At 65.5% G+C, this 56769-nt stretch carries 53 protein-coding genes (2 of these 53 cut by a window edge); 22 read left to right on the forward strand and 31 right to left on the reverse strand.

What is annotated here, in order from left to right; translation table 11 throughout:
• The 3 genes from AC07VH_RS05780 to AC07VH_RS05790 all read left to right on the forward strand — a co-directional run.
• Positions 1–1090 carry the 3' end of an indolepyruvate ferredoxin oxidoreductase family protein gene (locus AC07VH_RS05780; protein ID WP_494787122.1) on the forward strand. Its footprint begins 2435 nt before the window's first position, so only the last 1090 of its 3525 coding nucleotides appear in the window; its start codon lies off the left edge, out of view; the stop codon is at positions 1088–1090.
• A 67-nt stretch (positions 1091–1157) separates the two neighbouring features.
• Positions 1158–2561, forward strand: a complete 1404-nt coding sequence (locus tag AC07VH_RS05785; RefSeq protein ID WP_494787088.1) for an SLC13 family permease — start codon at positions 1158–1160, stop codon at positions 2559–2561.
• A 242-nt stretch (positions 2562–2803) separates the two neighbouring features.
• Positions 2804–3691, forward strand: coding sequence for a LysR family transcriptional regulator (locus AC07VH_RS05790; RefSeq protein ID WP_475416173.1), 888 nt, complete (start codon positions 2804–2806; stop codon positions 3689–3691).
• A 43-nt stretch (positions 3692–3734) separates the two neighbouring features.
• Here AC07VH_RS05790 and AC07VH_RS05795 read toward each other — a convergent pair whose 3' ends face one another.
• From AC07VH_RS05795 to AC07VH_RS05830, 8 genes are all read right to left on the reverse strand, one after another.
• Positions 3735–4862: an acyl-CoA dehydrogenase family protein gene (locus AC07VH_RS05795; protein WP_475416172.1), complete on the reverse strand. Its 1128-nt coding sequence runs from the start codon at positions 4860–4862 to the stop codon at positions 3735–3737.
• A 65-nt stretch (positions 4863–4927) separates the two neighbouring features.
• Positions 4928–5620 carry a glutathione S-transferase family protein gene (locus tag AC07VH_RS05800; RefSeq protein WP_475416171.1) on the reverse strand — a complete coding sequence of 231 codons (693 nt, stop codon included), beginning with the start codon at positions 5618–5620 and terminating at the stop codon, positions 4928–4930.
• 28 nt (positions 5621–5648) lie between these two features.
• Positions 5649–6257 (reverse strand): flavoprotein, encoded by a 609-nt coding sequence (locus tag AC07VH_RS05805; RefSeq protein WP_475416170.1) that lies wholly within the window; start codon positions 6255–6257, stop codon positions 5649–5651.
• A gap of 36 nt (positions 6258–6293) precedes the next feature.
• Positions 6294–7514: a MalY/PatB family protein gene (locus AC07VH_RS05810; protein WP_494787089.1), complete on the reverse strand. Its 1221-nt coding sequence runs from the start codon at positions 7512–7514 to the stop codon at positions 6294–6296.
• Positions 7511–8233 carry a glutamine amidotransferase gene (locus AC07VH_RS05815; RefSeq protein ID WP_475416168.1) on the reverse strand — a complete coding sequence of 241 codons (723 nt, stop codon included), beginning with the start codon at positions 8231–8233 and terminating at the stop codon, positions 7511–7513. Before AC07VH_RS05815 ends, AC07VH_RS05810 begins: the two co-directional genes overlap by 4 nt.
• Entirely contained in the window at positions 8226–8921 is a 696-nt protein-coding gene (locus tag AC07VH_RS05820; protein WP_494787090.1) for a peptidoglycan DD-metalloendopeptidase family protein, read from the reverse strand. Before AC07VH_RS05820 ends, AC07VH_RS05815 begins: the two co-directional genes overlap by 8 nt.
• Entirely contained in the window at positions 8918–9475 is a 558-nt protein-coding gene (locus AC07VH_RS05825; RefSeq protein WP_494803972.1) for a hypothetical protein, read from the reverse strand. The genes AC07VH_RS05820 and AC07VH_RS05825 overlap by 4 nt, the downstream gene beginning before the upstream one ends.
• 1 nt (position 9476) lies before the next feature.
• Complete coding sequence (locus AC07VH_RS05830; RefSeq protein WP_489630568.1) at positions 9477–9893, reverse strand: acyl-CoA thioesterase; 417 nt, start codon at positions 9891–9893, stop codon at positions 9477–9479.
• A gap of 273 nt (positions 9894–10166) precedes the next feature.
• Between AC07VH_RS05830 and gshB the strand changes: the two genes are divergently transcribed.
• From gshB to AC07VH_RS05850, 4 genes are all read left to right on the forward strand, one after another.
• The gene (gshB, locus tag AC07VH_RS05835) at positions 10167–11135 is read left to right on the forward strand and encodes a glutathione synthase (RefSeq protein ID WP_475417754.1); all 969 of its coding nucleotides are present in this window, start codon (positions 10167–10169) and stop codon (positions 11133–11135) included.
• The gene (gene paaZ / locus AC07VH_RS05840) at positions 11132–13207 is read left to right on the forward strand and encodes a phenylacetic acid degradation bifunctional protein PaaZ (RefSeq protein WP_494789611.1); all 2076 of its coding nucleotides are present in this window, start codon (positions 11132–11134) and stop codon (positions 13205–13207) included. The genes gshB and paaZ (AC07VH_RS05840) overlap by 4 nt, the downstream gene beginning before the upstream one ends.
• A 222-nt stretch (positions 13208–13429) precedes the next feature.
• The gene (locus AC07VH_RS05845) at positions 13430–15475 is read left to right on the forward strand and encodes a TonB-dependent receptor domain-containing protein (RefSeq protein WP_494789612.1); all 2046 of its coding nucleotides are present in this window, start codon (positions 13430–13432) and stop codon (positions 15473–15475) included.
• Positions 15476–15518: 43 nt separating this feature from the next.
• Positions 15519–16283 (forward strand): SAM-dependent methyltransferase, encoded by a 765-nt coding sequence (locus AC07VH_RS05850; RefSeq protein WP_494789613.1) that lies wholly within the window; start codon positions 15519–15521, stop codon positions 16281–16283.
• A gap of 147 nt (positions 16284–16430) precedes the next feature.
• Here the strand turns inward: AC07VH_RS05850 and AC07VH_RS05855 are convergent, their stop codons facing one another.
• Positions 16431–17399: an IS1595 family transposase gene (locus tag AC07VH_RS05855; RefSeq protein WP_494804022.1), complete on the reverse strand. Its 969-nt coding sequence runs from the start codon at positions 17397–17399 to the stop codon at positions 16431–16433.
• 93 nt (positions 17400–17492) lie between these two features.
• A complete protein-coding gene (locus AC07VH_RS05860) occupies positions 17493–18149 on the reverse strand; it encodes a hypothetical protein (protein ID WP_489629752.1) in 657 nt (218 codons plus the stop codon).
• A gap of 673 nt (positions 18150–18822) precedes the next feature.
• On the opposite strand from AC07VH_RS05860, the gene AC07VH_RS05865 reads away from it, so the two are divergent.
• The 12 genes from AC07VH_RS05865 to AC07VH_RS05920 all read left to right on the forward strand — a co-directional run bounded on the left by AC07VH_RS05865 (position 18823) and on the right by AC07VH_RS05920 (position 31540).
• Complete coding sequence (locus AC07VH_RS05865; protein ID WP_475416533.1) at positions 18823–21354, forward strand: M4 family metallopeptidase; 2532 nt, start codon at positions 18823–18825, stop codon at positions 21352–21354.
• A gap of 256 nt (positions 21355–21610) precedes the next feature.
• Positions 21611–22804 (forward strand): type II secretion system F family protein, encoded by a 1194-nt coding sequence (locus AC07VH_RS05870; RefSeq protein ID WP_494788322.1) that lies wholly within the window; start codon positions 21611–21613, stop codon positions 22802–22804.
• Between the two features lie 22 nt (positions 22805–22826).
• On the forward strand, positions 22827–24524 hold the full coding sequence (locus AC07VH_RS05875) for a GspE/PulE family protein (RefSeq protein ID WP_494788321.1): 1698 nt from the start codon (positions 22827–22829) through the stop codon (positions 24522–24524).
• Entirely contained in the window at positions 24511–25299 is a 789-nt protein-coding gene (locus tag AC07VH_RS05880; protein ID WP_494788320.1) for a hypothetical protein, read from the forward strand. The genes AC07VH_RS05875 and AC07VH_RS05880 overlap by 14 nt, the downstream gene beginning before the upstream one ends.
• Complete coding sequence (locus AC07VH_RS05885) at positions 25290–25844, forward strand: hypothetical protein (RefSeq protein WP_475416537.1); 555 nt, start codon at positions 25290–25292, stop codon at positions 25842–25844. The genes AC07VH_RS05880 and AC07VH_RS05885 overlap by 10 nt, the downstream gene beginning before the upstream one ends.
• A complete protein-coding gene (locus AC07VH_RS05890) occupies positions 25832–26452 on the forward strand; it encodes a hypothetical protein (protein ID WP_494788319.1) in 621 nt (206 codons plus the stop codon). Before AC07VH_RS05885 ends, AC07VH_RS05890 begins: the two co-directional genes overlap by 13 nt.
• Positions 26449–26988 carry a hypothetical protein gene (locus tag AC07VH_RS05895; protein ID WP_494788318.1) on the forward strand — a complete coding sequence of 180 codons (540 nt, stop codon included), beginning with the start codon at positions 26449–26451 and terminating at the stop codon, positions 26986–26988. Before AC07VH_RS05890 ends, AC07VH_RS05895 begins: the two co-directional genes overlap by 4 nt.
• Positions 26985–28877 carry a secretin GspD/PilQ domain-containing protein gene (locus AC07VH_RS05900; protein ID WP_494788317.1) on the forward strand — a complete coding sequence of 631 codons (1893 nt, stop codon included), beginning with the start codon at positions 26985–26987 and terminating at the stop codon, positions 28875–28877. Before AC07VH_RS05895 ends, AC07VH_RS05900 begins: the two co-directional genes overlap by 4 nt.
• Before the next feature lie 8 nt (positions 28878–28885).
• Entirely contained in the window at positions 28886–29356 is a 471-nt protein-coding gene (locus AC07VH_RS05905; RefSeq protein WP_494788316.1) for a type II secretion system protein, read from the forward strand.
• Positions 29357–29361: 5 nt separating this feature from the next.
• Positions 29362–29745, forward strand: coding sequence for a type IV pilin protein (locus tag AC07VH_RS05910; RefSeq protein WP_494788315.1), 384 nt, complete (start codon positions 29362–29364; stop codon positions 29743–29745).
• On the forward strand, positions 29732–30271 hold the full coding sequence (locus AC07VH_RS05915) for a type II secretion system protein (RefSeq protein WP_494788314.1): 540 nt from the start codon (positions 29732–29734) through the stop codon (positions 30269–30271). Before AC07VH_RS05910 ends, AC07VH_RS05915 begins: the two co-directional genes overlap by 14 nt.
• Before the next feature lie 45 nt (positions 30272–30316).
• Entirely contained in the window at positions 30317–31540 is a 1224-nt protein-coding gene (locus AC07VH_RS05920) for a M24 family metallopeptidase (protein WP_494788313.1), read from the forward strand.
• A gap of 110 nt (positions 31541–31650) precedes the next feature.
• Here the strand turns inward: AC07VH_RS05920 and AC07VH_RS05925 are convergent, their stop codons facing one another.
• The 20 genes from AC07VH_RS05925 to paaA all read right to left on the reverse strand — a co-directional run bounded on the left by AC07VH_RS05925 (position 31651) and on the right by paaA (position 52135).
• Complete coding sequence (locus AC07VH_RS05925) at positions 31651–33222, reverse strand: methyl-accepting chemotaxis protein (RefSeq protein WP_494788312.1); 1572 nt, start codon at positions 33220–33222, stop codon at positions 31651–31653.
• A gap of 59 nt (positions 33223–33281) precedes the next feature.
• Positions 33282–33689, reverse strand: a complete 408-nt coding sequence (locus AC07VH_RS05930; RefSeq protein ID WP_494788311.1) for a type 2 periplasmic-binding domain-containing protein — start codon at positions 33687–33689, stop codon at positions 33282–33284.
• Between the two features lie 10 nt (positions 33690–33699).
• The gene (locus AC07VH_RS05935; RefSeq protein WP_489629742.1) at positions 33700–34962 is read right to left on the reverse strand and encodes a hypothetical protein; all 1263 of its coding nucleotides are present in this window, start codon (positions 34960–34962) and stop codon (positions 33700–33702) included.
• Positions 34963–35358: 396 nt separating this feature from the next.
• Positions 35359–37410 (reverse strand): phenylacetic acid degradation bifunctional protein PaaZ, encoded by a 2052-nt coding sequence (paaZ, locus tag AC07VH_RS05940; protein ID WP_475416548.1) that lies wholly within the window; start codon positions 37408–37410, stop codon positions 35359–35361.
• Between the two features lie 96 nt (positions 37411–37506).
• Entirely contained in the window at positions 37507–38121 is a 615-nt protein-coding gene (gene paaY, locus AC07VH_RS05945) for a phenylacetic acid degradation protein PaaY (RefSeq protein ID WP_475416549.1), read from the reverse strand.
• A 91-nt stretch (positions 38122–38212) separates the two neighbouring features.
• The gene (locus AC07VH_RS05950; protein ID WP_494788329.1) at positions 38213–38944 is read right to left on the reverse strand and encodes an ABC transporter ATP-binding protein; all 732 of its coding nucleotides are present in this window, start codon (positions 38942–38944) and stop codon (positions 38213–38215) included.
• Positions 38944–39699, reverse strand: coding sequence for an ABC transporter ATP-binding protein (locus AC07VH_RS05955; RefSeq protein WP_070224251.1), 756 nt, complete (start codon positions 39697–39699; stop codon positions 38944–38946). The genes AC07VH_RS05950 and AC07VH_RS05955 overlap by 1 nt, the downstream gene beginning before the upstream one ends.
• A gap of 1 nt (position 39700) precedes the next feature.
• Entirely contained in the window at positions 39701–40684 is a 984-nt protein-coding gene (locus AC07VH_RS05960; protein ID WP_475416550.1) for a branched-chain amino acid ABC transporter permease, read from the reverse strand.
• The gene (locus AC07VH_RS05965; RefSeq protein ID WP_034780386.1) at positions 40681–41559 is read right to left on the reverse strand and encodes a branched-chain amino acid ABC transporter permease; all 879 of its coding nucleotides are present in this window, start codon (positions 41557–41559) and stop codon (positions 40681–40683) included. The genes AC07VH_RS05960 and AC07VH_RS05965 overlap by 4 nt, the downstream gene beginning before the upstream one ends.
• A 72-nt stretch (positions 41560–41631) precedes the next feature.
• Positions 41632–42783 (reverse strand): ABC transporter substrate-binding protein, encoded by a 1152-nt coding sequence (locus AC07VH_RS05970; protein ID WP_494788310.1) that lies wholly within the window; start codon positions 42781–42783, stop codon positions 41632–41634.
• Between the two features lie 84 nt (positions 42784–42867).
• Positions 42868–44073: a 3-oxoadipyl-CoA thiolase gene (gene pcaF, locus AC07VH_RS05975; RefSeq protein WP_494788309.1), complete on the reverse strand. Its 1206-nt coding sequence runs from the start codon at positions 44071–44073 to the stop codon at positions 42868–42870.
• Positions 44074–44095: 22 nt separating this feature from the next.
• Positions 44096–45424 (reverse strand): phenylacetate--CoA ligase PaaK, encoded by a 1329-nt coding sequence (gene paaK, locus AC07VH_RS05980; protein WP_475416601.1) that lies wholly within the window; start codon positions 45422–45424, stop codon positions 44096–44098.
• Positions 45425–45492: 68 nt separating this feature from the next.
• A complete protein-coding gene (gene paaI / locus AC07VH_RS05985; protein ID WP_494788308.1) occupies positions 45493–45939 on the reverse strand; it encodes a hydroxyphenylacetyl-CoA thioesterase PaaI in 447 nt (148 codons plus the stop codon).
• Positions 45932–47497 (reverse strand): 3-hydroxyacyl-CoA dehydrogenase PaaH, encoded by a 1566-nt coding sequence (paaH, locus tag AC07VH_RS05990; RefSeq protein ID WP_494788307.1) that lies wholly within the window; start codon positions 47495–47497, stop codon positions 45932–45934. Before paaH ends, paaI begins: the two co-directional genes overlap by 8 nt.
• A gap of 1 nt (position 47498) precedes the next feature.
• Positions 47499–48290 (reverse strand): 2-(1,2-epoxy-1,2-dihydrophenyl)acetyl-CoA isomerase PaaG, encoded by a 792-nt coding sequence (gene paaG, locus AC07VH_RS05995; RefSeq protein ID WP_475416555.1) that lies wholly within the window; start codon positions 48288–48290, stop codon positions 47499–47501.
• A gap of 128 nt (positions 48291–48418) precedes the next feature.
• Positions 48419–49498, reverse strand: a complete 1080-nt coding sequence (gene paaE / locus AC07VH_RS06000) for a 1,2-phenylacetyl-CoA epoxidase subunit PaaE (RefSeq protein ID WP_475416556.1) — start codon at positions 49496–49498, stop codon at positions 48419–48421.
• A gap of 40 nt (positions 49499–49538) precedes the next feature.
• Positions 49539–50066, reverse strand: coding sequence for a 1,2-phenylacetyl-CoA epoxidase subunit PaaD (gene paaD, locus AC07VH_RS06005; protein ID WP_494788306.1), 528 nt, complete (start codon positions 50064–50066; stop codon positions 49539–49541).
• Positions 50066–50818 carry a 1,2-phenylacetyl-CoA epoxidase subunit PaaC gene (gene paaC / locus AC07VH_RS06010; RefSeq protein ID WP_494788328.1) on the reverse strand — a complete coding sequence of 251 codons (753 nt, stop codon included), beginning with the start codon at positions 50816–50818 and terminating at the stop codon, positions 50066–50068. Before paaC ends, paaD begins: the two co-directional genes overlap by 1 nt.
• A gap of 14 nt (positions 50819–50832) precedes the next feature.
• Positions 50833–51117, reverse strand: coding sequence for a 1,2-phenylacetyl-CoA epoxidase subunit PaaB (gene paaB, locus AC07VH_RS06015; protein ID WP_034746356.1), 285 nt, complete (start codon positions 51115–51117; stop codon positions 50833–50835).
• A gap of 28 nt (positions 51118–51145) precedes the next feature.
• Positions 51146–52135 (reverse strand): 1,2-phenylacetyl-CoA epoxidase subunit PaaA, encoded by a 990-nt coding sequence (paaA, locus tag AC07VH_RS06020; RefSeq protein ID WP_070224238.1) that lies wholly within the window; start codon positions 52133–52135, stop codon positions 51146–51148.
• A gap of 267 nt (positions 52136–52402) precedes the next feature.
• Here paaA and paaX point away from each other — a divergent pair, with 267 nt between their 5' ends.
• The gene (paaX, locus tag AC07VH_RS06025) at positions 52403–53332 is read left to right on the forward strand and encodes a phenylacetic acid degradation operon negative regulatory protein PaaX (RefSeq protein ID WP_070224237.1); all 930 of its coding nucleotides are present in this window, start codon (positions 52403–52405) and stop codon (positions 53330–53332) included.
• A gap of 235 nt (positions 53333–53567) precedes the next feature.
• On the opposite strand, the gene AC07VH_RS06030 is transcribed toward paaX, so the two are convergent.
• Complete coding sequence (locus AC07VH_RS06030; RefSeq protein ID WP_077408596.1) at positions 53568–53822, reverse strand: hypothetical protein; 255 nt, start codon at positions 53820–53822, stop codon at positions 53568–53570.
• Positions 53823–53963: 141 nt separating this feature from the next.
• On the opposite strand from AC07VH_RS06030, the gene AC07VH_RS06035 reads away from it, so the two are divergent.
• Together AC07VH_RS06035 and AC07VH_RS06040 are read left to right on the forward strand one after the other, a co-directional pair.
• A complete protein-coding gene (locus AC07VH_RS06035) occupies positions 53964–55088 on the forward strand; it encodes a M14 family metallopeptidase (protein WP_035822333.1) in 1125 nt (374 codons plus the stop codon).
• Between the two features lie 367 nt (positions 55089–55455).
• Positions 55456–56769 carry the 5' portion of a methyl-accepting chemotaxis protein gene (locus AC07VH_RS06040; RefSeq protein WP_494788305.1) on the forward strand. 396 nt of this gene lie beyond the right edge of the window, so only the first 1314 of its 1710 coding nucleotides appear in the window; the start codon lies at positions 55456–55458; the stop codon falls past the right edge of the window.

The following is a 56769-nucleotide window of genomic DNA, read 5'->3' on the forward strand; positions in this document are numbered from 1 at the left end:
CGCGCTGCAGACGCTGCGCCACGGCCACACGCGCGTGGTCGCCAACACGCACCAGTTCCCCACCGCCGCCATGGTGCGCAATCCCGATGCGCCGCAGCATGCCGGCGCCCTGATGGACAAGCTGCGCCACGCCGTCGGCGTGGAACACATCGCCGAATGCAACGGCCAGGTGCTGGCGCGCCAGCTGATGGGCGACACCATCATGGCCAATATACTGCTGATGGGCTTTGCCTGGCAGCGCGGCCTGATCCCCGTCGGCCTGGCGGCGCTGGAACGGGCCATCGAATTGAATGGCGTGGCCGTCGACGCCAACAAGGCGGCCTTTGCCGCCGGCCGCCTGGCCGCCTGCGGCGCGCCCTTGCTGCAAGGCGCGGCGGCGGCCCCGGTGGCGCAGGACGCCAGCCTGGGCGCGCTGGTGGAAGAGCGCAGCGCCATGCTGGCGCGCTACCAGAACGCGGCGCTGGCGGAGCGTTTCCAGGCGTTTGTCGCGCGCGTGCGCGAGCGCGAAAGCGCCGTCTTCGGCGCCGATGCGCCGCCCGTGCTGACCCTGGCCGTGGCGCGCGGCTACAGCAAGCTGCTGGCGTACAAGGATGAATACGAGGTGGCGCGGCTGTTCTCGGACGGCCAGTTCCAGCGCGAGCTGCGGCAGCAGTTCGAGGGCGACGTGACGCTCACCTTCCACATGGCGCCGCCGCTGCTGGGCAAGCGCAAGCGCGCCTTCGGCCCGTGGATGGGCAGGCTGCTCGCCCTGCTGGCCAGGGCAAAAGGACTGCGCGGCACGCGGTTCGACGTGTTTGGCTACAGCGCCGAACGGCGCCGCGAGCGCCAGCTGATCACCGGCTACACGGCGCGCCTCGACGCCCTGCTGCCGCGCCTGAGCGCCGGGAACCTCGATTCCATCGTGGCGCTGGCCGAACTGCCGCAGGCCATCCGCGGCTACGGCCATGTGAAGCTGGCCAGCATCGATGCCGCCGAACTGCGCGCGCAGGCGCTGCTGGCCAAGCTGGAACAGCCGGCCGCCCCCGCTGCCCCCGCCGCGCCACACGCCCAGCAGCCTTTCCGCACCATCGCCATCCGGCGCTACCAGTAAACATGCTTTTCATTGTCCACCACACGGCGCGGCGCCTTGCCGCGCCGGCGCGCCCAGGAGCCCAGCCTTGAAGTCCTTGTCCCTCGCCCCTTCCCTGCCCGCCGCGCGCCCGCGCGCGCTGGCCGCCGTCGCCGCGCTGACGCTCGCCAGCGGCCTGGCGGCCGCGCTCTACCTGCCGGCCGCCATGGCCGGCGTGGTGGCGCTGCTGGTCTTTTGCATCAGCATGTGGGCCACGGCCCTGGTGCCCGAATACTGGCCGGCCCTGGCCTTCTTCCTGGTGGCGATGCTGTGCAATATGGCGCCCGCGCAAACCGTGTTCTCCGGCCTGCAGTCGACCACCTTCTGGCTGCTGTTCAGCGGCGCCGTGATGGGGGCGGCCATCGGCCACACGGGCCTGGGCAAGCGCGCGGCGGCCATCCTGTCGCGCATGCTGGGGCGGCGCTACGCTGGCGTCATCGCCGGCATCGTGCTGTTCAGCGTGGCCCTGGCCTTCGTCATGCCGTCGGGCATGGGCCGCGTGGTGCTGCTCATTCCCATCACCATGGCCGTGGCCGAGCATATCGGCTATGGCGCGGGCCATAACGGCCGCACGGGCATGCTGATGGCGGCCAGCTTTTCCAGCTTCCTGCCGACCTTCGCCATCCTGCCGTCGAACGCGCCGAACATGATCCTGTCCGGCATGGCGGACAATCTATATGGCGTGCAGATTGCGTATGTCGACTACCTGCTGCTGCATTTCCCCGTGCTGGGCATCCTCAAGTCCGTCCTGCTGGTGCTGCTGATCCTGTGGATGTTTCCCGCCGCCGATCCTGCGCGCGCGGCCGCGCCGGCGCAGCGGCAAGGCCCCATGTCGGCGCAGGAGACGGGACTGGCCCTGGTGCTGGGCGGCTGCCTGGCCCTGTGGATGACGGATGGCCTGCACCATGTATCGCCGGCCTGGGTCGGCCTGGCCGCCGCCCTGGTCTGCCTGTGGCCGGCCGCCGGCCTGACGTCGAAGCAATGCCTGAACCAGGAAATCAACTATGGCTCGCTGCTGTTCGTGGCCGGCGTGATGGGCCTGGGCGCGGTGATTTCGGAAAGCGGCCTGGGCGAAGCCGTGGTGCATGGCCTGAGCCGGCACGCCCGCTTTGCCACCGACACGCCGCTGTGGAACGCCAGCGTGCTGACCCTGATCTCGACGGTGGTGTCGCTGGTGACCAACCTGGCCGGCGTGCCGGCGACGATGACGCCGCTGGCGCAGGACCTCGCGGCCGTCACGGGCCTGCCGCTGATGACGGTGCTGATGACGCAAGTGCTGGCGTTTTCCAATGTCTGCCTGCCCTACCAGGCGCCGCCCCTGATCTTCGCCATGCAGGCGGCCAGCCTGCCGGTGGCGGCCGTCACCCGGCTCTGCCTGAGCCTGTTCATCCTCAGCCTGCTGATCCTCACGCCGCTGGACTTCGTGTGGTGGCACGTGCTGGGCCTGCTGTAGCGCCCTCGCGCGTTCGATGGCGCGCAGGAGCTTTCTCACGAAAAGTAACAATTTACGCCGTTTCAAGGGCTGATGCCCATCGCGTCGGCGACAGGGAGAAGCGAAAAGTCACAAATAATTACCCATCTTGCAGGCATTGTTAATGCAGTATTCTTAATAAAATCACATATAATACATAGTTGAAAAACGAATAAGAATATCTGGAATTTCACCCATCTTTTAACTTAATGGACCCGCCCCTCATGGAAATCCATCACCTGAAAACCTTCGCCACGGTGGCGCGCGAGGGCAGCATTACGCGCGCATCCGAACGGCTCTTCCTGAGCCAGCCCGCAGTCAGTGCCCATGTCAAGGCGATGGAGGATTATCTCGGCCTGACCTTGTTCGAACGCACGGCGCGCGGCATGAGCCTGACCAGCAGCGGCCAGCGCATCCTGGCCAAGGCCGAACGCACGCTCAACATCCACCGCGAGCTGCTCGACGAAGCCAACCACATCAAGGGCCGCCTGGCCGGCAAGCTGCGCATCGGCGTCGGCGGCCAGTCCAACAACGAAGCCATCGGCCGGCTGGTGCGGCGCTTTTCCGAGCACCATCCGGAAGTCGAGGTCTCGCTGGAGCATGGCAGTTCCACCGGCACCCTGAACGGCATCCGCAGCGGCACGCTCGACGCGGGTTTCTACAACGAGGCGCGCAGCCCCGACGACGACCTGGCGACCATCGAAGTGGCGTGCTTTCCCGTCTACGTGGCGGCGCCTGCCGGCATGCTCGATACCACCCAGCCGCTCGACTGGAACGCGCTGGCCGAGCTGCCGTGGATCTTCGCGCCTTCGAGCCTGTGCTGCGGCGGCGCCGCCGAGCACCTGTTCAAGACGCGCAATTTCCGTCCGCGCCGCATCATCAGCATCGACCGCGAAAGCGTCACCCGCTCGATGCTGGCCGAGCGCCTCGGCGTCGGCCTGCTGCATGGCGATACGGCGCTGGAGGCGCAGCGCCTCGGTGAAATCGACATCCTGTGCGTGGCCCAGTCCTCCGTGCGCAATCTGTTCGCGCACCTGGCCTCGCGCGCCGGCGAGCCGATGTTCGAGGCGATCAATGATGCGCTGAGCGAATCGGGCATATTGGCGGCCTGAACCGCCAATATGCCGAGCAAGTGCCACAGCCAGCGCGGGAAACCTAGCCAGCCAGGCGCTGCATCTGGTTGAAGATATTCTTGCGGTGCATTTCCTCGGTGCCGCCCACGCTGGCGAACCCCAGGGCGTTTTTCATCAGCTCGGCCACGCGGCCGTTGTGATAGCCCAGGCTGCCGTACAGCTTGACCAGGCTGGTGGCGCTGTTGATCAGGTCTTCGGCCCCCACCAGCTTGGCGATGGAACAGCTCATCAACCCTTCCCGCTGGCCTGCCAGCAATTGCGACAGCGCGCCAAACGCCAGCCAGCGCGAACGTTCCATGCCGATGCGGATGTCGACCAGGCGCCGCTGCACGTGCTGGTGGTTGTCGATGCTGCTATTGAAGCTGCTGCGGCTGGCCGCGTAGCGCATCGCCTCGTCCAGATAGGGCGCGATCAGGTTGGCCGCCGCCAGGCCGTAATACAGGCGTCCCAGCGAAATGGTGTCGATCAGCGTGGCCAGGCCGCGCCCGGGCGCGCCCAGCAGCTGCGACGGGTGCACGGCCACATCCTCGAAATGCAGGGCGCCGGTGGGCAGGTTGCGGTTGCCCAGCTTATCGTCCACCTGGCCGGCGCGCAGGCCCGGCGTGTCGCGGTCGACCAGCGCCAGCGCGATGTTGTGCTCTTCCTTGTCCGCCAGCCGGCAGACGATCAGCGCGAAATCCATGATGGGCGCGTGCGCGATATTGTATTTGCCGCCATTGAGCACGTAGCCGTCGGCCGTGGCGCGCAGGGTGCTCTGGATGCTGCGCACGTCCGTGCCCGTGCCGGGTTCGGCGATGCCCGTGGCGCTGACGTCGCCGCGCAGGATGGCGCCGAAATACCGGTCGCGCTGCCCGGCGCTGCCGTGCCGGTCCAGGCCCCGTACCATGCCGGCCTGGGCGATGACCGACAGCAGCAGTTCCGGCGCGCCGATGGTGGAGGACAGGCCGTCGAGGGCGGCCGTAAAACTCCACCAGTCGCCCGTCGCGTGATCGCTGCCGGGCACGATCATGCGCCACAGGCCGGCGTCGCGCAGGCGCTGCCAGCCATCAAAATCGAAACCTTCTGCGCGCGCGGCGGCGCCGGCGGCAATGTCGCTGCCGATGCCGGCATAGCGCTGGCGTATCTCGTCCTGTTGCGGTGTAAATATCATGGTTAGCCTTGTTGATCGATGAAAGGAAAAGGGCCGCGCGGGCGGCCCTGGCAGGTTCTCCGCCGTCAGTCCGACAAGATGACGGAGCGGCCGATGGCGCCGTGCAGGTCGAGGCAGCGCTCGAACCAGGTGCTGACGGGATCGTCGGCCGGCAGCAAGGGATACGGCACGGTGATGCGCGCCCACTGCAGCACGCCGAACAGGATGTAATCGGCGAACAGGGGCTGCGCGCCGCCCAGCCAGCGCTGTTTCGCCAGCACGCTGCGCAGCGGCGCGAATTTTTCCGGCAGGGCCGCCAGTTCGATGTGGCGGGTGGCCGAGGCCTCTTCCAGGGTCTTGCCGAAGCGCTTCTCGCGCGCCGCGCGGAAGTACGCCTGGTCCGCCGGCGACATCAGCGCATGCATGTCCATGGCGGCGATGGCCGAGACGGGCGGATGGATGACCGTCTGGCTGAAGCTTTCGACGAAGCGGGCCATGGCCTGGCCGCCAGGCCCGCCGAACAGGCTGGGCCGGTCCGGATAGGCGCGCTCCAGGTGCACGGCGATTTCAAAGCTGTCGCCCTCGATGTGGCCGTTGTCGTTCAGCACCGGCACGCTTTTATAGCTGCCGTCCTCGATGCCGGCGATCTCGGCGAAGGAGACGGGCCGCACCTCGGCCAGCAGGTCCTTGTGCTTGAGTGCCATGATGATCTTCCACACATGGGGCGAATAATGGCGGCGCCGGTCGGCGGCGCACAGGCTGTACAGGATGATGGACATGCGGTTCTCTCTGGTTGCGTGGAAGGTGTCAGGCCGCCGCGCCGGTCAGCGCCAGGCGCTGCACGCCGCTGGCGGGGAAGCGTTCGCGCAGCAGCGCCAGTACCTGTTCGGGACTCGGTAGCGAGTGGTGGCCGTGCATGCGCCCGAGCAGCGGATCGAAATGGTCGTGCCAGACGGGGTCGATGATGATGTAGCCGTCCTCGCGCAGCTGCGCCAGGTTGCGCTGCACGGCCGGCTTGGCCAGCATCGGCCCGCCCATCACGGGGAACAGCAGCACGGGGAAGGTGGCGGCCAGGATCACGGTGGTCAAGCGATTGCCGGAAAAGCCGTTCGCCACCGCCGCCAGGGTATTCGCGGTGGCGGGCAGCACCAGCAGCAGGTCATGCTCGGCGGCCAGGCGGCCCGGCTTGTCGGTCGGCCAATCCTGCGGCCGCTCGCCGCTGATCACGCGGTCGACGTACAGCGCGATCGATTCCGGCTTGAGGAAGTTGGTGGCATTCGGCGTCATCAGCACGCTCAGCTCGCAATCGAGGTGGTCCTTGATGATGCGCAGGTAGTTCGGCAGCAGGGTCGAATCGAGCGATCCCGTGACGCCGATGAGGATGCGCGGCTTGTGTTTGTTGACGGGCGTTTCCATGGTGTTGTGTCCAGGTAGTGGCAAGCGTGTGCCGGGTTAATTGTGTGCAGGCGGACGGCGGCGCTGGTGCGCGCGCACCGCCGTGGCCATGCGGTCGAGGATCTCGGCCAGCAGCGGCTGCGAAGTGGCGAAATTGAGGCGTGCGCAGTGCGCGGCGCCCGCGTCGAAGACTTCCCCCGGGCTGAGCGCCACCCGCGCATGCTGGAGGAAGAAATCCGCCGCCGGCTGGTCCAGCTCCAGCGCGCCGCAATCGAGCCACAGCAGATACGTCCCCTGCGGCACGTGGAAGCGGATGGCCGACAGCTCGCGGCGCAGGATCTGCGCCGCGTAGTCGCGCATGGCCAGCAGGTGCGCGAGCACGGCGTCGAGCCAGGGCTGCCCGTCGTTCCAGGCCGCCACGGTGGCGTCGATGCCCAGGTTGTTGACGGCGCCCGTCAGGCGCGCCGGCAGGCGCGCATGGAAGCGCTGCTGCAGGACCGGCGTGCCGAAATGGGCGACGGCGCAGCGCAGGCCGGCGATATTGAAGCTCTTCGTGGCGGAATTCAAGGTGACGGTGCGCGCGGCCGCCGCGTCGGACAGCGCAGCGAACGGCAGGTGCCGCGCCCCCGGGTAGACCAGGTCGGCATGGATTTCGTCCGACACCACGATCAAGTCGTGGCGCTCGGCAAAGGCCAGTACGCTTTCCAGTTCCGCGCGGCTCAGCACGCGCCCCGTCGGATTGTGCGGATTGCACAGGATCAGCATGCGCGTGCGGGCATCGACGGCGCGCGCCAGGCTCTCCAGGTCGAGCCGGTAGCCGTCGGCACCGGTGCGCATCTCCAGCGCGACCAGGCGCCGGCCCGTACCCTCGACTGCTTCGCGGAACGGCGCATAGTGGGGCACCTGCACGATCACGCCGTCGCCCGGATCGGAAAACGCCATCACCGCGGCAAACGTCGCCTGCACCAGGTCGGGCAGGACCAGCACCTGGTCGGCCTCGGCCTGCCAGCCGTACAGGCGGCGCATGCGCGCGGCGAACGCGTGCGCCACGGCGCGGTCGGCCTTGCGCCCGTCGCGCAGGGGATAGGTGAAATCGACGCGCCGCAGCACCTGCGCCAGCGCCGCCTGCACGGCGGGCGCCGTGCCCAGGTCCATGTCGGCCACGCAGGCGGCAAGCACGCCGGGCTGGTACTGGCGCCACTTGAAGCTCTGGCGCGCCAGCAGCTGCTCCAGGGTCAGCGCCAGGCCGTCCTGCAAGATAAGGGGCTGGCGGCTCATGCTTCGGTAAACACGCGGTTCAGGAAGCCGTTGAACCAGGCCCGCAGCGCCTTGTCGTGCAGGACCCTGCCCTGCAAGTGCTGTTCGCCCTGCTGCGCGTTCGGCAGGTGGAAGCGGTGCGCGCCCTTCACCGCCCAGCGGCGCTGCATGGCCAGGGTCAGCTCGGGATGGTACTGGATGCCCCAGGCCTTCTCGCCGTAGCGGAAGGCCTGGTTGCGGTAGGCGTCGCCCTCGGCCAGCAGGATGGCGCCCTTGGGCAGCTCGAAACCCTCCATGTGGAAGTGGTACACCATGTCCGGCCACTTGGGCATGATGCGCTGGCCTTCGGCCGTCGGCTTGAGCGGATACCAGCCGATCTCCGTGATGTCGCCCTCGGCCGCCGTCACCTTGCAGCCGAGGTTCTTGGCCAGCATCTGCGCGCCCAGGCAGATGCCCAGGTACGGCCGGTTTTCCGCCAGCGGCACGGACAGCCACTCGATCTCGCGGCGGATGTGCGCGTCGCTGTCGTTCGCGCTCATCGGGCCGCCGAACGAGATCACGCCCGCATGGCCATCGAGCGTGTCGGGCAGCGGGTCGCCGCACACGGGACGGCGGATGTCGAGCTCGAAGCCCTTGTCGCGCAGCAGCTTGCCCGCGCGGCCCGGCGTCGACGCCTCCTGCCGCAAGATCGCCAGGATCGGCCGCTTGCGCCCGCGCCGGCCTTGCATCGTTTCACTCATGCTGCTCTCCTTGTAACTTGTTGCGCTGGATATAGGACTCGACCAGGCTGGCATACGGCGGCACGAACGTCACCAGCGTCTGCTGGCCCACCTTGATGGTGTCCTTGACGTCGAAATGCAGGTGGATCGGCAGCTTGTCGATCCAGTTGTTCGAAATCCTGCCGATGCGCGCGCCGCGCGCCACCGGCTGCAGCTCGCGCACGGCCAGGTCGCTGGTATTGAGGTGCACATAGCGGTACAAGGTGCCGGCGGCCGTCTGCAGGGTGACGCTGAAACGCGCGATCTGCACGATGACGCCGTCGTCGGCCGCTACGGCCCAGTGAAAGTTGGCGCGGCAGGTGGCCGGCCGCAGGTCTTGCCCCTGGTGTCCGCCGGACAGGCAGAACGGCAGGTTGTCCTTGCGCAGCTCGCAAAAATTGTCGCGCCACGGATAGGCGTAGTTGGCGTCGTCGCAGGAATCGCCTGCCTTGCCGCGCTGACCGCCCACGCCATAGAAATGCGAACTGGCGTAGGCCGCGCCCTGCTCGATGGGAAAGCGCATGTGCGGATACAGCACGGCGGTGCTGGCCACGCCGCTGCCGCTGCCGGGCAGCAGCGCGCCGGGCGGCAGGAAACGGTCATCGCCGCCGGCCAGTGCCGGCAACGCCAGCGCACCGAGCACGCCGGCCAGTAACACAGTCTTCATCATGGTTTTTCTCCCGCCACGAGCAGCAGCGCACGCGCCGCGTCGGCCAGATATTGCGGATCGGTGCAGCGCTTGTCCTTGAGCGGCTCGTCGCAGCTCATGCGCAGCGTGTAGGCGGCGCCGAAGCGCGTGAAGCTGTAGTCGGCGCCGTCGCCTATCGATTCGAAGGCGCCGCCCGCATGTTCGAGCTTCAGGTCACCTGGCGCGACGAGGTGCGTGGCGCTGCCGAACAGCCCCAGCTTCGCGCCGGCCGGCGCATACAGGGCCGCATAGGCCGTGCCCTGGCCATGGAAACGGGGCGCGCCCCAGTCGCCTTCGGCCGGCAGCAGCAGTACCGGGATGCGGACCTGCGCCAGCCCGGCGGGCGCCGTGGCGCGCAGCGGCCGCAGCACCGCGTCGGCCTGCGCCGCGCCGGCGCGCGCCTGGCCGGCCGCGGGCCAGTCGATCGGCGTCAGCACGCGCCGCGCCGCTTCGCCGGCGCCGGCGGCCAGCGGCGCCGCGGCGCCCGCGAGCAGGCCCAGCGCGCCAAGCGCTTGCAGGAATGCCAGGCGCGCCATCTTAAAGGCTGCCCTGGTAGGCCAGCACGGTCTGCTTGAAGGACTCGGGCACGGGCTGCGTGGCCTGCTGTTCATAGTCGTACATGACGTGCACGGAAATGGCCTTGGCCATCACCACGCCCTGTTCGTCGCCGATGTGCATGACGTGCTCCATTTCAAAGCTCTTGCCGCCGAACTTGGAGACATGGCTGAGCACCAGCACCTTGTCGCCGTACTTCGCCTGGGCGATGTATTCGCACGCGGTTTTCACCATGATGTGCGGCAGCTTCTCGCTCTTCGGAATTTCCAGGATGCGGTGCATGTATTCGAGGTAGGCCGTCTGCATGTACTCGTAGTACACGGGGCTGCTGACGTGGCCCATCGAGTCGGTGTCGCGGTAACGGATGTCGAGATTGGTTTTGAAAGAGCGGCGCATCATTGTGTCCTCATGTGGCGGTTATATCCGGTCAGGCCGGCTTGGGTAGTGACATTTCGCCAATGATGCTAAGACCGATCGAGGGTGCCTCACAAGACGCAATATCTGAGGGCCGACGTCCAAATATCTGAGGAGCCGGATGGCGCCCGTTGCGCTACCATCGCTGCAGAAATATTCCGGCAACAAGGACCCGGCGCATGGCGCCGCGGCTGCCGCGTCCACTGGCGCGGCCCACCGGTTTCCTCTTCCCCACCCTATTGAATGAAAGGCGCATCGATGAAAATCGCGATCCTGGCTGACCGCCTCGAGCTGTTGAACATCAAGAAAGATTCGACCTACGCGATGATGCAGGAAGCGGCCGCGCGCGGCCACGCATTGCACGTATTCGAACAGCGGCATCTGCACTGCGAAGGGGGCGTGGTCAGCGCCCATGCGGCGCGCGTGCACCTGACCGACGCGGCAGGCGCGTGGTTCCAGCGGGAGGCGGCGGCGACGCTGCCGCTGGCGCGGTACGACGCGGTGCTGGTGCGCAAGGACCCGCCGTTCGACATGGAATACCTGTACAGCACCCACCTGCTGGACATGGCGCAGCGCCAGGGCGCGCGCGTCTTCAACCGGCCATCGGCCGTGCGCGACCACAACGAGAAACTGGCGATCCTCGAATTCGCGCCGTTCTGCGCGCCGACCCTGGTCAGCCGCGAGCCGTCGCGCCTGCGCGCCTTCCACGCCGAGCACGGCGATGTGATCTTCAAGCCGCTCGACGGCATGGGCGGCGCCGGCATCTTCCGCGTGCGCGAGGACGGCATGAACCTGGGCGCCACCGTCGAAATGCTGACGCGCGACGGCGCCGTCACCATCATGGCGCAGCGCTACATTCCCGCCATCAGCGAAGGCGACAAGCGCATCCTGCTGATCGGCGGCAAGCCGGTGCCGCACGCGCTGGCGCGCATTCCGCAGGCCGGCGAGGTGCGCGGCAACCTGGCCGCCGGCGGACGCGGCGAAGCGCGCGCGCTGACGGCGCGCGACCGCGAGATCGCCGACACCCTGGCGCCCGTGCTGGCGGCGCGCGGCCTGCTGCTGGTCGGGCTGGACGTGATCGGCGCGCATCTGACCGAAATCAATGTCACCAGTCCGACCTGCTTCCGCGAAATCATGCAGCAGACGGGTTTCGACGTGGCGGGCATGTTCATCGATGCGCTGGAAACGGCGGCATCGCTCACGCACACGAACGAGGAACAAGCATGAACAAGGTAAGCACACTGCAAAGCTGGATAGGCGGATGCTGGATGGGCAGCGAAGCGGGACTGTCGCTGCACAGCGCCATCGACAATGCGCTGATCTATCACACGCATGCCGAGTCGGTCGACGCGCAGCACGCGCTCGACTATGCGCGCCGCACCGGCGTGCCGGCATTGATGGCCCTCGACTTCCAGCAGCGGGCGGCCTGCCTGCGGGCGCTGGCATCGCACATCCAGCAGCATCGCGAGGAGCTGTACACGATCGCCCACCTGAGCGGCGCCACGCGCGCCGACAGCAAGCAGGATATCTGCGCCGGCATCGGCGTGCTCAATTCCTACGCCGGCATCGCCGCCAGCGGCCTGCCTTCCGGTAACGTGCTGCACGAAGCGCCCGCCATGTCGCTGTGCCGGCGCGGCGGCGCGGCCGGCACGCACATCATGGTGCCGCGCGGCGGCGTGGCCCTGCACATCAACCCGTTCAACCTGCCCGTCTGGTCGCTGCTGGAAAAATTCGCCGCCAGCTTCCTGGCCGCCATGCCCTGCATCGTCAAGCCGGCCACCTGCACCAGCTACCTGGCCGAAGCGCTGGTGCGCCTGATCGACGCTTCCGGCCTGCTGCCGAAAGGCGCGCTGCAGCTGGCCATCGGCCCCGCCGATGCCTTGCTGGCGCGCCTGCAGGACAACGACGCCGTCAGCTTCACGGGCTCGGACGCCACCGCCACGACACTGCGCAAGCACCCCAACCTGCTGGCGCGCTCGGTGCAGCTCAGCCTGGGCGCGGCGTCGCTGAACTGCGCCATCCTGGGACCGGACGTACGCAGCGGCGAGCCGGAATTCGAGCTGCTGGTCGACGCCATCGTGCGTTCGATGACGGTCAAGGCGGGCCAGGACGGCGCCGCGATCCGCCGCGTGATGGTGCCGCACGGGCAGATCGAAGCGCTGACGGCGCGCCTGCGCGAACGCCTGGCGGCGGTGGTGATCGGCGACCCGGCGCAGGCGGGCGTGCAAATGGGGCCGCTGGCGTCGCAGGAACAGCGCAGCGAACTGGGCGCCCGCGTGCGCGCCCTGGCCGAGGAAAGCGACATCGTCTGCGGCCAGGTGGACGGCTACGCTCCGGCAGGAGACAGGGTACGCGACGGCGCCTTTGCCGCGCCCACCCTGCTGCTGTGCCGCGGCGGCGCGCGCGGCGACGCCGTGCATGAGATCGAGGCCTTCGGACCCGTCTGCGCGCTGATGCCGTATGCGGACGTGGAGGAAGCGCTGGCGCTGGCCGCGCGCGGCAGGGGCAGTCTGGCCAGCACGCTGGCCACGCGCGACCCGAAGCTGGCCGCGTATGCCGTGCCGCGCCTGGCCGCCTCGCACGGGCGCGTGCTGGTGCTGGAACGCGAAGTGGCGGCGGCGGGGACGGACGTGCTGGCCTCGGCGCACCTGAAGTACGGCGGCCCTGGCCGCGCCGGCTGCGGCGAGCAGCTGGGCGGCTTGCGCGCCATCTCGCAATACCTGCAACGCTCGGCGCTGCAAGGCTCGCCCACCATGCTGACGGCCGTGACGGGCGAATACGTGCGCGGCGCCGCCGTGCGCGAAAGCGTGCAGCATCCGTTCCGCAAGCATTTCGACGAGCTGGAAGTGGGCGAATCGCTGCTGACGCACCGGCGCACCGTGTGCGAAGCGGACATCGTCGCCTTCGGCGGCATCTCGGGCGATTATTTCTACATGCATTTCGACGAGATCGCCGCGCGCGATTCGCAGTTCGGCCGACGCATCGCGCACGGCTATTTCGTGCTGGCGGCGGCGGCCGGCCTGTTCGTGTCCCCGGCGCCGGGTCCCGTGCTGGCCAACTACGGGCTCGACGACCTGCGCTTCGTCGCCCCGGTGGGCATCGGCGATACCATCCGCGCGCGCCTGACGTGCAAGCGCAAGGTCGACCGCCAGCGGCGCGACGACAAGGGCGTTGGCCAGGGCGTGGTGTCGTGGGACGTGCAGGTCACCAACCAGAACGATGAACTGGTGGCCAGCTACGACATCCTGACCCTGGTGGCCAAGCGCGGGGCCATGAGCGGCAGCCCTCAGCATTCCTGATGGCGCGGCTCAAGAAATACAAATAGCCAAGCTTATCCGCCTCTTCCAGAATGGCGGCTGACGAGATGAAGCCAACCGGGTATTTCAGGGACCGGAAGGGGTGCGGCGCGCCACTTCCGGTCCCGGGACAGCGCTGCTGTAGCAGATTCGACTGACGCTGCGCAGGCCAGCACCTGCGCCCTCCCTTCCCGTGGCTTCCCTTCTGACAAAGACGACCTTCCCATGCGACATGCCGTACCCCTTTTCCTGCTTGGCGCCAGCGCGCTGCCCATCGCCCCCCTCTCCTTCGCACAGCACATGCCGGATGCGCGCGCCGGACAGGCGGCGCCGCTGGCGACCCTGCCCGAAGTCAAGCTGATCGACCAGTCCGCGCCGGACGCGCCCCTGCCGGGCATCACGCGCATTTCGCGCGAGACCCTGCAGCGCCAGCAAGCGATGGACGTGGCCGACGTCTTTGCCGGCGAAGCGGCCGTCAGCGTGGGCGGCGGCGCCGGCAATGCGCAGCGCCTCTACCTGCGCGGCGTCGATGGCGCCAACCTGAACATCAGCATCGACGGCGCGCGCCAGGGCCGCAGCCTGCACCAGCACCGGGGCGACCTGGCCGGCATCGATCCCGACCTGCTGAAACAGGTCGATATCCAGCCCGGCCCCAGCGCCGAGGCGGGGCCGGGCGCGCTGGGCGGCAGCATCCGCTTTGACACCGTCGATGCGCAGGACTTGCTGGTGCCGGGAAGGCGCGCGGGCGCCACCGTGCGCGCGGCGTACGCCAGCGCCGACGAAGCGCGGCGCGGCGCCGTCAGCGCGTACGGCATGCTGGGCGAGACGCTGGACAATAAGCTGGGCCTGCTGGCCCATGTGAGCGCCGTCAACCGCGACAACTACCGCATCGGCGGCGGTGGCGACGTGCCCCATTCGGCCGGGCGCGACCGCGACTACCTGCTCAAACTGAGTCTGCTGGAGCTGGCCGGCCACAGCCTGCGGCTGGGCGCGGCGCGCAACCGCAATGCGGGACTCTACCTGTTCGGCCGGGTCGGCAGCGACAACGGCTATGCGCCCGCGAACGCCGTGCCCACCTACCAGCGCAGCGCGCGCCATACCTATACGCTGGAGCACCGCTACCAGCCGGCCGGCAATGCCCTGCTGGACTGGAAATTCAATCTGTACCAGAACGAGAACACGCTGGAAGACGTGCCCCAGGCGCGCAGCGCCAGGACGACGGAACGGGGCGGCAGCGCGCGCAATACGGCGCACCTGGCCTTAGCCGGCACGCAGCACCGCCTGACGGCCGGCGCCGACTTCATGGACGAGGAAGGCACGACGAACGGCGTGCTGGGCGCCGCCATCCTGGGAGCGGGCCGCAAAACCACGCAGACACGCAACCTGGGCCTCTTCGTGCAGGAGCGCATGCGCTGGCAAGCCGTGCAGCTGTCGCTGGGCGTGCGGCACGACCGCTACGACACCGCCTTCGGACCGCGCACCGTCAAGGGCGGCAAGACGTCGCCGAACGTCGGCGCCGAAGTGGAGCTGGGCGGCGGCGTGGGCGCCTTTGCCAGCTATGGCGAGGCGGTGCGCGCCAGCGGCATCATCCCCATCGGTTTCCTCACCAGCGTGGACAAGAAAAGCAATTTCAACAACGGCAAGCCCTTCAAGCCGGAAACCTCGGACACGCGCGAAGCGGGATTACAGTACGAAGGCGCCGATGCGCTGCAGGACGGCGACCGCCTGACCGTACGCCTCGGCTATTTCGACACCCGCATTGCCAACCTGATCGAGTGGGCCGGCCAGGGCGCAGCGTATCCCGCGTATATCCGCAACATGCCCGAGACCCTGCGTTCCAGGGGCTGGGAATGGAAGGCGCGCTGGCAGCGCGGCGGCTACGCCACGTCCTTGGGCGTGGTGCTGGCCGATACCACGCTGGGCGGCAAGCCCTTGAACCCGTCGCGCCGCGTGGGCACGGCCCTGGGCGACCGGCTCACGTGGGACAGCCACTGGCGGATGCTGCCCGGCCTCACGGCCGGCTATACCGTGAACGCCGTGCGGCGCCTGGAGGACGTGCCGAAAGCGGCGGTGCAGCGGGCCGGCTATGTGCTGCACGACGTCCAGCTGCAATGGCAGCCGGCCGCGCTGCGCGCGCTGAGCCTGGCGCTGGCCGTGCGCAACCTGGGCGACAAGCGCTACACGAGCCACAGTTCGCTCGACGGCGGCGTCGGCAATATCCTGCCGGAGCCGGGACGCGACGTGCGCGTCAGCGCGAATTACCAGTTTTAAGCGATTCCCCCTCCAATCAACCATCCTTGAAGAGAAGAGAACCATGACCCATACCACCCAAGCGGGCGCGCGCTGCGGCCTGTACCTCGTCAGCGCCGGCATCGGCGACCCGGACAGCATCACCGTCAAGGCGCAGAAAATCCTGCGCGGCGCCGATATCGTATTCGGCATCCCGCGCCTGCTCGAAGCGTTTGCCGACCTGCTCGGCGGCAAGGAGCTGCACAAGGCCGGCCACGGCCTGTTCAGTCCCCTGGCGCGGCGCGACACGCCGGAAGAGGAAGTCGACGCCATGGAAAAACAGGCGCGCGACATCATCCATGCGGCAGCGGCGGCCGGCAAGACCGTCGCCGTGCTCGACTACGGCGACGCCATGATCTTCGGGCCGCAATCGGGCTACCTGAGCGAGTTCAGCGAACTCAATCCCATCGTCATCCCTGGCATCTCCTGCTTCAATGCGGCCAATGCGGCGCTGGCCCGCGACGTCACCGGCGGCAAGCGCAGCCGCTCCGTCATCCTCGCCGCCTCGGCCGATACGCGCGACGACTACACGGGCAGCGACACCCTGGACAAGCTGGCCGCCACCGGTTCCACCCTGGTCTTCTTTACCATGCGCGCCGACCTGCCGTCGCTGGTCGAACGCCTGACGCGCCACCTGCCCGGCAGCACGCCGCTGGCCATCGTCGCGCACGCAGGCGCCGACGCGAAACAGGCCGTGCTGCGCGCCACGCTGGACACGGTGCTGGCCCGCACGGAGAACGACAAGCCGCCGTTCGAACACCTGGTGTATGTAGGCGATTTCCTGGGCTAAGTAATCCTCAGGAAATTATTGTGAATTTATGACGAACAGAACCGGATGCTATGCAAGGCGCCCGCTGCGACGCAGTGCGAGCACTGCTAGCAGCGGGCAACGCCGCAGAGCGCCGGTTATGGAAGTCAGAAATCACAATAATTTAGGCTATGTCACCGTCAGATGTGGGAATGCTCCGAGTGTTGCCTTCAATAATGTTTCCGGCGAACGGATACGCCCGGCGTCGAGTATCCAGCGCCAGCCCAGGTAATTCGGCAGGTAGCGCGTCGCCACGCCGTGAAAGGGGCGTAGCCATTCCCGCAGGCGGCTGTGATAGGCATTGACGTGCTGCACATGCACGGCGCCCTGCACCCGGATGCCTGCGCGCAAATTGACGGCCTCGTGGCTGATCCCCGCCTCCTTTGCAAAAGCCCGGTAGGCGGCATGGCCATCGGTGAGCAACAGGATATCCTTGTCGATCATGGGCAACAAATAATGGCGCACCTGCGCCTGCGTCAGCGCTCCTTTTCCCGTGACGAAATCGAGGGTCTGCCCCGTGCGGTCGCGCGCCACCAGGATGCAGACCTGCTCATCGGAAATGCCACGTTGGCGGGCATGACCGCCCCGGCGGCGCGCCGGACGGGTCAGATGCCGCGATCCCTTTTCCGATTCGAGCACATACAGTTCGTCCGCTTCAGCAATGCCATGCAGGCAATGCGGCCGGTCCGTTTTTGCCAACGATAAAAACCGGTGGCGCCAGCGAAAGGTGGTGTTGCGGTGCACGCCCAGCTGTAACGCCGCCTTGCGCACGGAATCGGATGCCAGCAGGCAATCGGCGTAATCGAGCCACAGTGATTTATGGCGCAAGCGCGCCAGCGGCGTGCCGGTGAGCGCATTGAAGGTGCGGCCGCACGGCACGCAACGGTAGCGCTGCAGTCCGTGCGCATGGCCATGCCGGTGAGCATGATTGCTCTTGCAGGCAGGACAGTGCAAGCGCTGCCGGGCCAAGTTTTCGACGAGTACCGCGGCAGCGTCCCGCGGTGCGCTTCCTCGCAGCAGAGCGATACCCGCCAGGCGCTGGCGACGGTTCAGTGCGGCGAACTGGGCGATGAGGGTTTTCCATTGGCCGGTCTGCATGGAAGGCTCCCGTTTGTCTGCGATGTACAGTCAGACAGCAGGGATACAGGAAAATTCCCGGACTTCCCCTACTTAGCGGGGACAGAGCCTTTTTCATTGCGCCACGATTTTCGACAATACAGAAAAGGCCGCGCCCGTCTGCGACGCTTCCAGCAGCAAGGTCAGCTCCGTATACGTGCAGATGATGTTGATCAGGTTGATGCGCTCCCAGGCCAGGCGCTTGAGGATGGCGTGATACACGCCCGGCGTATAGCAGGTTTCGGCGGCCAGGTGCAGGGTCACGGCCGTCACCCGCTCCAGGCGCGCCAGTTCCTGCTCTTCGCCGAACACCTCTTCCACCAGCGCGTGCAGCGAACGGCTGCAGATCACCATCACCTCGTTGACGCCGCGCGTAATGGTGATGAACGTGCCCCGCTGGGGTGCTGCCAGCGCCAGCAACTGACGCTGGCAGGCATACGTCTGGTCGGAATAGCGGTAGGTAAATACCATCAATTCGCTGCGCGTGGACAGTTCACCCGCGCGGTGCGCCAGCACGATCTCGCCGCTTTTCTGCTGCGGCATCCGCTCGGCCAGACGGCGCAGCGCCATCACCACGGCGGCCTGCCCCACCGGTTTCCATAGGTCGGTCTGCAATTGCGGCTGCAGCTGGCGCGCCAGTTCCGACAGGTTGAGCAAGCCCCGGCCCAATCCCTCGCTGAGAAAGGCCGATTCCATCACGATCTGTTCCACTTTGGTCGCTATCGAAAGCATAGTTCTTCGGGCCGGTGATTCCGGTGCACGCACCAGGAGCCGGCAACCCTTCCTGAAAAAAAGATGCACTGCGCCAGCGGCCGCGCCGGGTGGCGCGGTCGGACTCGCTGAAAAGACCCCCCTCGCGGGGGAAGAGCCGGCTAGCGGCGGCTAGGAAGGCGGATGCAGCATGAGTGCCGCTCCAGAGGGGAAATGGCTGAAACCAATAGCAGAAAACAGAACTGACGTCATGTGAAACTCCCGATTTTTTTCCCGATGCGCTGTATCTGGACGCGGTCATTGCCGCGTGCGCTTTTTTTGTTTTCGCATGCTCCGCTGGGGGCAACGCGAAGAGCTAGTGTAGATCGCAATATTTAGAAAAGGCAACAGTGTTTTTCCAACAGAGCGCGCCAATAGGGGAAGTAGTCCAAAACAAAAGTTGCAGCTTGTGGTAGATCAAACTTTCCAACGATACGACGCCGATAAATGTTCAATTCTTAACAAAAATTCGCGTAGTGACCCATTTCTTGAATTTTTTGACATGGCGATATCGACAAGTTTAGTGTCCCCCTACCCGGCGTCATGCCACCACAAAACGGCAGGCTATCCGCCCGCCGCCAGGCGCGCCGGGGTGGCCATCAGGCATCGCGGCCAGCTCATTCACCATTTCCTTAACCGATACCATGGAGCAGAAATGAATTTACGTTTGACGATAGTTGCCGCATCCATCGCCGCCTTGCCGCTGATGGCCACCACGGCCGACGCCGCCACGCCGCTGCCACAGACCCTGATGGCTGCGCCGGTCGCCCTGGCTTCTCCACAAGAGACCGCCAGCCTGGTCAACAAGCTGGCCGCGCAGGCGCGCAGCCGCGGCCTGAATACCGAGCATGGCTTTGCCGTCGGCGCCCAGCATCCGGGCGTCAGCGGCACCCGCGTGAGCCGCGTACAGCACACCTACAAGGGCTTGCCCGTCTTCGGTTCCGAGACGGTAGTGGTCAGCAACAGCGCCGGCGACATCGTCAGCGAATCCGTGTCGGACCGCGCGTCGGGCCTCGGCAGCGGCGGCGTCAATGCCGTCACCCGCAGCGCCACCACCGATATCGACACCACGCCGGCCGTCAGCGCCGCCGCTGCCATCGCCGCCGCCGTGAAAAGCATCGGTGTGCAGGCCGTCGACCATGTGCCGCCGCATGCGCAGCTGCTGATCTACCCCGTCATGAAAACCGTGCGCGTGGCCGGCGCCGAGAACAAGTCGGAAGCCGCGCTGAACGCCCTCGACGTGCAGGACGTGGTCGATCACTACGAGCTGGCCTATCTGGTGCAGACGCGCATGATCAGCGGCAGCAAGCCCGTCTACTACGACACCGTCGTCAGCGCCAAGGATGGCCGCATCCTGCGTCAATGGAAAGCCCTGAAAACCGTCGCCGGCATCGGCAACAGCCAGTACAACGGCCAGGTGCCGCTCAACACCACGCTCACGGGCAGCACCTACACCATGAAGGACCCCAGCCGCGGCACGGGCGGCAGCTTCGGCGGCATGGCCATCACGAATGCCAACCACGGCACCACCTCGGGCAGCGTGTACAGCAACACCAGCAATACCTGGGGCGACGGCCAGCAATACATCAACGGCGGCAGCACCACCAACGCCAACGGCCAGACGGCGGCCGTCAATGCGATGTGGGGCCTGATGAACACCTACGACACGCACAAGAACGTGCTGGGCTGGTCCAGCCTGGACGGCAACAACACGGCCACCCACATCGCCGCCCACGTCAACACGGCCTACGACAACGCCTACTACGACGGCAACTGCAAATGCATGTACATCGGCGACGGCGGCAGCTCGTTCAACAACCTCGGCTCCATCGACGTGATCGGCCATGAGATGGGCCACGGCATCACGGACGCCACCTCGGGCCTGATCTACTCGCAGGAGTCGGGCGGCTTGAACGAATCGAGCTCGGACATCGCCGGCGAGATGGTGGAAGCGTATGCGCGCGCCGGCGGCACGGGCACCACGATTCCCAACACGGGCAACGATTGGATGACGGGCAAGGAGATCGCCAAGAACGGCCAGCCGCTGCGCTGGCTGTACAAGCCGAGCAAGGATGGCAGCAGCCCGAATGCGTGGAGCAGCACCATCAAGAACCTCGACGTCCACTACAGCAGCGGCCCGAACAACCGCATGTTCTACTTCCTGTCGCAAGGCTCGAATTCCACGTCCAGCAGCGACTACTACAGCTCCTACCTGAACAAAAGCCCGCTGGCCATGACCGGTATCGGCAGCGACAAGGCCTACCGCATCTGGTTCAAGGCCGCCACCACCAAGTTCACCTCGTCGACCAACTATGCCGACGCGCGCAACAAGGTGCTGCAGGCAGCCGAGGAACTGTATGGCGTGGGCAGCGCGGAATCGATCGCCGTCAAGCGCGCATATGCGGCCATCAACGTGGGTACCGACGTCGATGAATCGACGACGGGCGGCGCGGTGACCATCACCAGCCAGCCGGCCAGCATCACCGTCGCACCGGGCGCCACCGCCTCGTTCGCCGTGGGCGCGGGCGGCGGCACGGCGCCGTACACCTACAAGTGGTACCGCAACGGCGCCGTGATCAGCGGCGCCACGTCGCCGGCCTACAGCTTCACGGCCGTGGCGGCCGACAGCGGCGCCGTCTTCAAGGCCACGGTGACGGATTCCTCGTCGCCCGCCGTGACGGCCACGTCGAACAACGCCACGCTGACGGTGGGCACCAGCAGCGCCACCGAACGCGTGACGAACGGCGGCTTCGAAGCCGGCGCCACGGGCTGGAGCGGCACCACGGGCGCCATCGGCACGTTTACGGGGCAAGCAGCGTACGAAGGCACGAAGTACGCCTGGCTGGGCGGCAATGGCGTCACGGCCAGCGAATCGCTGACGCAAAGCGTGGCCATTCCGGCCACCGCCACGTCCGCCAGCCTGACCTTCGCGCTGCATATCGACACGGCGGAAACGGGCAATACCGTGTACGACAAGCTGGTCGTCACCGTGAAGAACAGCGCCGGCACGGTGCTGGGCACCCTGGCCTCGTACTCGAACGTGAACAAGGCGGCCGGCTACCAGATCCGCACGTTCGACCTGATCGCCTACAAGGGCCAGACCGTGCAACTGTCGTTTGCCGCGACCGAGGATGCGTCGCTGCAAACCTCGTTCGTGATCGACAAGGTCAGCCTGGTTACCCAGTAAGCGGCTGAACATGCGGGCGGCAGGCCGGTTTGCCGCCAGTCGCCCGCATCCACCGCACGGCACGATTGATTTCCTGGCAATTCCAGTCTACCCTGAGGCAGTGATTGCCTCTTGCCTGCTGCCGGTACCCGCGACGAATTGAACTTTTTTTTGGATGGTTCCTGACCGATGCCTACTTCGACCTTGTCCGCACGCGCTTTCCCCCATTCCAGCCTGTCCATTTTTACGCCTGCCGCCATGCTCGCCTGAGCCGGCCATGCAGTTCCACCTCCAGGTGCAGGGCCCGGCGGGCAGCCAGGCGCTGGCCATCGACGCCGCCAGCGAGGCCGAGGCGATCCGCGCGGCCGTGCGCGGCGGCTGGCGCGTGCTGGCCGTCGATGCCGGCGCTGCGCAGGATGCGGGCGCCGCGCTGCGCCCCGGCAAACAGGGCCTGCCCCTGCTGCAATTCAGCCAGGAGCTGCTGGCCCTGCTCGAAGCGGGCCTGAACCTGGGCGAGGCCATGGCCACCCTGCACAACAAGGAAACGCGCCCGGGCGCCCGGGCCACCCTGGCCGCCATCGTGCTCACCCTGCAGCAGGGCCTAAGCTTTTCCGACACCCTGGCCGATTTCCCCGATATCTTCCCCGACATTTACATCGCCACCGTGCACGCGGCCGAACGCTCGGGCAACCTGCCCGATGCGCTGGCGCGCTTCGTCGCCTACCAGCTGCAGTTCGACGCCATCCGCAAAAAACTCATTTCCGCCGCCATCTATCCGTGCATGCTGCTCGTCGTCGGCGGCCTGGTGACCCTGTTCCTGCTCGGCTACGTGGTGCCCAAATTCAGCGTCGTCTACGAAAGCTCGGGCCGCGAAATTCCCTGGATGTCGCAGATGCTGCTGGGCTTTGGCCAGACCCTGGCCGCGCATCCGCTGCTGTGCGCCGGCGCGCTGGCCGCGGCGGTGGGTGCCGTGGTCTTCGGCATCGCCAACCGCGCCATGCGCGTGGCGCTGGTGCTGCGCCTCTTGCGCCTGCCCGTGCTGGCGGAGAAGGCGGCCGAATTTCGCCTGGCCCGCTTCTACCGGGCATTGAGCCTGCTGCTGCATGCCGGCATCCCGCTGCACAAGGCGCTGGCCATGGTCGCGCCCATGCTGCTGCCGGCGCAGCAGGAGCAGCTGGCGCAGGCGCGCCGCGCGGTGCAGGAAGGCATGCCGTTTTCCACCGCGCTGGAACAGGCCGGCATGGCCACGCCGGTGGCGCAATCGCTGCTGAAGGTGGGAGAAAACACGGGCCGCCTGGGCGACATGCTGGAACGCTCGGCCAAATTCCACGACGAGGAATTCGCGCGCTGGGTGGACTGGGCTTCGCGCCTGCTCGAGCCGCTCCTGATGACCATCATCGGCGTGGTGATCGGCGGCGTGGTGGTGCTGATGTACATGCCGATCTTTGAACTGGCGGGGAGCTTGTCTTGAACCTTATCGTGAAGGTGCTGCCATGAACGCGCGCGACGAAGAACGAGCCGTGCTCGATGCGGCCATGCTGCGCCGCGCCCACGCCAGCGCGCTGGAACAGGGCCGCCCGCAGATGGCCGTGCTGCAGGAAACGGTGGCCCTGCCGCCCGAGGTCTTCCTGCGCCAGCTGGCCGCCCTGTTCCGCTATCCGGCCTGGACGATGGCCGAACTGCAGGCCGCCCTGCCCGCCTTTGCCCTGCTGCCCTACACCGATTGCGCCCAGCGCGACTGCGTGCTGCTGCAACCTGGCGTTCCGGACGCGCCGCCCGTGCTGGTCATCGGCAATCCCTTCAGCGAGGACCTGCTGCAATGGGCCGACTTCGCCCTGTCCACGCCCTTCACGGTGGCGCTGGCGCATCCGGACGACCTGGCCGCCTACCTGCAGCAGCAGGAAAGCGTGCAGCAGGCGATGCAGGAGATGCAGCATGGCGATGATGTGCCGGGCCTCGACCAGAGCATCGAGGACATCTCGCTCATCCGCATCAGCGAAGACAGCAGCCCGGTCGTCAAACTGGTGAACTCCACCATCTACGATGCCCTGAAATTCCAGGCCAGCGACATCCATCTCGAATGCGACGTGGCCAGCCTGGTCATCAAATACCGCGTCGACGGCGTGCTGGTGCAGGCGGGCCAGGTGCAGGGACTGGCGATGGCCGAACAGATCATCTCGCGCATCAAGGTGATGGCCGATCTCGACATCGCCGAGCGCCGCATCCCGCAGGATGGCCGCTTCAAGGTGCGCGTAAAGGGGGCGGAGATCGACTTCCGCGTCTCCATCATGCCCAATATCTTTGGCGAGGATGCCGTACTGCGCCTGCTCGACCGGCGCGCGCTGACGGAGGCGGCGCAGGCGCTGCGCCTGGAAAGCCTGGGTCTGAACGAGGATGCCATCGAACAGATCCGCCGCCTGGCCGCCAAGCCGCACGGCATGCTGCTGGTGACGGGGCCCACGGGCTCGGGCAAGACCACCACCCTGTACGCGGCCATCACGGAAATCAACACGGGGCGCGACAAGATCGTCACCATCGAGGACCCCGTCGAATACCGGCTGCCGCGCGTGCTGCAGATTCCCGTCAACGAAAAAAAGGGGCTGACGTTCGCGCGCGGCCTGCGCTCCATCCTGCGCCACGATCCCGACAAGATCATGATCGGCGAAATCCGCGACGATGAAACGGCGCAGATCGCCGTACAGGCCGCGCTCACGGGCCACCTGGTGTTTACCACCGTGCACGCGAACAACGTGTTCGACGTGGTCGGCCGCTTCCTGCACATGGGCGTCGATGCCTACAGCTTTGCGGCCGCCCTGAACGGCATCGTGGCGCAGCGCCTGCTGCGCCTCAATTGCGCCCATTGCGCCGTCGACGCCAGCGCCGAGGTGCTGGCCGACGCGCAGCAGCTGCGCGACAGCGGGCTGGCCCTGCATCAGGTGCAGGACTGGCAATTCATGGCCGGCAAGGGCTGCGGCCACTGCCGCGGCACCGGCTACAAGGGCCGCAAGGCCGTCGCCGAGGTACTGATGCTCAGCGATACGATGCGCGAAATGATCTGCACGCGCGCGCCCCTGAGCCAGATGAAGGAAGAGGCGGCGCGCAACGGTTTCCGCCTGGCGCGCGAGGCGGGCCTGGACCTGGTGCGGCGCGGCGAAACCACTTTAGCGGAGCTCAATCGTGTCACTTATTGAACGTGTCACCCGCGCCACCGTGTGCCTGCACCTGGCCCCGCACGGGCTGCACGGCGTGCTGCGCCGCGCCGGCCGTCCCTTGCCAGACAGCGCCTTCCACCTGCCGATTGCGAATCCCGACGCCAGCTGGGAAGTGGCGCTGGCCGCCCTGCGCGGCTGGCTCGAACACGATGGCGGCAAAAAAGTGCCGCTGGCCGTCAGCCTGGCCAGCCGCTGGTGCGCCATGCTGATGGTGCCGTGGAGCGGCGCCCTGCTCGACCGGAGCAGCGCACAGCGCTTCCTGCACAGCCAGTTCGGCGCCGTGTATGGCGAAGGCGCGCGGACCTGGCGCCTGGCCGCCGACGATGCCCCGTACGGCATGCCGCGCCTGGCCTGCGGCATCGATGCGGCCCTGCTGCAAGGCGTGCAGGACGCGGCCGCCGCGCATGGCCGGCGCTGCCTGTCCATCGAACCGATCGCCGGACCGGCCTGGCGCAGCATCGCCGGCGGCAAACCTGCCGCCTTCGCCCTGGTGGAAGCGGGACGGCTGCTGCTGGCGACAGGCGGCGGCGGGCGCATCACGGCCCTGCACAGCCAGTCCTGCGCCGCCGCCTGGGGCGACGAACTGGACCGGGCGTGGCGGCGCTGGAACTTGCGCGCACCGCAGCTCGACGCCATCGAACAGGTGGCCCTGATCGACTTGAGCGGCGTGCCGCAAGCGAACGTGCCGGAACGCTTCGTGCCCATCGCCGTGGCCGGCGCCGCCCACCTGATGCGGGAGGCCGCATGGGCCTGAGCCGCCTGGAATTCCTGCCGCCCGGCGCCGCGCGGACGTTCCAGGGCTGGCGTCTGGCCCTGTGCCTGGCGGGCGGCTTGCTGCTGCTGCCGGCCGCCGGGTACTGGCTGGTGCAGGCGCAGGAAACGCGGCGCCTGGAAGCGCAGCTGGCGCAGCTGCAGCCGGCGCGTCCCGTGCGCGCGCCCCTCTCGGCGAGCCAGCAGCGCGAACGCGACCTCGAACTGAAACAGGTGGCCGCCGCCGTGCGCCAGCTCAACCTGCCCGTCACGCGCCTGGTCAGGACGGTGCAGGCGCCGCGCGACGTGCGCGTGGCCCTCCTGGGACTGGACCTGAACGCACAGCAGGGACAAGATGGCGCCAGCGTGCTGAAAATCGCCGCCGAGGCGGAAACGCCGCAGGACATGCTCAACTATCTGGCCTTCCTGAACCAGCAGCCCATGTTCAGTTCCGTGTATCTGCTCAAGCACGAGATGAACAGTAACGCGAATGCGAACGCGCCCGCACACCCTTACCGTTTTCAGCTGGAGGCGCAATGGCGGCAATAAAACCCGTGTCAAAAGCCGGCGCGCCCGTGGCCCGGCCGCACCTGCAACTGCGCCTTCCTCCGCGCCTGGCGTGGGAAACGGCGCGTCTGTGGCGTGCCCTGGGCTGGCCCAGCGCCATCGGCGCGGCCTGCCTGGTGCTGGCCGCCGTCGCCGTGCAGCAGGGCGAGGCGCTGGCCGGACGCCAGCAGCCATTGCGCGCGCAGCTGGCCGTGATGGCGAAACAGGCGGCGCTGCCGCCGACGCCCGTCACGCTCGATGCCGACGCGGACAGCCTGGCCGCCTTTCACGCCTACCTGCCCGCGCATGACAGCATTCCCGAGCAGCTGAAGACCTTGCTCGAAGTGGCGCAGAAGAGCGGCGTCACCCTGGCCAAGGCCGACTACACGCCGCAGGAAGACGGCAACACAGCCTTTTTGCGCTACCAGATCACCTTGCCGGTAAAAGCCGAATACACGCAGCTGCAAGCCTTTATCGTCGACGCCCTGCAGGCGCTGCCCACGCTGACGCTCGACTCCGTGCTGTTCAAGCGTGAGCAGATCGAGGCGGGCGAGATCGACGCGCGCATCCAGTTCATCCTGCTGGTCAAGAAGCCGGAGGCGCGCCCATGAAAAAAGCCGTACTGGGAGGCGCCGCCGTGGCCACCTTGCTGGCCGCCCTCTTCGCCCCGGAGGATGAAGGCAGCATCGTGGGGCCGGCCACGGCCACGCCGCGCCAGGTGGAGCGGGTGGCGGCAGCGCCCCTGGCCGCAGCCACGGCCGCTGCGCCGGCCAATCGCGCGCTGGCCATCGAACCGCGCCGGGGCCTCGACGACGAGGAAGCGGCCGCCCTGTTCGCCAAGCAAAGCTGGCAGCCGGAGACGCCGAAAAAGATCATGCTCGACCAGCAGGCGGCGCAGGCCGCGCGCACTGTCGCCGCCGTCGACGCGAACGCGCCGCCGCCTTTGCCCTTCCAGTTCCTCGGCCGTTTCGTCGACGAAGGCAAGGCCGCCTATTTTCTCCAGGCGGGCGAACGCAACGTGGTGGCGCGCCCTGGCGACACGCTTGAGGAGCGCTACCGCTTCGACGGCGTGGCGCAGGGCGCCCTGCAATTTACCTATCTGCCGCTCAACCTGAAACAGACACTCGCCGTAGGGGACCTCAATTGAAACGACGCACACCACGTACTGGCATCACCCTGCTGCCGATGCTGTCCCTGCTGGCCGCCTGCGCCGGCAACCAGGCCTATACCGACGGCCAGGCCATGCTGGGCGCCGGCCGCACGGAACAGGGCCTGGCCCTGCTGGAACAGGCGGCGCAGGCCGAACCGACCAATGCCAAGTACCGCATCGCCGTCACCAACGGCAGGATGCGCGCGCTGAACAGCCTGAATGGCCGCGCCGAGGCGCTGCGCCAGCAAGGCAAGCTGCCCGAAGCGCAAGCGCTGTACCAGCAGGCGCTGGCGCTGGACGCCAGCAACGACGTGGCGCAGCGAGGCCTGGCTGGCGTGGCACAAGATGAACGGCACCGCAAGCTGGTGCAGGAGGCGCAGGCCAGCTACCAGCGCGGCGGCGAAGCGAATGTCGCGCAGGCGCAGGAAGCCTTGCGCCAGGTGCTGCAGGAACGGCCCGCGCAGCGTGAGGCGCTGGCCCTGAAGGGCCGTATCGGCGACGAGCAGGCCAAAAGCCGTCCGGCCGGCGGCAAGCTGGCGGCCGCCTACCGCAAACCCGTGACGCTAGAATTTCGCGACGCGCCCCTGCGCTCCGTGTTCGACTTCATCAGCAAGGTGTCGGGCCTGAACTTCGTCTTCGACAAGGAGGTCGATCCGGCCCTGCGCGCCACCATCTCCGTGCGCGACACCAGCATCGAAGAGGCGATTGCCATGCTGCTGGGCGCGAACCAGCTGGAGCAAAGCGTCACCAGCGACAAGTCGATCACGATCTACCCGAACACGCCGCAAAAGGTGAAGGATTACCAGCAGCTGGTGGTACGCACTTTTTTCCTCGCCAATGCGGACGTCAAGACGGTGGCGTTTTCCATCAAGACCCTGCTCAAGGCCAAGGACGTCGTCACCGACGAGCGCCTGGGCATCATCATGCTGCGCGATACGCCGGAAATGGTGCGCATGGCCGAGCGCATCATCAACGTGCAGGACCTGGCCGACCCGGAAGTGATGCTGGAAGTCGAGGTGCTGGAAGTCAAGCGCACGCGCCTGATGGAACTGGGCGTGCGCTGGCCCGACCAGGCCAGCCTGACCCTGGCCGGCGTCGCTGGCAGCACGGGAGGCCTGGGCGGCCTGAAGGTGGCGGACCTGCACCACATCAATGGCGAGAATATCAACCTGGGCATCGGCGGCGTCACCCTCAACGCCAACAAGACGGATAGCGACAGCAATATCCTGGCCAACCCGCGCATCCGCGTGCGCAACAAGGAAAAGGCGAAGATCCTCATCGGCGACCGCGTGCCCGTCATTACCGTCACGACGAATAACGGCGTCAGTTCCGACAGCGTCAACTACATCGACGTGGGCCTGAAACTCGACGTGGAACCGAACGTCTACCTGGACGACGAGGTGGCCATCAAGATCAACCTGGAAGTGTCGAACGTCGTCAAGGAGGTGATCAGCAAGACGGGCACGCAGGCTTACCAGATCGGCACGCGCAGCGCCTCGACCGTGTTGCGTTTGAAAGATGGCGAGACGCAGGTGCTGGCGGGCCTGATCAGCGACGAGGACCGGGGCACGGCCAACAAGGTGCCCGGCGTGGGCGAACTGCCCGTGCTGAACCGCCTGTTCGGCAGCCAGAAGGACGACGCCATGCGCAGCGAGATCGTGCTGTCGATCACGCCGCGCCTGCTGCGCAGCATCCGCCGCCCCGACCTGATGACGGCCGAATTCAATTCCGGCACCGAGACGTCCGTGGGCGGCCGCGCCAGCGTGGGCGGCACGCCGGAGGCCATCGCCGCGCCCGAGCAAGCCCCTGCGCGCGCCGGCTCGCCCATGACGGGCGGCGACGAGGCACCCGCGGCAGGCGACAAGTCCGGCAAAGGTGGCCAGTGAGGTGGCCAGTGAAAAAGCGGGGCTTTACCTTCATCGAACTGATGATCACCCTGGCCATCATGGCGACCCTGGCCACGGTGGCCGTGCCGATGGCGCAGGTGGCCTTGCAACGGGCCAAGGAGCAGGAATTGCGCAGCGCCCTGATCGAGATGCGCGAGGCGATCGACGCCTACAAGCGGGCGTCGGACAATGGCCGCATCAAGCTGTCGCTGGGCGCATCGGGCTATCCGAAGAAACTCGAGGAACTGGTCGAGGGCGTGCCCGACCAGCGCAGTCCATCAAAACAGAACATCTATTTCCTGCGCCGCCTGCCGCGCGACCCGTTCCAGCCCAGGGAAGCCGGCAGCGCAGCCGACAGCTGGAGCAAGCGCGCGTATGCCTCGCCGCCCGACAATCCCAGCGAAGGCGAAGACGTGTTCGACGTCGCCTCGCGCTCGACCAAGGCGGGCCTGAACGGCGTGCCGCTCAACCAATGGTGACCGCCATGCAGACCACGACCATCCGCCGCGGCTTCACCCTGGTCGAACTGCTGGTGGTGCTGGCGATCATCTCGCTGCTGCTGACGATCGCCATCCCCCGCTATTTCGGCTCGGTGGAAAAATCGAAGGAAGTCGCCCTGAAGGAAAACCTGCAGGTGCTCAGGAGCGGCCTCGATAAATACTATGCCGACAAGGGAGAATACCCGGCCGCGCTGGCCGACCTGGTGACCCACCATTACTTCCGCAGCGTGCCGCTGGACCCTGTCACGGAATCCAGCGCCACCTGGCAATTGATCCCTTCGCCGAATGGCGAGATCAGCGGCGTGGCCGACGTGCGCAGCGGCGCCAAGGGCAAGACGCGCGAGGGCATCCCCTTTGAGCAGCTCTAGGAGCGTGCGGCGGCGGGCGGCGGGTTTCGCCTACATCTGGACCCTGATGCTGGTGGCCTTCATGGGTGTGGGCCTGGTGCTGGCCGGCGAATTGCATGCCACGGCCGCGCGGCGCGACAAGGAACGCGAGCTGCTGTTCATCGGCCATGAATTCCGCAACGCGCTGGGCCGCTACTACGACAGCACGCCGGCCGACGGGCGGCCCCGCTATCCCTTGACCCTGCAGGAACTGCTGCGCGACCCGCGCTTCGCCAACGCCCGGCGGCATTTGCGCCGCCTGTATGCGGATCCCGTCACGGACAAGGCGGAATGGGGCGTGCTGCGGCAGGAGGGACGCATCGTCGGCATCCATTCGCTGTCGCCGCAGCTGCCCATCAAGCAGGACAACTTCCTCGACGAAGACGCCAGCCTGCGCCGCAAGCAGCGCTACGCGGACTGGCACTTCACGTATCCGCACGACCTGGTGCTGGCTCCGCCCGATGCGGCCGGCGGCGCGCCCGGCCTCAAGCCGAAAGGCGCGAACTGATATCATGCCCGCATTCCATATTCAGCATCGAGCAAAGGAGCAGGCATGAGCATAGGTGGCACTTCCATCGAACAGGCATTGGCGTCGCTGTCGGACATGACGGGCGGCATGGTCGCCATCGGCAAGAACGAACATGCGCAGCGCATCGCCAAGGCGCAAGCGTTCATGCGCGAGCAAGGCATCGCCGCGATCTACCTGAACGCGGGCGCCAACCTCACCTATTTCACGGGCACCAAATGGTATGCCAGCGAACGCATGGTGGGCGCCATCCTGCCGGCCAGCGGCGACATCGAATACATCGCCCCCGCCTTCGAGGAAAGCACCCTGCAAGGCTTCATGCTCGTCGCAGGCCGTGTCAATTGCTGGGAAGAGCATGAAAGCCCGTACCAGCTGTTCGTCGACGTGCTGGCGCGCATGGGAATCGCCCAGGACGCGCATCAACCGCCGCGCGTGGGCATCTGCGAAAGCGCCGCCTTCTTCATCTATGACGGCATCCGGCCGCTGGCCCCCGGCTACGCGCTGGAAAACGCGCGCACCGTGACGGCGTACTGCCGCAGCAGAAAATCACAGGCGGAAATCGCCCTGATGCAGCGCGTGATGGACATGACCCTGGCCGTGCACGTGGCCACGGCCAGCATGCTGTACGAAGGCATCACGACTGTGGAAGTGGAAGAATTCATCCAGCGCGCACACCGCAAGGTAGGCGCGCCCCGCTCGTACTTCTGCATCGTGCTGTTCGGCGAAGCGACGGCCTACCCGCATGGCGTCAACTACGTGCAGACCCTGAAGGCGGGCGACACGGTGCTGATCGACACGGGCTGCCAGGTGATGAACTACATCTCCGACATCACGCGCACCTATGTTTTCGGACAGATCAGCGAACGCCAGCGCAGCGTATGGAACAGCGAAAAGGCCGCGCAGGCCGCCGCATTCGCGGCCGCCCGGCTGGGCGTACCCTGCGGCGATGTGGACCGCGCCGCCCGCGTCTCGCTGGAAGCGGACGGCTACGGCCCCGGCTACAAACTGCCCGGACTGCCGCACCGCACGGGCCACGGCATCGGCCTCGATATCCACGAATGGCCTTACCTGGTGGGCAGCGACACGACGCCGCTCGACGTGGGCATGTGCTTCTCGAACGAGCCGATGATCTGCATCCCCGGCGAATTCGGCATCCGCCACGAAGACCATTTTTACATGACGGAAAACGGTCCGCGCTGGTTCACGCAGCCGGCGCACAGCATCGACGATCCGTTCGGCCTGCGCGCGTAAGGCGGTGCTCCTGTGTTGGATTACGCTGCGCTAATCCAACCTACGCATACGCCAATACCTGGCAGGTCGGATTCGCGGGGCCGCCGCGGCGCATGGCGCGTCATCCGACATCACCGCAACGCCAGGTAGGTCGGATTAGCGCGCAGCGCGTAATCCGACACGCCCCCCTGCGCCAGCTTGAACACGGCCAGCGCCGTACCCAGCTGCACGGCCTGTTCCTGCAGCGATTCGGCCGCCGCCGATGCTTCTTCCACCAGCGCGGAGTTCTGCTGCGTCATCTGGTCCATGCTGCCGATGGCCACGCCGATGTCGCCGATGCCGGCGCTTTGCGCCTGGCTCGCGGCGCTGATCTCGGCCATGATGTCGGCCACCTTTTTCACGGAATCGACGATCTGGCCCATGGTCAGACCCGCTTCGTCGACCAGTTTCGAGCCGACATTCACCCTGGCCACCGAGTCGCCGATCAATTGCTTGATCTCGCGCGCCGCTGCCGCGCTGCGCTGCGCGAGGTTGCGCACTTCGGACGCCACCACAGCAAAGCCCCGCCCCTGTTCGCCGGCGCGCGCCGCTTCCACGGCCGCGTTCAGGGCCAGGATATTCGTCTGGAAGGCGATGCCGTCGATGACGCCGATGATGTCGACGATGCGTTTCGATGCATCGTTGATCTCGCCCATGGTGGTCACCACCTGGCTGACCACCTGCCCGCCCTTCACGGCAACCGACGATGCCGACAGCACCAGTTCATGCGCCTGGCCCGCGTTGGCGGCGTTGTCGCGCACGGTGGAGGTCAGGCTGTCCATGCTGCGCGCCGTCTGATCCAGGCTGCCCGCCTGCGATTCCGTGCGCGCGGCCAGGTCCGCATTGCCTTGGGCGATTTCCGCGCTGGCCACCTGGATGGTTTCGGCCGACGCCTTGATATCGGAGACCATGCCGCCGAGCTTGGCGCGCATGTCCTTCAGCGCCGCCAGCAGGCTGTCCTGGTCGCCCGCCTCGGTCACGATATGCATCGAGAGGTCGCCATCGGCCACGGCGCGCGCGATCTGGCGCGCATATTCGGGTTCGCCGCCCAGTTGCTGCCAGATGGCGCGCACGACGAAGTGCGACACGGCCACCAGGCAGACGATGACGGCCAGCGCCACGGCGATGCTGGTATTGAGCGCATTGCGCACGTTGGCCGCGCTGCGCTCGATGCCCTGCCTGAACTGCGCTTGCGCCTGTTCATTGGTCTTTGCCAGGTCGGCATTGAGCACCGCCAGCGCGCCCTGCATGCGCGCCACGGTCGCCTGCGGGTCGCCCTCTTCCATTTCCAGCATGATGCGCGCCGCGCTCAGGGCCGGCGCATAGTAGGCATCGAATTCCTTGGCCAGCCGCGCGCCCTGCTCGCGCTGGCCGGGGATCGCCGCAAAGGCGTCCAGCCTGGCACGCAGCTTGGTAGCCTGGCCGCCGACTTGTCCGATGCGTTCCTTGTCGCCTTCGCTGACGGCATCGCGCAAGGCGTCGCCGACGGCGGCCACGTCCAGGGTCAGCGACTTGGCCAGGTCAAGCACGGGATAGTCGGCGCTTTCGGTAGCGTGGATGGAATTGAGCGTGGCCGTGGACAGGTAGGCGCTGACGGCCAGCCCCAGCCCGAAAATCACGGCCGAGACGACAGGCAGCGCCCATATCTTGCGTTTGATGCTCATTGCTGTCTCCTGATGGTATGTGTACCGGGCCGCCGCATGGCGCGCGGCCCGGGCCGGCTTTATGGCGCCGTCAGCACCACTTTGACGCTGGCGTCGACGGTACTCTTTTCGATATAGCCGATGGCTTTCGGATCGGCCGCCACGGCCTTCTTCACGTCGGCGCTATTGGCCACTTCCTTCGGCAAGGTCGCCTTGCCCGTGAAGACCAGCTTGGACCAGAGGGCCTTCGCCTGCGACGGCTCCTTGTCCGTCACCTTCTTGTAGAACTCGGCGCGCACGGGGGCGCTTTCCGGCTGGTCGATCGGCGTCATGGCCGTCGATTTACCGAGGAAAAACTGCGCCACCTGTTCGTTCGTCATGGCGCCGGCGGCGCTCTTGGCATTGACGACCACGACCACTTCGGCCATGGCGGGAACGGCGGTCGACAGCGCCAGCAAGGCGGCCACATTCAAGATCAATGGTTTCATGCGGCGCTCCTCAGAAAACGAAATCGATGGCGGCGGCAGCCACCGTGACGGGACCATGGAAGCCCGGCTTGGCTTGCACGAACAGGCCCGGGCCATTCTTCGGCTTGATGCGGTCGATCTGCACCTTCAAGGCGGCCGAACGGTGGAAGTCCCAGCGCACGCCGATGCTGTCCGTCGATTGTTCGAGCTGGTTGCGCATGGTGGCCAGGGTCTCGACGCCGGCCGACAGCGCGCGCAGGGTCGGCGTGCAAGCGGCCGGATAGCCGGCAGGGCAGGATGCGGGCACGGTGTTGTTCACGCGGCCATCGGCCTTCAGGCTGGCGTGGCTGTAGTAGGGCAGGAAGGCGCCGATGCGGTAGCCGCCCATCACGTACCACGAGGTGCTGTCGCTGACATAGCTGTCCGTCTTGCGCTTCGCATATTCGGACTGCAGCAGCACGTTGTTCCAGTCCAGGCCCAGGCCCACGGAGGTGAACGACGCCTTCTTGTCCTTGACTTCCAGCGCATCGGCCAGGGCGCCCAGCTGGGCGATCCTGTAACCGCTGCCGGCCGCGCGCAAGCTGCCCATCAGCGTGTTCAGGCTCGGCGAATCGTTGATCGTCAGCTTGGTCTCGGCACGGCCGAAGCGCACGGTGACGGGGCCATGTTCAGCCACCACGTTCAGGGCGACGATGGACTTGCCTTCCACCTGCACGGTCGAAGCGGGACCCGTGGCCAGGGTGGCCTTGGTGCGGCCCAGCGCCAGCTGCGTGGTGATGCTGGTGTCGCCCGCGCTGAACTGGTAGGTGCCGTCGATGCCGTCGATGCTGTTCAGGGGTACCTGCGAATACATTTCGCCCGGCGGGCGCAGCATGGTGTTGGCATAGCCGACGTTGCGGTAATCGGAAATCATGAAGACGGGCAGGCCCATGCGGCCGACGCGCACGCTGAAGCTGTCCGACACCTTGGCCTTGGCAAAGGCCCACGCCAGTTCGGCGCCGACATCATCTTCGCCATCCTTGCGCGCCAGGCCCTGCACGGTGGCCGACAGCCACGGGGTGACGGTGACATTGGCCTGCAGTCCCAGGTTGGAATCGACGCCCGTGCGGGCGGTGCGGCCGGCGCCGGCAGCCTGGTTCGGGCGCGCGAACTGCGCCTTGTCGGTATCGGCCATGGTCAGGGCGGCCGTGCCGTAACCGCTGATCTTGACGGCGGGGCCGACGGCCTCTTCGGCATAAGCATGGCTGATGGCCAGGGGCATGGCCAGCAGGAAAATCAGAACGTGTTTATTCATAGTAATTAAATACCCGTAGCGGTGAACGTGGAATGGGACTCCCGATCGATGGTTCACCGGCCGTAACAGGCCGGGTCCATTTTTTCGCGCCGCCATCGCCTTGGGCGTCCTTGGCGGCGTGACCAGTGAGTAAAACCATGCTACATAGAAAAGGTTTTACGTTGGAAAGTTTTCTTGAGGCAATGAGCGAATTCGCCCATTTTCATGAAAAAAGCACGCGTTCTAGAGGGGTTTATCTAAATAGCACGCCGTGCAAAACCACACTTAGCCTATATTTTTCATACACTTATGGATAATTCAAGACGAAAAGAACCCGCATAAAAAAAGCGCCACCCGCGCGAAGATCGCGGGCGGCGCCATTCACACCAGTCCTGCCGGAGACGCTTACTCTCGGACTTACTCGCGCTTGGAGACCAGGGTCAGGATGTCGTAGCTGGCCACCAGTTCCTCGTTCTGGTTGGTCACCTGCACGTCCCATGCGACCACGCCCTGGCCCACGCCAAAGACGTCCTTGCGGTTACGGTCGACCTTGCGCTTGCACGTCAGGCGCGCGCGGATGGTGTCGCCGATGGCGACGGGAGCGACGAAGCGCAGGTTGTCCAGGCCGTAGTTGGCCAGCACGGGACCGACGCCGGGCGAGACGAACAGGCCGGCGGCGGCCGACAGCACGAAGTAGCCGTGGGCGATGCGCTTGCCGAACTGCGATTCCTTCGCGGCGATTTCATCGAAGTGCATGTAGAAGAAGTCGCCCGAGATGCCGCCGAAGGCGACGATATCCGCTTCGCTGACCGTGCGGCGGTGCGTCAGCAGCGAGTCGCCCGTCTTCAAGTCCTCGAAATGCTTGCGGAACGGGTGGATCGGGCTTTCATTGACGTCCGCGCCGCGCACGTATTCGCCGGTGATCGCCGCCAGCATGGTCGGCGAGCCTTGCACGGCCGCGCGTTGCAGGTAATGGCGCACGGCGCGCACGCCGCCCAGTTCCTCGCCACCGCCCGCGCGGCCAGGGCCGCCGTGCTTCAGTTGCGGCAAGGGCGAGCCGTGGCCAGTCGAATCGACGGAGGCCACGCGCTCGAGCACGTGCACGCGGCCATGCGTGGCCGCCACTTGCGGCACCACGCGCGCGGCGATCTTCGGATCGCGCGTCACCAGGGTGCTCACCAGGCTGCCCTTGCCGCGCGCGGCCAGGGCCAGCGCTTCGTCGATGTCCTTGTAGCCCATCATGGTGCTGACGGGGCCAAACGCTTCCACGTCATGCACGGCGTCGTTGCCGAAGGCGTCGCGGCACATCAGCAAGGTCGGCGAGAAGAAGCTGCCGTCCTGCGCGCCATCACCGAGCGGATTAAAACCGTCGGCCGCGCCGAATACCACCTCGTTACCCTGCGACAGGGTGGCGACACGTTCAGCCACGTCGTTCTGCTGCTCTTTCGACGCCAGCGCGCCCATGCGCACGCCTTCGATGGACGGGTCGCCCACCACCACCTTGGCCAGGCGCTCGCGCAGGCGCGTGCCGACGGCATCCATCAGGTGCTCGGGCACGATGATGCGGCGGATCGCCGTGCACTTCTGGCCCGACTTGCCCGTCATTTCGCGCACGACTTCCTTAACGAACAGGTCGAACTCCACGTCGTCGGGCGTGACGTCCGGCGCCAGGATGGCGCAATTGAGCGAATCGGCTTCGCCGTTGAAGGGCACGGACTGGGCGATCAGGTTGGAATTCGTGCGCAGCTTGGCGGCCGTGGCGGCCGACCCTGTAAACGTGACGAAATCCTGGCCATTCAGGCGGTCCAGCAAGTCGCCCGTGGAGCCGATCACCAGTTGCAGGCTGCCGGCCGGCAGCAGACCCGATTCATGCATCATGCGCACGACGGCCTGCGTCAGATAGCTCGTCGCCGTGGCCGGCTTGGCGATGCAGGGCATGGCCGCCAGGAAGCTTGGCGCAAATTTTTCCAGCAGACCCCAGATGGGGAAGTTGAAGGCGTTGATGTGCACGGCCAGGCCGCCGCGCGGCACCAGGATGTGCGTGCCGGCGAAACCGCCTTTTTTACCGAGCGCGATGGCAGGGCCTTCGTGCAGCACGTTCGACGACGGCAGCTCGTGGCTGCCCATGCTGGCGTAGGCGAACAGGGTGCCCGTGCCGCCTTCGATGTCGACCCAGCTGTCGGCGCGCGTGGCGCCCGACAGGTGCGAGATCGCATACAGTTCTTCCTTGCGCTCGACGAGGTACAGGGCCAGCGCCTTCAGGCGCGCGGCGCGCTGCTGGAAGTCCAGCGCCATCAGGCCCGGCACGCCCGTCCTGCGCGCATACGTGACGGCTTCGTCGAAATCGATTTTTTCCGCATGCGTATGATAGATGACGCGGTTGTTCAAGGCGCTGTGCAGGGGCACGGCGGCGCTGTCGCCCAGCCAGCGGCCGGCGATCAGGCTTTGCAGGGTGGATATGTGAGCCATGTGGTTTCTCCGTAAAACGAGGGTGTTGGTGACGTTGGTGGTGGTGTCGGATGACGCGAGGCGCTGCCCCGCTGATCCGACCTACGCCCATACTGTTTATTGCGCAGCAGCGTTCTTGTGCAAGTGCAGCGGCAAGGCCGATTCGAAATTGAGGCGCTGGCGGTTCGCCTCGACTTGCGTCAGGGCTTCCACCTCGCGCATCGTCTGCATCGAGCGCACGGCCAGTTCGTGGTACTGGCCCGTGCCCGAGCTTTTCCATTGGATTTCATCGTCGGTCAGCGCGCGGGTCACCCTGGCGGGCGTGCCCACCACCATGCTGCGCGGCGCGACGAGCATGCCCGCCTTGACGAAACTCATGGCGGCGACGATGGATTCCTCGCCGATGACGGCGTTGTCCATCACCACGGCATTCATGCCGACGAGCGCGTTGCGGCCGATGCGGCAGCCATGCAGCACGGCGCCATGGCCGACATGGCCGTCGACTTCGACCACCGTGTCGCAACCGGGAAAACCGTGCATGACGCAGGTGTCCTGCAGGTTCGCCCCCTCTTCCAGGATCAATCGGCCGAAGTCGCCGCGGATCGAGGCCAGCGGGCCGATATAGCAGCGCGGGCCGACGATCACGTCGCCGATCAGCACGGCCGACGGGTGCACATAGGCGCTGGGGTGGACGACGGGGGTAACGCCGTTGATTTCGTAGACTTTGACCATGTTGCTCTCCAAAACATTATTGCCAGCCGTAGCGGCTGATGTCGGATTACGCGCAAGCGGCTCGGCGCCCCCGCTAATCCGACCTACGTCTTCACATACCCAGGTACGCGCTTTGTACCTGCTCGTTGTGCAGTAATTCAGGGCCGGGACCGGACAGGGTAATCGCGCCCGTCTCGATCACATATCCCACGTCGGCGATCGACAGGGCGGCGTGCGCGTTCTGCTCGACGAGGAAGATGGTGATGCCCTGGTCGCGCAGCTCGGCCACGATACGGAAGATTTCCGCGATCAGGAGCGGCGCCAGACCCATGCTCGGTTCATCGAGCAGCAGCAGTTGCGGGCGGCCCATCAGCGCGCGCGCCATGGCCAGCATCTGCTGCTGTCCGCCGGAGAGCGTGCCGGCCAGCAGCAGGCGCTTTTCCTTCAGGATCGGGAACAGGCCGTACATGCGCTCCATGTCGCCCGCCACGTCCTGTGCGGGGCGTGTGAAGGCGCCCAGACGCAGATTGTCTTCCACCGTCATGGGGCCGAACACTTGCCGCCCTTCCGGCACCTGGCAAATGCCGGCGCGCACACGCTTGTCGGCGCTCATGCGGCTGACGTCCTGGCCGGCGAAGGCGATACTGCCGGCGCCGATCGGCTGCACGCCGGAAATCGCCCGCAACAGGGTCGTCTTGCCGGCGCCGTTCGCGCCCACCAGCGCCACCAGCTGGCCCTGGCGCACCTGCAGGTCGATGCCGTGCAGGGCCTGGATGCGGCCGTAATGGCTGGTCAGGCCGGCGATATCGAGCACCAGCGGCGCCTGAGGTTTTTCCATCTTCATCATGCCGCCACTCCCAGGTATGCCGCCACCACGTCGGGATTGGCGCGCACTTCGGCGGCGGTCCCTTCGGCCAGCTTCTTGCCATAGTCGAGCACCAGGATATGGTCCGACAAATTCATCACCAGTTTCATGTCATGCTCGACCAGCACCACCGTCACGCCCGATTGCGCCACCTTGCGGATCAGGGCTTCGATCTCGCCCGTCTCCGTGTGGTTCAGGCCCGCCGCCGGTTCATCGAGCAGCAGCACCTTCGGCTTGGCCGCCAGCGCGCGGGCGATTTCCAGGCGCTTCAAGGCGCCATACGACATCTGCCCCGCCTCGTCACCGATATGCCGGCCCACGCCGACGAATTCCATCAGGCCCGCCGCCTCGTCGCGGCAGGCCGCATCGGCGCGGCGCACGGACGGCAAACGCAGCATGGAAGCGAACAGGTTCTGGTTCAGGCGCAGGTGCGCGCCCACCATCACATTGTCGATGGCCGTCATGTTCATGCACACCTGCAGGTTCTGGAAGGTGCGGCTCATGCCGCGCCGCGCCAATGCATCGGGCGACATGGCGGCCACGTTCTCGCCATTGAGCAGGATCTCGCCCTTGGTCGGCGTGTAGACACCGGTGATCAGGTTGAACAGGGTCGTCTTGCCGGCGCCGTTCGGCCCGATCACGGAGTGGATATTGCCCTCCTTGACCGTAAAGCTTACGTCCTGCACCGCGTGCACGCCGCCGAAACTCTTGCTCAGGTTGTTAATCGTCAGCATCTCACACCTCCCGTGCAGATTGAGGCGGTGCTTTCGGCGTCGCAGAACGCTTGCGCGAACGGCTGGCCAGGCTGGGCACCAGGCCCTTGGGCATGAAGATCATGGTGGCCATCAGGATCACGCCGAACACCACTGTTTCCCAGCCTTCAAAACTGGACAGCAATTGCGGCAGGATCGTCAGCAGCGCCGCGCCGATGATGGAACCGAAGATCGAGGCCATGCCGCCCACCACCACCATCGTCACCAGCTCGATCGAGTGGAAGAAACCGGCCAGGTTGGGCGTGATGAAACCGATGTAATGGGCGCTGATGCTGCCCGCGATGCTGGCAATCACCGCCGACAGCACGAACACGCGCACCTTGAAGCGCGTCGTGTCGACGCCGACCACGCGGGCCGCCACTTCCGAACCGTGGATGGCCTGCAGCGCGCGGCCGACGGGCGAATCGATCAGGTTCAGGGCCAGCCACGTCACCAGCAACAGCAGCACGGCGCACACCAGGTACCACGATTTTTCACCGGCGATTTCCAGGCCGGCGACACTGAAGGCGGACACGCCGATGCCGTCCGGGCCGCCCGTCCATTGCGTCTCGTTGTTGATGACGATGGAAATGATGATGCCCAGTCCCAGGGTCGCCATGGCCAGGGTATGGCCCTTGAGTTTCAACACGGGACGCGCCAGCAGCAGCGCCAGCAGACCCGTGGCGACGGCGCCGGCGGCCAAGGCGGCCAGCGGCGGCCAGCCGTAGTGCGTGGTCAGCACGGCCGAGGCATACGCGCCCAGGCCGTAGAAACCCGCGTGGCCGAGGCTGATCTGGCCCGTATAGCCCATCAAGAGGTTCAGGCCGATGACGACGATGGCATTCAGCGCGATGCGGATCGCCACGTCATAGTAGAACGCATTGCTGAGGAACAGCGGCAGGATGGCCAGCACCAGGGCCAGCAACAACAGGCCGCCGTGGCGCGAGCGGGTGAGGAAATTCTTCATACACGCTCCGAATTTTTAGCGCCAAACAAGCCTTGCGGCAGGAAGAACAGGATCAATAAGATCAGCACGAACGGCACCGCGTCCTTGTAGGCCGACGAGATATAGCCGGCCGTCATGGCTTCGGCGATGCCGAGGATCAGGCCGCCGGCAATCGCGCCCGCGCCGCCGCCCAGGCCGCCGAGTACGGCGGCGACAAAGCCTTTCAGGCCCAGCATGATGCCCGCGTCATACGAGGTATACGTGATCGGTGCGACGAGGATGCCGCCCGCCGCGCCCAGCAGGGCTGACAGGCCGAACGAGAACAGCAGCACCTTGCGCGTGTTAATGCCCACCAGTTGCGCGGCCAGCTTGTTGTGCGAGGTGGCCAGCATGGCCTTGCCCATCAGCGTGCGGCCGAAGAACCAGCCCAGCACCAGCACGATGACGACGGTCACGCCCAGCACCCACAGGCTTTGCGGCAGCAGGCTGGCGCCCAGAAATTCGATCGGCGCGTCGCCGGAAAAGGCCGGCAGCGAGTGCGTATCCTTGCCCAGCCAGATCTGCACGAGGCCGCGCAGCACCAGCGAGGCGCCGATGGTGATGATCAAGAGGGTGATGACCTGCGCGTTCTGCGCCGGCTCGATCACGGTTTTTTCCATCAGCAGGCCAACGATACCGGTGGCGATGACGGCCAGGATGATGGCCAGCGGCAGCGGCACGCCGGCGGCCGACATCACGGCGGCCAGCATCCCGCCCAGCATGATGAATTCGCCCTGGGCGAAATTGATCACGCCGCTGGTGTTGTAGATGATGGTAAAGCCCAGCGCCGCCAGCGCGTAGGCGGAACCAACCGTCATCCCGGAATACAGAAATTGTAGAAATTGAGCGACTTCCATGGTGTCTCCATTATGTTCGGCTGTGCGCGGGCCGCCTTCGGGGACGGCCTCGCGCAGGTACTCTGGCTTACATCACTTCGACAATTGCCATTCGCCGTTCTTCACTTGCACCATGCGGAAAGCCGACAGGTCCAGACCCATGTGGTCCTTGGCCGACATGTTGAACACGCCGGTGGTGCCGACAAAACCCTTCGTCTGTTCCAGCGCCGTGCGCACTTTTTCGCGGTCCGTGCCGCCGGCGCGCTTGATGGCGTCCACCGACAGGTTCAGGGCATCGAGCGCATAGCCGCCAAAGGTCGATGGATCGATCTTGTAGCGCTCTTTATACGTCTTGTCGTAGCCGACGACGATGGCCTTCTGCGCGTCGCTGTCGGGCAGCATGGCGCCGATCAGGAGGGCCGGCGTTGGCAGACGCACGCCTTCGGCAGCCTTGCCCGACAGCTTCAGGTATTCGTCCGACGCCACGCCATGCGACTGGTACAACGGCAGCGCGGCCATGCCCAGCTGGCCGTAGTTCTTGGTCACCACGGCCGGGCCCTGGCCCAGGCCGAAGACGAAGACGGCCTGCACGCCGGCCGTGTTCTTGATGCGCGTGAGCTGCGCCGTGATGTCCGTGTCTTTCGGACCGTAGGTTTCATCGGCCACCAGCGTGATGCCGTATTTCGAGGCGACGATCTGCGATTCCTTGCGGCCCGAGGCGCCAAAGCCGCTCGTTTCCGACAGCAGGCCCACCTTGCTGATGCCGCGCTTCTTCATGTCCTCGAACACCTTCTCGGCCGCCATGCGGTCCGTATGCGGCGTCTTGAAGACCCACTTCTTGACCGGATCGATGATCACCACGGCGCCCGCCAGCGAAATGAACGGCATGCCGGCGCGCTCCACCAGCGGCGCCATCGCCATCGTCGCGCCGGTGGTGGTGCCGCCGATCAGCACGTCGACCTTGTCCGACTCGATCAGGCGCTTGGTAAAACCGTTGGCCTTGGCCGCGTCGCTGCCATCGTCGTAGTGCACCAGTTCCAGCTTGCGTCCCAGCACGCCGCCTGCCGCATTGATTTTCTCGATATACAGCTGCAGGGTTTTCAGTTCAGGATCGCCCAGGAAGGCGGCCGGTCCCGTGACGGACAGCACGGAACCGATCTTGATGTTGTCGGCCGCGTACGCACCCGCGGCAGTCATGGCCAGCACGCCGGCGATCAGGGTTTTCTTGAGGATATTGGCAATCATTGTGGTCTCCACCAGGTTGGCACTACGGTCAATTAATATTGGCGCTTTTTTACAAGCCTGCGCCTTTTTTGTTTTTCTACTTTTTTATACGCGTTCAATCACCACGGCAATACCCTGCCCCACGCCGATGCACATGGTGCACAGCGCATAGCGCCCGCCCGTGCGTTCCAGCTGGTTCAGCGCGGCCATCACCAGGCGCGCGCCCGATGCCCCCAGCGGATGGCCGATGGCAATCGCGCCGCCATTCGGGTTCACGTGGGCCGCATCGTCGGCCAGGCCCAGGTCGCGCGTGACGGCCAGCGCCTGCGCCGCAAACGCTTCATTGAGTTCGATGACATCCATCTGTTCGATGCTCAATCCCGTCTGCGCCAGCACCTTGCGCGACGCCGGCGAGGGGCCAAAGCCCATGATGCGCGGCGCCAGGCCGGCCGTGGCCATGCCCAGCACTTTTGCGCGCGGCGTCAGCTTGTATTTATCCACGGCGGCGGCGGACGCCAGCAAAATCGCGCAGGCGCCATCGTTCAAGCCCGAGGCATTGCCGGCCGTGACCGTGCCGTCCACTTTCACCACGCCTTTCAGTTTCGCCAGCATTTCCAGCGAGGTGTCCGGACGCGGATGTTCATCCATCGTCACCATCTTCGGCTCGCCCTTCTTTTGCGGCACGGCGACGGGCACGATTTCGCGCTCGAACACGCCGGCCGCGTTGGCGGCGGCCCAGCGCTGCTGGCTGCGCAAGGCCAGCGCGTCCTGGTCGGCGCGGCTGACGCCAAATTCCACGGCCACGTTTTCCGCCGTTTCCGGCATGGTGTCGATGCCATACTGCGCCTTCATCTTGCCGTTGACGAAACGCCAGCCCAGGGTCGTGTCCTCGATTTTCGCCGCGCGCGAAAAGGCGCTGTCGGCCTTGCCCATCACGAACGGTGCGCGCGTCATGCTTTCCACGCCGCCGGCGATGATCAGTTCCGCCTCGCCCGCCTTGATCGAGCGGGCAGCCATGCCGACGGCGTCCAGGCTGGAACCGCACAGGCGGTTGATGGTATTGGCCGGGACTGCCGCCGGCAAGCCGGCCAGCAGCGCGGCCATGCGGCCCACGTTGCGGTTGTCTTCGCCCGCCTGATTGGCGCAGCCATAGAACACGTCGTCGATGGCGGACCAGTCGACGGACGGGTTGCGGGCGATCAGCGCGGCGATCGGCAGCGCGCCCAGGTCGTCGGCGCGCACGCTGGACAGCGCGCCGCCATAACGGCCAAAGGGGGTGCGCACGGCGTCACAGATAAAGGCTTCGTTCATGTTTGTTTCCTTGTTCGGGCTATCAGGAGAAAATCTTCGGGCGCTGGTCGACCACGCGGCGGGCCTTGCCCGTCAGCGTGCGTTCGATGCCGGCGGCGGCCACCAGGCGCACGCGCGTGCTCACGCCCACGTGCGTCTTGATGCGGTGTTCCAGCTCGCGCGCCAGGGCGTCCGTTTCGCTGGCCGAGATGGTGGCCGTCAGGTCGATGCGCAGCTCGGCGATGACTTCGAGCTTGTCGAGGTGGCCGTCGCGCGTGACCACCAGCTGGTATTGCGGCGCCAGCTTCGGCATTTTCAAGATCAGCTCTTCGATCTGCGTGGGGAAGACGTTCACGCCGCGGATGATCAGCATGTCGTCCGAGCGGCCCGTGATCTTGCCGATGCGGCGCATCGCCCGCGAGGTCGGCGGCAGCAAGCGGGTCAGGTCGCGCGTGCGGTAGCGGATGATGGGCAGCGCCTCTTTCGACAAGGAGGTAAACACCAGCTCGCCCTCTTCGCCGTCCGGCAGCACTTCGCCCGTTTCCGGGTCGATGATCTCGGGGTAAAAATGGTCTTCCCAGATGACGGGACCGTCCTTGCTCTCGATGCATTCGGACGCCACGCCAGGCCCCATCACTTCGGACAGACCGTAGATGTCGACGGCGTCGATGCCGGCGCGCGCCTCGATTTCCGAACGCATGGCGTCCGTCCACGGCTCGGCGCCGAAGATGCCCACCTTCAGCGACGATTCGGCCGGGTCCAGGCCCTGGCGCGTGAATTCCTCGATGATGTTGAGCATGTACGACGGCGTGACCATGATGATGGACGGCTTGAAATCCTGGATCAGCTGCACCTGCTTTTCCGTCTGGCCGCCGGACATGGGGATGACCGTGCAGCCCAGGCGCTCGGCGCCGTAGTGCGCGCCCAGGCCGCCCGTGAACAGGCCGTAGCCGTAGGAGATATGCACCATGTCGCCCGCGCGTCCGCCGCCGGCGCGGATCGAGCGCGCCACCACGTTGGCCCAGGTATCGATGTCGTTCTGCGTGTAGCCGACCACCGTGGCCTTGCCCGTGGTGCCGCTCGATGCGTGGATGCGCACCACCTGCTCGCGCGGCACGGCGAACAGGCCGAACGGGTAATTATCGCGCAAGACTTTTTTGTCGGTGAACGGGAATTTGGCCAGGTCGGCCAGGGACTTCAGGTCGTCCGGATGCACGCCCGCTGCGTCAAAAGCGGCGCGGTAATGGGGCACGTTGTCATACGCGTGCTTGAGCGTCCATTTCATGCGTTCGAGCTGCAGCGCCTGCAGTTCATCCTTGCTGGCGCGCTCGATCGGCTCGAGGTCATTCGGGGCGGGAATTCGTTGGACCATCATTGTCTCCTAATCGGTTCTTTTACTATGTAATGCTGCAACGGCAGTTCAAGCCTGCTCTTGTACCTTCAATCAATAATGACTTCGCCCGCCACGCGGATCGACTTGCCGCGGAAGAGCGCGATGGCGCGCCCATCCTGGTTGCTGACCTTGACGTCATAGACGCCGCTCTTGCCGGCCAGCGCCTGCTCGACGGCGTGCGCCGTCAGCACGTCGCCCTCGCGGCCCGGCGCCAGGTAATCGATGGTGCAGCCGGCGCCCACGGTGTTCATGTTGTAGCTGTTGCAGGCAAAGGCGAAGGCGCTGTCGGCCAGGGCGAAGATAAAGCCGCCATGGCAGGTCTGATGGCCGTTGAGCATGTCGGCGCGCACCGTCATCGTCATGCGCGCATGGCCGGGGCCCACGTCGGCCAGGGCGATGCCCATGGCGGCGGTGGCGTTATCGCGCGACAACATGGAGGCGGCGGCCGCTTCAGCCAAGGCCTGGGCGGCGTGAAATTGGTCTTCCTTATGCATGAAACGGTACTCCATTGGCGAGTTTGCGGCGCAGCAGCGGCGAGACCCGGTAGCGGTCCTCGCCATAGCCTTGCGCCAGGTGGTGCAGCACGGTCACGATCTGTTGAACGCCCACCGCATCGGCCCAGGCCAGCGGTCCGCGCGGGTAATTGACGCCCTTCTGCATGGCGATATCGACGGCGTCCGCCGTGCACACGCCCTGGTTGACGGCGTCGGCCGCCTCGTTGGCCAGCATGGCGACGGTGCGCATGACGGCCAGGCCAGGCACGTCGTCCAGACGCGTGACGATGAAACCGGCCGCCTGGAACAGGCCGACGACGGCCGCGTAGGCGTCGTCGCTGCACTGGTCGGCACGGGCCACGGCGATGCGCTTTGCACTGGCGTAATCGAGCGCCAGGTCGAACAGCACCGTGTCCGGATGCTGGTTGTCGTGCGCGCGCTGGGTGGCGCTGCGCCCATCGGTCAGATAGATCGCGGCGCCATGGCAATGCAGGGCGGGCGCTTCGTCATGCACCTGGCCTTCCTGCGTCACGCGGCGGCTGACGGTGACGCCCGCCTGCTCCAGCCGCTGCACCAGGCTGCGGATGATGCCGCTGTGGCCACGGCCATCGCCGCCGATGGCGGCCGACAGGGCGACGAATTCCGGGGTCGCTTGCACGCCTTCCGCCTGCGCGACAGGGGCGCTGGCGCCTTCGCCATAAAGGTAGAAGCCGCGGCCCGATTTGCGGCCGAGGAAACCGGCGTTGACCATCTCCTGCTGCAGCACGGACGGCGTGAAGCGCGGGTCGTTGAAGTAGGCGCCGAACACGGATTGCGTGACGGAGAAATTCACGTCATGGCCGATCAGGTCCATCAATTCGAATGGGCCCATGCGGAAACCGCCCGCTTCGCGCAGCACGGCATCGATGGTGGCGGGGTCGCCCGCCTGCTCGTTCAACAGGCGCCAGCCTTCCGCATAGAACGGACGGGCGACGCGGTTGACGATGAAGCCGGGTGTCGATTTCGCATGCACGGGGTTCTTGCCCCAGGCGATCGACGTATCGTAGACGGTGGCGGCGACCTGCTCGCTGGTGGCCAGGCCACTGATCACTTCCACCAGCGCCATCAGGGGCACGGGATTAAAGAAGTGCATGCCGACCAGGCGTTGCGGCCGGCGCAGCTTGGCGGCAATGGCCGTGACGGAGATCGACGAGGTATTCGTCGCCAGGATGCAGTCGTCGCTGACTAACGCTTCGAGTTCGGCGAACAGGCCGCGCTTGACGTCGAGGTTTTCCACGATGGCTTCCACCACCAGGACAGCATCGCTCACATCAGCCAGGCTGCCGGCCGCCTGCAGGCGCGCCGTGGCGGCGGCCGCTTCGTCAACGCTCATGCGGCCCTTTTCGGCCAGCTTCGCATACATCTTGCCGATATCAAGCAAAGCCTTGCTCACCGCTTCCGCGCGCGTGTCGTACAGCTTGACGCGGTAGCCGGCGGCAGCGGCCACCTGCGCGATGCCGGCGCCCATGGCGCCGCTGCCGATAACGGCGACGATACTGTTGTTGTCCAAAGCTGCCATATCAGTGTCCCTTGAATTGCGGTGCGCGCTTTTCCATGAAGGCGGCGACGCCTTCGCGGTAATCGTCGCTGTTACCGAGATCGCTCATCATGCGCGCTTCCAGCGCCAGCTGCTGCGGCAGGGTATTGGCGCCACTGAGAGCCAGCGCCTGCTTGGTATACGCCAGGCCCTTGGTCGGCGCCGTGGAAAAGTGCACGGCCAGCTTGCGCGTTTCCTGCGCCAGTTCGGCGTCATCCACGCATTTCCAGATCAAACCCCAGTCCTCGGCCTTTTCCGCCGTCAGTTTTTCGCCGAGCATGGCCAGGCCCATGGCGCGCGCCGAACCGATCAGCCGTGGCAGGAAGAAGGTGCCGCCCGTGTCCGGGATCAGGCCCAGCTTGCAGAACACTTCGACGAAACTGGCCGACTTGCCGGCGATGACGATGTCGCAGGCCAGCGCCAGGTTGGCGCCCGCGCCGGCGGCCACGCCGTTGACGGCGCAGATCACGGGCATAGGCAAGGCTTTCAAGGCCAGCACCAGCGGCGCATAGTTCTTTTCCACCGATTCGCCCAGGTCCACGCCCTTCGAGCCCGGCTCCACGGCGCGGTCGGACAGATCCTGGCCGGCGCAAAAGCCGCGCCCCGCGCCCGTCAGCACGAAGACGCGCACGGTGCTGTCGGCGTTCACTTGCGCAATCGCGTCACGCACTTCCTCGTGCATGGCCTGGGTAAAGCTATTGAGCTTGTCGGGACGGTTCAGGGTGAGCGTGGCGATGCCCTGCTCGATGGTGAAGAGGATGTTTTGGTAGGTCATGGCGTGTCTCGTATACGTTTATTTTTAACCCGGGGACAAGTAAGGTCGGTTCCTGCGGAATCGTCATTCGCCCCACTGGGCCGAATTACCCTTAAGGTCCGACCCCAGATGTTGTTTGGGGTTTGCGACTATTCAGCTTGGTCGAAATCGACCACCACCTTGTCGGTCAATGGAAAACTCTGGCAGCTGAGGACGAAGCCGCGCGCCACTTCGTAGTCTTCCAGCGCGTAGTTGACGTCCATCTCGACCTTGCCGTCGAGGATCTTGCAGCGGCAGGTCGAGCATACGCCGCCCTTGCACGAGTAGCGCATGTCAAGCCCATGGCGCAGGCCCGCGTCGAGGATGGATTCCTTGTCCTTGTCCATCGTGAAGGTGGTGTGGTTGCCATCCATGACGACGGTCACTTCCGTTTCCTGCACGGTATCCGCGGCCAGCTGGGCGCGCGGCTTGTGGGCGTTTTTCGGGATGCTGGCGGCGAACAGTTCGATCTTGATGTTCTGCTTGGGCATGCCGGCCGCCTGCAGGGCAGCGGACACGCCGAGCATCATGTCTTCCGGGCCGCAAATAAACGCGTTGTCGTAGTCTTCGACCTTGATCCAGTGCTGCAGGAACTGCTCGCATTTTTCCTGCGTGATGCGGCCGTTGAACAGTTCGATGTCCTGCTGTTCGCGGCTCATCACGTAGACGAGGTTCAAACGCTCCAGGTACACATCCTTCAAGTCCGTCAATTCTTCCTTGAAGATGACGGAGGACGAGGCGCGGTTGCCGTAGAACAGGGTGAAGCGGCTCAATGGTTCCGTCAGCAGGGTCGTCTTGATGATGGAGAGGATGGGCGTGATGCCGCTGCCGGCCGCAAACGCCAGGTAGTGCTTGCGGTTGACGCAGTCGAGCGGCACGTTGAAGTGGCCCATGGGCGGCATCACGTCGATGGTGGCGCCGGCTTTCAGGGTGTCGTTCGCCCAGGTGGAAAAGGCGCCGCCTGGCGTGCGCTTGATGGCCACGCGCAGCGTGCCGTCCTGCACCGCCGAACAGATGGAATACGAGCGGCGCACGTCTTCCGCATTGATATGGGCGCGCAGGGTCAGGTGCTGGCCCTGCTGGAAGCGGAACTGCTGCTGCAGCTCGGCGGGCACATCGAACGTGACGGCGATGGTGTCGCGCGTTTCGTTGCGCACGTTCGCTACGCACAGCGGATAAAATTTACTCATGCTTCATCTCCAGTTTCTTCGGAACGTGTGCCTGATTTTTTTAGTGGCACTTGAAGTAGTCAAACGGTTCACGGCAAGCCAGGCATTTGTACAGGGCCTTGCACGGCGTGGAGCCGAACTGGCTGGTCAGCTGCGTATGCGTGGAACCGCAGTTCGGGCAGATCACCTCCAGCTTGGGACCAGCCTGGCGCTTGACTCCACCACGCAAGCCGCTGATATCGATCACCTGCTGCTGCGGCGGGGCGATGCCATAGCCTTTCAGCTTGGCCTTGCCCGCCTCGCTCATCCAGTCCGTGGTCCACGCGGGCGCCAGCTGGTTCACCAGGGTCACCCTGGCCACGCCATGGCTGCGCAAGGCATCGGTGACGGCGTCGGCGATCACCTGCATCGCCGGGCAGCCCGAATATGTGGGCGTGATCGTCACGATGCACGCATCGCCATCCGTGACTTCGACGGCGCGCACGATGCCCAGGTCCACCACCGAGATGACGGGGATTTCCGGGTCCGGCACGTCACCCAGCCAGGCCCAGACCTGGGCCGCGTCCAGTGATGCGCCGGCGGCGTGCATTACCACTCCGCCCCGGGATAGGCGCGCTGCAGGAACTGCATCTCGGCCAGGATAAAACCCAGGTGCTCCGTGTGCGTGCCCTGCTTGCCGCCCTTTTGCATCCACGCGTCGGGCGCCGGCATGACAAGCGTCGCTTCGGCGAAGATCTCGGCCACGTGCTCGAGGAACGCGCGGCGCAGCACGTCCGATGGCGGCGCGATGCCGGCGGCGACCATGGCCTGGTCGACGGCGTCGTACTTGAACATCTCGCCCGTGTACATCCACAGCTTGTCGGCGGCCGCCTGCGTTTTTGCATGGCTGTCCGCCGTGCCGTCGCCGAGGCGCACGATCAGGTCGCCGCTGCGGCGCAGGTGATACGTCACTTCCTTGATCGACTTCTGCGCCACCTCGACGATGCGCGCGTCCGTCGATTTCGTCAGTTCCAGCAGCTGGAAATAGTGCCAGCTGTCGAAGAAGAACTGGCGCATCAGGGTGTCGGCGTAATTGCCGTTCGGCTGTTCGACCAGCAGGCAGTTCTTGAAATCGTGGGCGTCGCGCAAGAAGGCGATGTCGTCCTCGTCGCGGCCCGCGTTTTCCAGTTCGGCCGCATAGCTGAACCACAAACGCGTCTGGCCCAGCAAGTCCAACGACACGTTGGTCAGCGCCATGTCTTCTTCCAGCGCCGGGCCCTTGCCGCACAGCTGCGACAGCTGCTGGCTGAGGATCAGGGCATTGTCGCCCAGGCGCAGGAGGTAATTGACCTTGTCATCCATTGCAGGCGCTCCCATCACAGGTTCTTGACTTCTTCCGGCATCGGGAAGAAGGTGGGATGGCGGTACACCTTGCTGTTCGACGGTTCGAACAGGGCGCCCTTGTCGCCGGGGCTGCTGGCGACGATATCGGCCGCGCGCACCACCCAGATGCTCACGCCTTCATTGCGGCGCGTGTAGACGTCGCGCGCATGGTTGACCGCCATGGTGGCGTCGGAAGCGTGCAGGCTGCCCACATGCTTGTGCGCCAGGCCGTGCTGGCTGCGGATGAAAACTTCCCACAAAGGCCATTCTTTGCTCATGTTGCTATCCCCTATCTGTCTTATGTAATTACGCTGCCGCTTTGTTGGCGGCTTGCTTGTCGGCATAGGCGACCAAGGCATCGCGGAACCATGCACCGTCTTCATACGCTTTCACGCGCGTTTGCAAACGCTCGCGGTTGCACGGGCCATTGCCCTTCAAGACATTGTTGAACTCGGACCAGTCGATCTCGCCGAATTCGTAATGGCCCGTCTCCGCATTGAACTTCAGGTCCGGATCGGGCACGGTCAGGCCCAGGTATTCGATTTGCGGCACGGTCTGGTCGACCATGCGCTGGCGCAATTCGTCGTTCGAGAACAGCTTGATGCGCCATTGCGCCGACTGGGCGCTGTTGACGGAGGCGGCGTCGGACGGGCCGAACATCATCAACGATGGCCACCACCAGCGGTTCAAGGCATCTTGCGCCATGGCTTTCTGTTCGGGCGTGCCCTTGCACAGCGACATCATGATGTCGTAGCCCTGGCGCGCATGGAACGATTCTTCCTTGCAGACGCGGATCATGGCGCGCGCATACGGACCGTAGGAGCAGCGGCACAAGGGAATCTGGTTGATGATGGCGGAGCCGTCGACCAGCCAGCCGATGGCGCCCATGTCGGCCCACGACAGGGTGGGATAGTTAAAGATGCTGGAATATTTGGCTTTGCCCGAGTGCAAGGCGGCCAGCAAATCGTCGCGCGAGACGCCCAGGGTTTCCGCGGCGCTGTACAGGTACAGACCGTGGCCCGCTTCGTCCTGGATCTTCGCCAGCAGGATCGATTTGCGTTTCAGGGTCGGCGCGCGCGTAACCCAGTTACCTTCGGGCAATTGGCCGACGATTTCCGAGTGCGCGTGCTGCGAAATCTGGCGGATCAGGGTCTTGCGGTAGGCGTCCGGCATCCAGTCCTTGGCCTCGATCTTGATGCCTTCGTCGATGCGCGCCTGGAAAGCGCGCTCTTCCTGGCCCATGTCGTCGATGGAGCGGACGTTCTTGAGGCCGGTTTCAACCATTTGTGCGTACATGATGTGTCTCCCATGTCTTTGATTTTGCGCAGCCGCGCGGTGCGATGAACAGATAATACGATACAAAAAACGATTTGCATACACTTGATATGAATCATTTTAAAAAATCGTATCTTATGCCGCTTTTTTGTGCGTATGATATTGCTTATGAGAAAACACCATGGGGCGCTACCCGCGCTTCCGGCAAATTATTGCCGCGCTACCCGCGCAGCCAAGTAAACTGCTGCTTTTATTGAACCGACCGCAACACGGCCAGACCGGAACCACATGAAGAACACCCGCTGCACGGCATGGATAGCCGATTTCCTGGAAAGCGACCCACCGCGCTCGAAGTCTCTGGTGATGACCATCTTCGGCGACGCCATCGTGCCGCGCGGCGGCGCCATCTGGCTGGGCAGCCTGATCGAACTGCTGGCGCCATTCGGCGTCAATGACCGGCTATTGCGCACCAGCGTGTTCCGCCTGGCGCAGGAAGGCTGGCTCAGCTCGCAGCGCGACGGCCGCCGCAGCGCCTATGCGATACGCCCGGAGGCGCTGGCCCGCTTCGAACGCGCCTACCGCCGCATCTATGCGCCGCTGGTCGTGCATTGGGATGGCAGCTGGACTCTGGTGATCGGGCCGGCCGGCAGCATCGGCGCCGCCGAACGGGGCGCGCTGCGCAAGGAATTATTGTGGGCGGGCTATGGCTTGATCTCGCCCGGCATCTTTGGCCACCCGGCCAGCAATGCGGAGGCGCTGGAAGATATTCTCGTGCGCAACGAGGTGCAGGGCAAGCTGTATGTCTGCCACACAACAGAGTTGCCCGGTGTCAGCACGCGTCCCCTGCGCGACATGGTGGGCGACTGCTGGGACTTGTCGGAAGTGATGGCCGGCTACGAAAAATTCATCGCCAGCTTCCAGCCGCTGCTGACCCTGCTGCAGGAAGAACCCGTGTTCGATGCCGAGCAGGCCTTCGTCATCCGCTCGCTGCTGACGCACGCCTACCGCCGCGTGCAGTTGCACGACCCGCAACTGCCCGTCGAACTGCTGCCCGAACCGTGGCCCGGCACGCAAGCCTATGCGCTGGCGCGCGACCTGTACCGCATCACGTACGCTCCTGCAGAGGAACACATCCTGGCCACCCTGCGTCGCGAGGATGAGCACGCGCCGGACGTGGAGCCGTGGTTTTACGAACGCTTCGGCGGACTGAACACCTGATAAAACGTCCATGGCGGTGTTGCAGGGCCTGGGCGTACGTTCGTACTGCCTGCGGCCCTGCGCCTTGCCCTGGCCATTTTTCAGGTGTTCAGGAATAAGAACACCTATCAAAACCTACTGCGCGTCGGTATTTGCGGCCTGCGATGCTCACTGTACCTTCGTACAGTTGCGCTTCTCAACCACAACTCCCTTCCGCTCGCTACGGTTTTGTTAGGTGTTGTAAGTCACCGCCTGCTCACTGTTTTGCCACCACCTGCTTGGCCCCCGCCAACAAATCCTGCCCCAGCTTTTCCAGCGCATTGGCCTGCACCAGCATGGTGTCGAGGATGGCCACATTGAAGGTGAATTCGGCCGGCGTCGTGTAGCCAGGGAAACGTATGATGCGCAGCAATTCCTGCAAGGTCGTACCCTTGCCCAGGTGCGCCAGCGCGTCGCTGAGGGCGCTGATTTTCTTTTCCAGTTCGCGTATGTGTTTACCGTTGTCGTCCATGATGATCTCCCCATATCGGAGCTTCCACGTTAGCAAAGCATGTCCGTCATCGTTTGCGCCAGCACAAAGGCCACCGCAAAACAGGTATCATCGCGCCATTGCACACGATGCAAAACCCATACGTTTTTATCAGGAACACTCATGACCATTAAAATCAGCCAGCAATTCGACGCCGGCGCGATCGAGGTGCTGCGCGCCGACGATGCCCACTCCATCGAGCTGAACATCCGCAAGGATTCCCACGCCGACATCACGCAGTGGTTTTACTTCCGCCTGCAAGGCGCGCAAGGCGAGGCGTGCACGATCCGCTTCATGAACGCAGGCAAGTCGGCCTACCCGGACGGCTGGAAAGATTACCAGGCCGTGGCCAGCTACGACCGCGAAACCTGGTTCCGCGTACCCACCAGCTTTGACGGCACGGTGATGACCATCGAACACACGCCCGAGGAAGAAAGCGTCTACTACGCCTATTTCGAGCCGTACCCATGGGACCGCCACCTGGCCCTGATCGACAGCGCGCAAGCGTCGCCGCTGGTGCGCTTGATCGACCTGGGCAGCACGGTGGAAGGCCGCGACATGAATCTGCTGGTCGTCGGCGACGCCGATGCCGAGAAAAAAGTCTGGGTCATCGCGCGCCAGCATCCGGGCGAGACGATGGCCGAATGGTTTGTCGAAGGCATGCTCGAAGCCTTGCTGGACCAGGCCAATCCGTTTGCCCGCCAGTGCCTGCAGGACGCCGTCTTCTACGTGGTGCCGAACATGAACCCGGACGGTTCCGTGCATGGCAACCTGCGCACCAACGCGGCCGGCGCCAACCTGAACCGCGAGTGGATGACGCCGACCATGGAGCGCAGCCCGGAAGTGTTCCTGGTGAAACAGAAAATGCATGAAATCGGTTGCGACCTGTTCCTCGACGTGCATGGCGACGAAGGCTTGCCCTACGTCTTCGTGGCCGGCAGCGATGCGCTGGAAAACTTTACGCCAGCCCAGAAGGCGGAACAAGACCGCTTCATCGCCGACTTCAAGGTGGCCAGCCCCGACTTCCAGGATGAGCACGGCTACGAAGACGGTCCGTTCACGCCGGAAGTGCTGACCATGGGTTCGCCCCACATCACGCACGCCTTCGGCTGCCTGTCGCTGACCCTGGAACTGCCGTTCAAGGACAACGCCAACGATCCCGACCCGCAAACGGGCTGGAGCGGCGCCCGCAGCGCTGCCCTGGGCGCGGCCGTGCTGCAGCCTATCCTGTCCACCTTGCGCGCCTGAGCGCCTGGGCCGAAGCGGCCCGCTTGATCCCATGCCCCGCTCGCCGGGGCATTTTTTTTGACCGCACGACAAGCGTTGCTGGCCGAGCAGATTTTTTTCCTAACATCTTGCCTGCCAGAAATTATCGTCCTACACTAAGCAACAGAATCGGGCCACGCCACGCTGCGCTGCCCCGCAAGAATATCTCGCCGGGCGGGTCGCCATGACTTCCCGGCCAGCAGCAATACGCATCCACGGCCCTGTCCCTGCCGAATTAGCTTTCTGTAACGCAAACTGACCGCATCAGCATCGTCTTGAATGGACACCGCCTGTCCGCGGGACGATTCCCAGCGCACGCTTTCCGCTTTTCGCCGAGGATGAATGATCTATGTCTAAGCTTAAAATCAGTACCCGTTTGACCTTCAGTTTCGGCCTGATCATTGTCCTGCTTGCCATGGTGGCATTTGTTTCCGTCAGCCGCATCCGCAACATCAATGCATCGACGGAAAAAATTCTCAACGACCGCTATGTCAAGGTCATGTTGTCGAATACGATACAGTCCGAGGTCAATATCCAGGCCCGCCTGCTGAGCATCGCCATCATCGGCGCCAACGATGCCGACGAAGTCAGCAGTTCTGTGGCCAAGATTCAGGCCTCGATCAAAAAGAACCTGGAACTGCTGGCGCGCCTGAAAACCATGGTCAATACGCCCAAGGGCCAGGAACTGCTCCAGGCCGTGATGACCAGCCGCGAAAGCTATGCCAGGACGCGCGATGCGAACATCAAGCTACTACAAGAAGGCAAATCGGAAACGGCGGGCATCTTCCTGTTGACGCAGCTGCGCTATCCCCAAGAAAAATTCTTGACTGCACTGGCGGCCATGACCGGCTTCCAGGAATCGCTGATGGAAAGCGAAGGCAAGCAAGCCGCGGCCGATGGGCGCATGGCCATCATCCTGACCTTGTCCCTGTCCATCGCGGCGACGGCCATTGCCATCGCGCTGGCCGTCCTGATCAGCCGCTCCATCAGCCGGCCCATCGCCGAAGCCGTCACAGTGGCGCAACGGGTGGCGGCCGGCGACCTGTCGGGCACCATCGACGCGCGCGGCACCGATGAAACGGGCCAGCTGCTGCGCGCCCTGAAAGACATGAACGACAATCTGCAAGGCATCGTGGCGCGCGTGCGCCATGGCACGGACGCTATCGCCCACGGCTCGCGCGAAATCGCCTCCGGCAATATGGACCTGTCTTCGCGCACGGAACAGCAAGCCAGCTCACTGGAAGAAACGGCATCGTCGATGGAAGAACTGACGTCGACCGTCAAGCAGAATGGCGAAAACGCGCGCCAGGCCAACCAGATGGCGCAATCGGCCTCCAGCGTGGCCAGCAAGGGCGGCCAGGTGGTGGCGGAAGTGATCACGACCATGGACTCCATCAATGCCTCGTCGAAGAAAATCGTCGACATCATCGGCGTCATCGACGGCATTGCCTTCCAGACCAATATCCTGGCCCTGAATGCGGCCGTGGAAGCGGCCAGGGCGGGCGAACAGGGACGGGGCTTTGCCGTGGTGGCCACGGAAGTGCGCAACCTGGCCCACCGCTCCGCCTCCGCCGCCAAGGAAATCAAGATCCTCATCGACGATTCCGTGCACCAGGTCAATCTCGGCAGCAATCTGGTGAACCAGGCGGGCAGCACCATGGAA

It is taken from the genome of Janthinobacterium sp. GW821-FHT03C10, assembly GCF_059420865.1.

What these genes read in the sequence shown, in the direction of transcription:
- AC07VH_RS05960 (WP_475416550.1), bottom strand. Translation starts at nt 40,684, where the DNA reads ATGAAGAATTTCCTCACCCGCTCGCGCCACGGCGGCCTGTTGTTGCTG.
- AC07VH_RS05920 (WP_494788313.1), top strand. Translation starts at nt 30,317, where the DNA reads ATGAGCATAGGTGGCACTTCCATCGAACAGGCATTGGCGTCGCTGTCG.
- AC07VH_RS05875 (WP_494788321.1), top strand. Translation starts at nt 22,827, where the DNA reads ATGAACGCGCGCGACGAAGAACGAGCCGTGCTCGATGCGGCCATGCTG.
- paaB (WP_034746356.1), bottom strand. Translation starts at nt 51,117, where the DNA reads ATGAGCAAAGAATGGCCTTTGTGGGAAGTTTTCATCCGCAGCCAGCAC.
- paaA (WP_070224238.1), bottom strand. Translation starts at nt 52,135, where the DNA reads ATGTACGCACAAATGGTTGAAACCGGCCTCAAGAACGTCCGCTCCATC.
- AC07VH_RS05805 (WP_475416170.1), bottom strand. Translation starts at nt 6,257, where the DNA reads ATGGAAACGCCCGTCAACAAACACAAGCCGCGCATCCTCATCGGCGTC.
- paaY (WP_475416549.1), bottom strand. Translation starts at nt 38,121, where the DNA reads ATGGTCAAAGTCTACGAAATCAACGGCGTTACCCCCGTCGTCCACCCC.
- paaK (WP_475416601.1), bottom strand. Translation starts at nt 45,424, where the DNA reads ATGGTCCAACGAATTCCCGCCCCGAATGACCTCGAGCCGATCGAGCGC.
- paaG (WP_475416555.1), bottom strand. Translation starts at nt 48,290, where the DNA reads ATGACCTACCAAAACATCCTCTTCACCATCGAGCAGGGCATCGCCACG.
- AC07VH_RS05795 (WP_475416172.1), bottom strand. Translation starts at nt 4,862, where the DNA reads ATGATATTTACACCGCAACAGGACGAGATACGCCAGCGCTATGCCGGC.
- paaH (WP_494788307.1), bottom strand. Translation starts at nt 47,497, where the DNA reads ATGGCAGCTTTGGACAACAACAGTATCGTCGCCGTTATCGGCAGCGGC.
- AC07VH_RS05895 (WP_494788318.1), top strand. Translation starts at nt 26,449, where the DNA reads ATGAAAAAAGCCGTACTGGGAGGCGCCGCCGTGGCCACCTTGCTGGCC.
- AC07VH_RS06035 (WP_035822333.1), top strand. Translation starts at nt 53,964, where the DNA reads ATGACCATTAAAATCAGCCAGCAATTCGACGCCGGCGCGATCGAGGTG.
- AC07VH_RS05925 (WP_494788312.1), bottom strand. Translation starts at nt 33,222, where the DNA reads ATGAGCATCAAACGCAAGATATGGGCGCTGCCTGTCGTCTCGGCCGTG.
- AC07VH_RS05830 (WP_489630568.1), bottom strand. Translation starts at nt 9,893, where the DNA reads ATGATGCGCCGCTCTTTCAAAACCAATCTCGACATCCGTTACCGCGAC.
- paaC (WP_494788328.1), bottom strand. Translation starts at nt 50,818, where the DNA reads ATGGATGACAAGGTCAATTACCTCCTGCGCCTGGGCGACAATGCCCTG.
- AC07VH_RS05850 (WP_494789613.1), top strand. Translation starts at nt 15,519, where the DNA reads ATGACCCATACCACCCAAGCGGGCGCGCGCTGCGGCCTGTACCTCGTC.
- AC07VH_RS05800 (WP_475416171.1), bottom strand. Translation starts at nt 5,620, where the DNA reads ATGTCCATCATCCTGTACAGCCTGTGCGCCGCCGACCGGCGCCGCCAT.
- paaE (WP_475416556.1), bottom strand. Translation starts at nt 49,498, where the DNA reads ATGAGTAAATTTTATCCGCTGTGCGTAGCGAACGTGCGCAACGAAACG.
- AC07VH_RS05855 (WP_494804022.1), bottom strand. Translation starts at nt 17,399, where the DNA reads ATGCAGACCGGCCAATGGAAAACCCTCATCGCCCAGTTCGCCGCACTG.
- AC07VH_RS05935 (WP_489629742.1), bottom strand. Translation starts at nt 34,962, where the DNA reads ATGAATAAACACGTTCTGATTTTCCTGCTGGCCATGCCCCTGGCCATC.
- paaD (WP_494788306.1), bottom strand. Translation starts at nt 50,066, where the DNA reads ATGCACGCCGCCGGCGCATCACTGGACGCGGCCCAGGTCTGGGCCTGG.
- AC07VH_RS05820 (WP_494787090.1), bottom strand. Translation starts at nt 8,921, where the DNA reads ATGATGAAGACTGTGTTACTGGCCGGCGTGCTCGGTGCGCTGGCGTTG.
- paaI (WP_494788308.1), bottom strand. Translation starts at nt 45,939, where the DNA reads ATGCATAAGGAAGACCAATTTCACGCCGCCCAGGCCTTGGCTGAAGCG.
- AC07VH_RS05790 (WP_475416173.1), top strand. Translation starts at nt 2,804, where the DNA reads ATGGAAATCCATCACCTGAAAACCTTCGCCACGGTGGCGCGCGAGGGC.
- AC07VH_RS05950 (WP_494788329.1), bottom strand. Translation starts at nt 38,944, where the DNA reads ATGAAGATGGAAAAACCTCAGGCGCCGCTGGTGCTCGATATCGCCGGC.
- AC07VH_RS05825 (WP_494803972.1), bottom strand. Translation starts at nt 9,475, where the DNA reads ATGGCGCGCCTGGCATTCCTGCAAGCGCTTGGCGCGCTGGGCCTGCTC.
- AC07VH_RS05965 (WP_034780386.1), bottom strand. Translation starts at nt 41,559, where the DNA reads ATGGAAGTCGCTCAATTTCTACAATTTCTGTATTCCGGGATGACGGTT.
- AC07VH_RS05890 (WP_494788319.1), top strand. Translation starts at nt 25,832, where the DNA reads ATGGCGGCAATAAAACCCGTGTCAAAAGCCGGCGCGCCCGTGGCCCGG.
- AC07VH_RS05970 (WP_494788310.1), bottom strand. Translation starts at nt 42,783, where the DNA reads ATGATTGCCAATATCCTCAAGAAAACCCTGATCGCCGGCGTGCTGGCC.
- paaZ (WP_494789611.1), top strand. Translation starts at nt 11,132, where the DNA reads ATGAACAAGGTAAGCACACTGCAAAGCTGGATAGGCGGATGCTGGATG.
- AC07VH_RS05885 (WP_475416537.1), top strand. Translation starts at nt 25,290, where the DNA reads ATGGGCCTGAGCCGCCTGGAATTCCTGCCGCCCGGCGCCGCGCGGACG.
- AC07VH_RS05930 (WP_494788311.1), bottom strand. Translation starts at nt 33,689, where the DNA reads ATGAAACCATTGATCTTGAATGTGGCCGCCTTGCTGGCGCTGTCGACC.
- paaZ (WP_475416548.1), bottom strand. Translation starts at nt 37,410, where the DNA reads ATGGCTCACATATCCACCCTGCAAAGCCTGATCGCCGGCCGCTGGCTG.
- gshB (WP_475417754.1), top strand. Translation starts at nt 10,167, where the DNA reads ATGAAAATCGCGATCCTGGCTGACCGCCTCGAGCTGTTGAACATCAAG.
- AC07VH_RS05910 (WP_494788315.1), top strand. Translation starts at nt 29,362, where the DNA reads ATGCAGACCACGACCATCCGCCGCGGCTTCACCCTGGTCGAACTGCTG.
- AC07VH_RS05865 (WP_475416533.1), top strand. Translation starts at nt 18,823, where the DNA reads ATGAATTTACGTTTGACGATAGTTGCCGCATCCATCGCCGCCTTGCCG.
- AC07VH_RS05870 (WP_494788322.1), top strand. Translation starts at nt 21,611, where the DNA reads ATGCAGTTCCACCTCCAGGTGCAGGGCCCGGCGGGCAGCCAGGCGCTG.
- AC07VH_RS05815 (WP_475416168.1), bottom strand. Translation starts at nt 8,233, where the DNA reads ATGAGTGAAACGATGCAAGGCCGGCGCGGGCGCAAGCGGCCGATCCTG.
- AC07VH_RS05810 (WP_494787089.1), bottom strand. Translation starts at nt 7,514, where the DNA reads ATGAGCCGCCAGCCCCTTATCTTGCAGGACGGCCTGGCGCTGACCCTG.
- AC07VH_RS05845 (WP_494789612.1), top strand. Translation starts at nt 13,430, where the DNA reads ATGCGACATGCCGTACCCCTTTTCCTGCTTGGCGCCAGCGCGCTGCCC.
- pcaF (WP_494788309.1), bottom strand. Translation starts at nt 44,073, where the DNA reads ATGAACGAAGCCTTTATCTGTGACGCCGTGCGCACCCCCTTTGGCCGT.
- paaX (WP_070224237.1), top strand. Translation starts at nt 52,403, where the DNA reads ATGAAGAACACCCGCTGCACGGCATGGATAGCCGATTTCCTGGAAAGC.
- AC07VH_RS05860 (WP_489629752.1), bottom strand. Translation starts at nt 18,149, where the DNA reads ATGCTTTCGATAGCGACCAAAGTGGAACAGATCGTGATGGAATCGGCC.
- AC07VH_RS06030 (WP_077408596.1), bottom strand. Translation starts at nt 53,822, where the DNA reads ATGGACGACAACGGTAAACACATACGCGAACTGGAAAAGAAAATCAGC.
- AC07VH_RS05955 (WP_070224251.1), bottom strand. Translation starts at nt 39,699, where the DNA reads ATGCTGACGATTAACAACCTGAGCAAGAGTTTCGGCGGCGTGCACGCG.